A 50,888-nucleotide genomic window follows, 5' to 3' on the forward strand; every position below is an offset into this window, starting at 1 on the left:
ACTTCGCGGGGCAAGCCCGCTCTCACCGGTCCTGGTGGGAGCGGGCTTGCCCCGCGATGAACCTTACCCCTGTGGCCCCTGCAGGCGCGGAGCCCAGTCTTCCACTGCGGCCTGGTCCAGGCGGCGCTCCAGGGTCCGTCGCCAGGACGGCACCAGTGGCAGTTCCAGGCACTGGCGAATGATTTCGTGGTCAATCCGCTTATCGAACAAGACCGACGACAGCCGCGCCACCGACCACTGAGGATGCGGCCGCGCGATCAGCTCGAATGAATCCCCCGCCGCCAGCACACCCTCCTCCAGCACCCGGTAATACCAACCGGTACGCCCGCTCTGCTGCACCCGCAATGACATGTCCTTGACCCCGAAGCGATCATTGAGCTTCCAGCACGGCATGCGCCCCTGAGACACCTCCAGCAACGCCGTCCCCACCCGCACGCGATCACCCAGGCACACCGTCTGCTCGGTCCAGCCATGGGTACTGAGGTTTTCACCGAAGGCGCCAGGCGCTTGCAACAACGCAAGCTCGCCCAACTCCGCCGCCCACAACGCATAGTGCTCACGCGGGTAATGGTGGATGGCCTTGTCCTTGCCACCGTGCACGCGCAGGTCACCCTGTTCGTCACCGGCAAGGCCCAGTTCAGTCACGGCCAACGCGCCGCTGCGCGGTTGCTTGGCGATCGCGCTGGCAGAACCGGGCCGGGTAAAGGGCACGGCCTTGCCGGTCAGGACAGTTTCAAGCTTCATCGGCATTACTCCGTCAGTTCGGCGAGCTGATGCTCGCGGCAGATCAGTTCACGCTCGGCCGCGGCCAGCGGCTCCTGGGTCAATTCGCAGAAGCCGCCAGTAGCGGTCTTGCGGTGAAAACGGCAGGTCTTGCACAGACCGAATCCCGGCACGTTCTCGCTGCGTTGAATGGTGCGCAACAGCTCGCCCAACAGGCGTTCCAGGTCCTGGGCGTCAGCGCCCATGCGCGCGCTGGCGGCCGCGAGAAAATCCGGTGGCATCACTTCAGCGAGCAGTGCCCGGGCAGGTTCGGTCAGGCTCAGGTGCACGCTGCGTTTGTCCGCCACGTCCTGGGTCTTGACGATCAGGCCCTTGGTTTCCAGGGCCTTGAGCGATTGCGAGACGGTGCCCTTGGTAAGGCCCAGGTACTCGGTGACTGCCAACGGCGTATTGGAATAACGGTTGCAACGCGCCAGGTAAAGCAAGGCACTCAGCTGAATCGGCTGCAGATCGGCCAGCAGCGGATGCTGGCGAAACCAGACGCGGGTCAGGCTCGACAACCTTTCCAACAGGTCGAATAGCACGGTGTGTGGCCTCGGTTAATCACGTCGATAGATAGTATCGAATAAAAACTATATTGACAAAGGCCGGGATGAGATTAGGCTATTTGGTATCGATTCGAAACCATAAATCCACAGGAGTCATCCCATGAAACGCACACTGGCCTTCACCTTGAGTTTGCTTGCCACCCAGGTCTGGGCCCATGAAAGCCCGGGCATCAGCAGCGCCAAGGGCAACGCCGAAGCCGCTTTCGACCTGGTCCAGACCCGCGTCTTCAAGCAAGGCGACAACCTGGTGTTCGAACAGTTGGTCGACGGCAAGGCCGGCAGCCGCCTGCCCAGCGCCAAGGGCTCATTTGCCGGCGCTGAGGTCTACAGCTATGTCTGGCCCACCAGCCTGGACAGCAGCAGCGTCGGCTTCGAGGCCAAGGCCGGGATCCTCGCCCTGGCGCTGACTTCGCACCCGGACTTCGATGACACCCCGCAACTCGATGAAAACCACGATGGCAAGACCGACAACGACGGCGGCCTGTGGCACTCCCACTGGGTGGTGTTGAGCAAGGATGCAAGCTGCGGCCCGAGTGGCCTGAAGGTGCGTGACATCCCCGAAGGGGCTAAACCGAAACTGCCAGCCACCTGGCCAGGTGCGCCGATCTACATCGACTCCCCCGGCTATGCCCTGAACGTAGACAAGAACGCCGCGCAGATCAGCGTGCCGCTGGCAGCCGTGGGCTTCCCGCAGAGTTTCAATTACGACGGGGTGACCGCCGCACTGAAGGTCAACGCCGACCTGCACAACCCGCTGCTGTGCGTCAGCAGCGTGTGGGACATCAGCTCCGGTGACCTGTCGTTGCCGGGCACCTGGAAACTCAAACAGGAATAAGCCGCCTACCCCAGGCGAGCCGCCCGACGACAGGGTGCGGCTCGCCTCTGGGCAAAAGCCCGTGGTCATCGCTATGCTGAAGGGCATGAATGCCACCTTGCCCACGCGCTCCCCCTGCCCGCCCGGCGCCTGTGATTGCGGCCGTGAAACGCTGCAGGACATGCGCATCCTGCTGCTGACCCGCCAGGAGGAAAAGCGCTTGATCGAGCGCCTGGAAAACCTGCAGAGCCTGGCAGACCTCGAGCATATGCAGCGCAAGCTCTACGAGAACCTCGGTATCCGCCTGCAGATCAGCCCCAGCGACAACGAAGTGCGGACCATGCGCGGTTTCAACATCCAGATAGCAGAGCTTCCGGGCCTGTGCCGCAAGACCCGGCAGAACATCCCCGCTGCCATCCGCCGGGCGCTGGAACGTCAGCCGGAGATTGCCTACCGTCTGCTCGATGCCCAGGACCTGTTGCGCGATGCTTGATGGGACGACTTACCAGTTGTAAGTCAGATCGGTAGTCAAGGTTCGCCCTTCACCGTAGTAGCAATCCACATCACTGGTGCAGCGGCTGACATACACCTTGTCTTCGAGGTTCTGCAGGTTGACCTGCAACTTGACCCCTTTCAGACGCAGCGGTGACTGCTGGAAGTCATAGGAAAGCATGCCGTCGTACACGGTGTAGGACGGGATGCTGAAGTGATCGTAAGCGAAGTCACTGCCGTCACTGCCACGCACGTAGCGTGCGCCCAGCCCCATGCCCAGGCCGGCCAGCGGGGTGTCACCGGTAAAGTGATAGTCCAGCCATAGCGATGCGGTCATCGGTGGCGTGCCTGAAGGGTGGCGGCCTTCGCGTCCGTCGTTGTCCTTGGTGTACACCACATCGTTACGCGATACCGAAGCGATCATGTCGAGGTTGTCGCTGAGGCTGGCCTTGCCCTCCAGCTCGACACCGCGCGAGCGCAATGCGCCGACCTGAACACTGCGGGTCCAGTCGGTCGGATCAGTGGTCAGGATGTTCTGCTGCTTGATCTCATACACCGACAGCTGGATGAAGCTTTCCTGGCCCGGTGGCTGGTACTTGACCCCGGCTTCGACCTGCTTGCCGGTGGATGGCTCGAACGGCTTGTGATTGATGTCCGCGCCGGTGACCGGCAGGAACGACTCGGTGTAACTCAGGTAGGGCGTGATACCGCTGTCAAAGCTGTAGCCGATCCCGGCGCGGCCGGTGAACTTCTCGTCCTTGAGGGTGGCGAAGTTCTGCGCAATAGGCTCCCGGGTTTCGGTTTCAGCCCAGTCATAACGGCCACCGAGGGTCACGAACCAGTTGTTCCACTTGAGTTGGTCCTGCACATACAGGCCGGTCTGGGTCACGGTGTTGTCCCAGTTGAACGGCTGGCCGAAGTTCAGCGGCTGGCCGTATACCGGCGAATACAGGTCAATGATCGGTGGGTTGCGGTCGTACAGGCCGAGGAACTTGGAGTTGGAGTGGTAGTAGTCGACGCCCACCAGCAGGGTGTGCGCTACATCGAAAGTGTTGAATTTGGCCTGGGCGATGTTATCCACGCCAAACACCTTGTTGCGCTGCGCCCAGTCAACACCGAAGCGGGTCATGTAGCGCTGGTCGTCGACTCCGGTTTGCGGGTTGGTGACGAAGCTGTAACCGTGCAGCGGCGCCCGGAAGCGGTCGTCGACGTAGGCGTAGCGGGTATTTTGTTTGAGGGTCCAGATGTCATTCAGCTCGTGGCTCAGCTCGTAACCGAAGGCATACTGCTCACGGTCGTAGGCGTTGACATCGGGCTCACCGATAAAGCGGCTGCGCTTGATCCGCCCGTTGGGGCTGGCGAATACCGTACCTATTGCGGGCAAGCCCTGGGCCTCAGGGACGCCATTGTCTTTCTGGTAGTGGCCGTAGATCGTCAGGCGCGTCTGCTCGTTAGGCACCCAGGTCATGCTCGGCGCGAGCAAGAAGCGCTGTTGTTCGACGTAATCAATTTCGCCGTTCTTATCCAGGCCGTTGCCGGTCAGGCGGTAAAGGAACTCGCCCTGCTCGTCCATGGGACCGGCGAAATCGAACGCGCCATAGCGACGCTCCTGGCTGCCGCCCCCGAGCACCACTTCGCGCTGCGGGGTACTGGTCGGACGCTTGGAGACCATGTTGATCAACCCGCCCGGCTGGTTTTGACCATAGAGCACCGAGGCCGGTCCTTTCATCACTTCGATGCGTTCGAGCAGATAGGGGTCGATCTGCAGCGCACCGCCGGTGCTGCCGCCACCGTAAGGCAGGTGCAAACCGTCCAGGTACAAAGGCGTCGGGCTGAAGCCACGGGAGGTGGGCTCATCGAAGATCCCGACGCGGTCGGAGAAACCACCGCCGGTGATGCCAGGGGTGTAGCGCAGGGCCTGGGTCACCGTCTGCGAACCCAGGGCCTTGATCTCATCCTGGGTGATGATGTTGATGGTCTGCGGTACTTCCAGCACCGAGGTGTCGGTCTTGGTCGCGGTGCCGGTGCGCTTGGCGACAAAACCCACTACTGGTCCCCAGGCGTCCTCGCTGCCTTGCCCGGTGATCTGCGTAGCCCCCAGCTCCATGGCATCGCCGACCACCGCGGGTACCAGGTTCCAGGTGCCGCCGGCGGTGATGTTCAGGTCAAGACCGCTGCCGCGCAGGGCCTGGATGGCGGCTTGCTCGGGGGTGAACTGACCGCTGACCGCGGCGGCCCGTTTGCCTTGCACCAACGCCGGGCTGACCGACAGCACACGGCCGGACTGGCGAGCGATGCGACTGAGGCTTTCACCCAGATCGCCGGCCGGAATATCGAAAACCTGGGTGGCACTGACGCTGCTGTCGTTCTGCGCCAACGCATACAGCGGCGCACTGCTGCCCAGGGCGATGGCGAGGGCCAGCAAGCTGGGACGGATCATGGAGTCTGGCATTGGCTGTGGGCTCGTTTGCAGTTGTTGTCCATAACGAGGACACGCCAGTGGCCGGATCCCCTCACGGCCTGCTGATTTTTTTCAGATCAGCTCAGATCAATGCGCGTCAGCCAGCCGCCGAAGCTGTCGACGCGGATCGGCAAGGTCTCGCTGAGTGACACCAGGGTGCGGTCGCTGTCATCCAGCGGAAAGCTGCCATACACCCGGATCCGCGCTGCCTGCGGACTGATTCGCAGCAAGCCGGCGCGATACGGGCGCAAGGCATCGATCAGGTCGCCCAAAGGCTCGTCGCGCACATCCACACGGCCATCGGTCCAACTGGCCCGGGTGCGTAACGAAGGCGCCACGGCTATGCTGCGCCGGCCATCGAAAGCAAACGCCTGGCCCTCCTCGACCCGCTGCGGGCTTGCATTGCCGGTAGTGACCAGCACCGCGTGCTGCTGCACCGCCACCAGGCTTTGTTGTGCGTCCTGGCGCACGCTGAATCGCGTGCCCAGGGCCTGCACCTGGCCTTGCTGGGTGGCGACAATGAACGGTCGACCGGTTTCGGCTGCGACATCGACCTGCAACTCCCCGTCGCGCAGCACCAGCACACGCTGGCTGGCAGTGAAACGCAGGTCTACGGCGGTACGGGCGTTCAAGCGCAACCGCGAACCGTCGCTGAGGGTGACGGCACGACGCTCACCGGTACCGGTGTGCAGGTCGGCCAACAGATCGCCCAACGGCGTGCGCCGATGGACCAGGCCAGCACTGCCCAAGCCCAGCAACAGCATTGCCAGACCACCGCCCAGGACCTTGCGCCGCGATGGCGAAGGCTGCGCGCGCAGGCTGCGACTGGCCATTGCCAGCTGCCCTGGATTGCGCTGCTCGGCCTGCTGCAGGTCGGCCAGAGGCCCTTCGAGCAGGGCATTGACCCGTTGCCAAGCCGCCTGATGGCTCGGGCATTGCTGCAGCCAGCGTTCAAAGGCACGCAGCTCCATGCTTTGCGCCGGCACATTTTCAAGTTTGAGCAACCAGCCCACGGCCTCGTGGGTGGCGCGATCGACCGCTGCATTACTCATGCTTCGGTCTCCACACTCAAACAATGCACAAACGCCCGACGCAAATCTCGCTCCACCGTCGCCAGCGACACCCCCAATTGCTCTGCGATCACTGGCTGGCTCAGACCTTCCAGGCGGTGCAGGATAAACGCGTGGCGTGCCCGCTCAGGCAGACCGTCGAGCAAACGGTCGATCTGCGCCAGTGCCTCGCGCACCAGCAGTACATCTTCCGCCGAGGGCATGCAGTACTCGGGCAGTCGGCCCAGCTCTTCCAGGTAGGCCTGTTCCAGCGCGCGACGGCGAAACAGGTTGCTCAGCAAGCGCCGGGCAACCGTGGCAAGGAAGGCACGGGGTTCCTCCAGTGAGGGCAAGGCACTACTGCCCATGGCCCGGACAAAGGTATCCTGAGCCAGGTCGGCGGCATCATGCGGGCAGTTGAGACGGCGATACAGCCAGGCGCGCAACCAGCGATGATGGTCGCTGTACAGATGGGCCACGATTGCCTTGGAGTCGACAGAGCTGGTCACAACAGTTATCACACGCTAATAGTAATTACTCTCATTATCGTGATGGCACCGTGAATATACAATCCCCTCGTAGGAACACATGACTGATGCTTGCCCTATCCCCTCGTGAGGTCTACCAGCAATTGCGCGACGCGGCCCTGGGTATTCGCCCGATCAGTCGCCTGGAATCTGCGCTGCCAGGCAGCCAGGTCCAGGTCGACATCGAAGGCTGGCAACTGGTGCTGGACTTCGAAGGCAAGCGCCTGCACCACTGCGAACACTGCCGGCACCCCGATGGTCGCTACGGCTCGCTGGACACCTGGCAGCGCTACGGCACCGATCCGGTCAGTTTGCTCAGCACCTGGGAAATGGCGCAGATCGAGCGATTACTCGGCCAGTGCTGAGGTTTCAACGTGAATCGCTATTCATCCTTGGATTACTATGGATTCTGAACGCCGGATTCATACAACAAGGATATGTTTATGCAAACCTACACCCTGCGTCCCGCACAACCTGGCGACGGCCAGGCGGTCTTCGATGTCACCCGGCACTCAATCAAGGCGCTAGCCAATGGCCTGTATAGCCCTGAGCAAATCAGCGGCTGGATGGGCGAACGAACATCGGCGTTCTATGAGCGGCTTATTGAGCAAGGGCAAATGGTAGTGGCCCTGCAACAGGACAGGATTGTCGCCTTTGTTGATGCCGAGCCTGGAGAAGTGACACGCCTGTTTTTACTGCGTGAGGTTTCGGGTATCGGACTGGGTGAGCACCTGCTGCAGATCGGCATTGAAAAGGCCCGTGGCCCGGGCATAGACGTGATCAAAGTGGAGTCGACCCTGAATGCGCAAGGGTTCTACCAAAAGCACGGGTTTGTGACGCGCCGACGAGGGGTGTTCAGCCACGGCGTAGGTGGGCAACCCATCGATATCGTTCACATGGAACTGGAGCTGTAGTTCTCATAGTAGGGCAAGCCCTATAACAGCCAGCCGGCAGCGCCGCACCCCGCCACCACCAGCCACGGCGGCAGCTTCCAGACCATCAACGCCAGCAGCGCGACCAAGGCCAATGCGAAGTCCACCGGCCGCACAATAGCGCTGGTCCACACCGGTTGATACAGCGCCGCCAGCAGCAGGCCAACCACCGCAGCATTGATACCCAGCAGCGCCGCCTGCATGCGCAGGTTGCGCCGCAGCTGTTCCCAGAACGGCAGCGCGCCAAAGATCAACAGAAACGACGGCACGAAAATCGCGATCAGGCACAGCACAGCGCCGAGCCAGCCGGATTGCGGCCCCTGCATCGAGGCACCGAGAAACGCTGCAAACGTGAACAACGGGCCCGGTACGGCCTGGGTAGCGCCGTAGCCGGCGAGGAATGTCTCGTTGCTGACCCAGCCGGTGGGCACCACCTCAGCCTGGAGCAACGGCAACATCACATGGCCGCCGCCAAACACCAGCGACCCGGTACGGTAAAAGGCATCGAACATATTCAAGGTCGGGCTGGGCCAGAATTCCGCCAGCAATGGCAGCCCCAGCAGCAGGACAAAAAACAGCGTCAGCCAGAAGACGCCTGCACCATGACTGACGTTGATGGGCAGAAGGTCGTGTGCCTGGGTCGTCACCGGTTTGAACATCAGCAGACCGGCGAAGCCGGCCGCCACAATCACCCCCACCTGCGCCCAGGCCGAGGGCACCAGCAGTACCAGACAAGCCGCAACAGTCATCAGCGCTAGCCGTGGCGCATCCGGACAGAGATTACGCGCCATGCCCCACACCGCCTGGGCGACAATCGCCACTGCCACCACTTTCAGCCCCTGCAGAATACCCGCGGGCATGGCCTCACCGATGCTTGCCAGGCCCAGGGCAAAGAGCATCAGCGCCAACGCCGAAGGCAAGGTAAAGCCGAGCCAGGCCGCCAGCGCGCCACGGTAACCCGCCCGTGACAGCCCCAAGGCGATACCGACCTGACTGCTGGCGGGACCGGGCAAAAACTGACAGAGCGTCACCAGATCGGCATAACTGCGCTCGCTCAACCAACCTCGGCGGCAGACGAATTCGTCACGAAAATAGCCCAGGTGGGCGACGGGGCCGCCGAATGAGGTCAACCCCAGGCGCAGGAAGATGAGAAAAACCTGCCAGGGGCGGTCGTGACTGGGGCGCATGCACTGTTCTTCTGAAAACGGCGGTTTTGAACAATACAGGATAGGCGCCGCGTTTGCGGCCCGCTCCCACAGGCACAACACAATCCCCGAAGCGATCAGAACGTCTTGCTGGCACTGACCACCACGGTAGCCGTGCACAGGTCATCATAGCCATACCAACCGACGCACTCACTTTTCGACAGGTCGGTATCGATATAGCTCAGCCCCCAGGTAACCCCGACAAACTCACGGCTCAGTTTCGCTTCCCACTCGTAGTACGCCTTGCGGTCATCACCACTGGCGGACCAGAACGCCGGATCTTTTACATCATTGCGCCCGGCGCGCAATTCCAGGCCCACTTCCCCCGGCAAGGCAAGGGTGTAGCCGAGGTAGGTATAGAGCGTGTCCTGGTCCTCACCAAACACATTCGGCGTGTCATCGGAGTAATAGGCCGCAAGCTTCACGCCATACACATCCAGGATCGCGTACACCTCACTCAGGTTGAACTGGCCTTCCTTGGGGTAGGCATATTTGATGTAGCCCAGATCGAGGCTGATGGCATCGCTCGCTTGCCAGTACCAGCCCGCATAGTACTCCAGCTCCTGGCGGGTCTTGAAGTCGAAGCCGAAATCGACGTTCGAGGTCCAGGCCCCGAGGTACAGGCCGCTACTGTGGATCAACGTGGTGCCGGCCTGCAGGGCGGGATCTCCGAGGGTCTGCGAGATACCCCGACTGCGGTAATCGCTGGCAACGGTAAGCTCCGTCTCCAGGCTGAAGTCGTCGCTCAGGGTCAGGGCCTGGCTGGTCAGAGGCACCAGCAGCAAGCTGGCGAGCGAAAAAACGGCGCGTGCGTTCATACAAAACCCTTGTTGTTATTGGTGTGCGGGTAGCGTTGTGCAGGCGAAGCCGGGCCCCTCGCAGCGCAAGGAGCCAGGCATCGTCAGGGGGGAGCGGTCAGGACGCCGGAGCGTAGACCTGTTTGCCGGCGAAGAAGGTCTTCAGTACCTGGGTGTCGAACAGTTCATCGTTACTGACCTTGAACACATCACGATCCAGCACGATCAGGTCGGCCTGCTTGCCGGGCGCCAGCGAGCCGATCTGCTGTTCCAGGCGCAGGGTCTTGGCGGCGTTGAGGGTGTAGGCCTGGAACATGACCTCGCGGTCGACGCTTTCCTTGGCGTTGAGCACACCCAGCGGGCCTTTGCGGGTGATGGCCTGGGCAATGGCGTTCCAGGGGTTGGGGCTCGACACCGGCCAGTCACTGGCACCGGCAATCAGCGCACCGGCCTGCTGCAGGGAATGCGCCGGGTACTGGTAGCTGTAGGCCGAAGCACTGATGTAAGGCTTGACCAGCTCCACGGTGTAGTTCTCCCCCGTGGCCCAGAGCAATTGCATTGACGCGATCACCCCCAGTTGCTTGAAGCGTGGAAAGTCCTTGGGGTCGACCAGTTGCAGGTGGCTGATGCTGTGCGCCTTGGGCGTACTGTTGAGCGTGCGTGCGTATTCGACGCCATTGAGCGACTCACGCACCGCGCGGTCGCCGACCGCATGCATGTGCACGATCCAGTCGCGTTGCTCCGCCGCGGCCACCAGCGCCCCGAAGTGCTCGGGCTCGATCAGCAACTGGCCGTCTTTCTGGCTGTTCTTGTAGGGCACCAGCACGGCGGCGGTCTGGCCGGGATATTCGAGCACCCCGTCGACGAAAACCTTGATGCCCGGAAAGCTCAGATTGGGTACGCCTTGGTACTTTTTCATCACCGTGGCCAGTACCTCCAGGTCCGCTGGCCGACTCTTGGGGTTGGCGATCATCAACGCGGCGACATGGGCGTTGAGCTCGCCCTTCTCGGCCAGCGCACGGTACAGCGGCAACACACCATAGCTCTGTGCGGTGGGCTTGAAGTCAAACAGCGAATCGTCGTTGCCGGCGTTGGCGGCAGCGTCCATCCAGGCAGTCACCCCGTACTGGTTGTTGATCCGCACCGCTTCACGGGTGGCCTTGAGCATCATCTCCTCGCTGGCCGCTGGAATCTGGCTGCGTACCTGGTCCCAGCGCGACTCGGAGAAATAGCCGTTAGGGGTGAAGTCGGCGTCGTGACCAACATAGCTGCGGTCTTGCTCTGACATACCCTTGACCAGTGCCGCGTCGATTTTCACTCGTTTTAGCATGGCGTTGTTGGCCCAGCCGGTGTGGCCGTCGATACCATTGAGCACCAATGGCTGGTCGGCCCAACGTCCCTGGTTGAACACCTGGCCCAGCTCGCGGCTTTTCTCCCAGTACGCCGAACTCACCCCGGCGATACTGATGACGTCACCGGCACGCCCGCGGCCGTCCTTGAGCTCGGCAAGTATCCATTGCTCGAGTTGCGCCAGCGGCTTGACCTCATCCTCAAGGTTGGCACCGAGGCTGGCGAAGGCGCCCATGACCGGATGGCTGTGGGTGTCGATCATGCCCGGCATCAGCACCTTGCCGCCGAGGTCGATACGTTGAGTGTGAACATCGGCCAGGGCGTTGATCTGGGCATCGCTACCCACTTGCAGGATCTTGCCGTCCTTGACCGCCACCGCTTGCATCAGCGCCTGGCCGGGCTCGGCGGTGAACACCTTGCCGTTGACCAGCACCAGGTCTGCGGCGGCGATTGCCTGCAGCGAAGAAAAGGCCAGGGTCGCGGCCATCAGCTTGGGTATCAGTCGTTGCATTGGAACGCTCTCTTGTTTTTGTCGGCTCTGCACACACCCTATCGCGCGCGACAAAACAACGGACCTCTGCAAATGAGGAGGGTCAGGCGATTTTTTCTGCAAGCGGTGCTGCAGAGCGCAAGACCGACCCCAGTTCCACCTTGCTCTTGACCCCTAGTTGCGCATAGCAATTGCGCAAGTAGGTGCGCACCGTGGCCGGGCTCAACGACAGGATCCGGGCGATTTCCTTGTAGGAATGGCCGGCGGCAAACAGCATCGCGGCGGTGCGTTCACGGGGCGCTAGCACCACACCCGGGGCAGGCGCTTCAAGTGACAGGATCACATGCTCGGCATTCGGGCTAAGGGTCAGTGCACAGCGCCCCAGGCGCATCACACACGGCACCTGACGCAGCTGCGCGGTGACCTCGGGCGGCAACACCGAGCCGTTCCAGCCCGGGACTTCACGCTGTATCGCCGCGCACAAGCGTGCCCCGATGTACAACAAGCTACCGTCCAGGCGGGCAACGCCGAAATCGCTGGCACCGTTGCCGGTGTCGATGCGAATCATGTCCTGTACCTGAAAGCGCCAGAGTTGCAGCAGGTGTTCGCAGAAGGCGGCAAACAAGCCGTCCTCGCTAGCGTTGAACGCCTCTTCGTCAACGCCCCGGTACAAACAGACAAAGAAATTCAGGCCACTCTCAGGCAGCTCGAAGGTGATATTCATCAGATGGTAGAGGTTGTAACGACGGGCAAAGTCGTTGACCGCCTCGTCGGGGTCGGTGAACTCGCTGTCGCGTATCACCCTGCCCGGCCTGGCCAAGGTATCCAGGGCAAAGCTGTCCAGACCGGCGACATGATGCCATTCGCCGGCAAAGGAGGCAGGAAGATCGATGCGCCCATGCATCCAGCTCTGCAGCGGTGCGCTGGCGGCGTCTGCAGACATCTCCCCCCACCAGGCCGCGGCGAACGGCACCAGTTGGCGAAAGGCCTGCAAGCCGTCGGCGATAAAATGCGAGCCACCCTCCTCACGGGCAAGCCTGGCCAACTGCAGCACACACTGATTGAACGCTTGCAACGTGGTGGGTTGCATCAGAACACCGCCCCCACCGGATAGACAAAGGCATTCACGTCATAGAACGGTGTGCGCTGGTAGAACCACTGCAGCCGCGCACTGGGGCTGGCGGCAAAGGCCTTGTCAGCCTTGAGCTTCTTGTCGAACTCGGCCTTCAGTTCAGGGCTCTCGGCCAGCATCTTGCGCGCCATCGGCTCCATCACGTACTCCTCGGGTTCTTCAGCCACTACCAAAGTCGAGTTGAAGAAGCCCCAGGCCCAGAACGAATCAGGACTTTGCGGATACAACAGGTTCACCGCCAGCACCCCCAGTGGTTGGTCGAGGTCGATCACCACCGAACCTGCCGGGAAGGTCTGCAGCCGTTCGAAAGGTTTGGCCACACCACTGACCGGCAGACGCCCTTCGTAGCCGGGGATCTGGTTGGGTTGCGCACGATCGGGTTCGAAACCGCCCGCCACCTTGACCTCATCCATGCGGTAAAGGGTGACCGCCATCGCCGTGGGCTTGTCCAGGGTGGTCATCTGGATGCCGTGGGCCTTGAGCCGGGCAATGACCTCGCGCCACTGGCCAGGAACCACGTACTGTTGGGGGCGCTTGGTGACCAGATCCGGCTCGGTATTGCCGCTCACCGGCACCGTCAACTGCTTGGGTTTGTTGCTCCAGACGATAGTCTTGGCGCCAGTGATCGGTGACTGTTCGTAGCGATAGTCGCCGACCGTGAATGGCGTGGTCTGGGCTTTGCCTGGTTTCCAGGTGAGGACCACGTCCTGCTGGCTTTCAAGCCGCTCGCGGTCCTGGCGAATCGCCTCCTTGAGCGACACCGATTGCTCGCCAATCACCTCGAACATGCTCTTGAGCATCACATAATTGCCCAGCACCTGAGTCTGGTACGGATGCAAGGCATGCTGTTCGATGAGGATCGAGGGGACGTTGCGAATGTCGCCGTACTGGTTGGAGAACCGCGCGTAATCGGTGCGGTACGGGTAATACCCCTTAGTCGGGTCCTGGTTGTCGTTGAGGCTGATGCACTCGTGGACCAGGTGCCCGTCCGCCTCCAGGGCCTTGTACACCGGTGCACGCATGACGTTATCCATCCACGCACTGCTGGCCGGTGACCAGCCGTTGCCGTTGTGACAGTAGGAACTGTCGTAGGGATACATGGCGCCATCGGTGGAATGGGTGTCGGCAAAGAAGCTCAGGTCGTAGGTGTTGAACACCCAGGCGACGTTGCGAATCTCCGCGCTGTCGAGCTTGGTGAAGTCGCGGTTGAGGTTGTAGTTCAGGCCGTTGACGCGCCAACCGGTTTCTTGCGGGCCGTTCTGGTTGATCCGCCCATAGGCGCTGCGGCGCAAGTCGCCATCGATGTTGACGGTGGGAATGAACAGAATGTTGACCTTCTCCAGCAGGCTCGCCAGCGGTTTGTCACCGGTAGTCATGTCGCGCAGCAGCATGAACATGGCGTCCTTGCCATTGGCCTCACCGGGGTGGATCTCGGCCTCGACAAAGATCGTCGGCTTACCCGACTCGTTGAGCCCGGCGGGCGACTTGTCGACCTCAAGCGAAGCGATGACCATGACCATCGGGTGGCCTTCGGCGCTTTTTTCCGGCAAATCGTGAAGGACGATACTGCCCCCGGCGGCGGCGACCAGCTTGTTCAGGTATGCACGGGTCTGCTCGTAATTGCTGGTCTGGTTGAAGCCGCTGGCCTCAGCTTGAGTGATCAGCGGGTTGTCGGCCTTGGCGACATAACGGGTGCTGGCCAGGGTCTGCTCGAACATCGGCGGCAGGATGCGCTGCTTGGCCGCCTCCGGGTAACCGCTATCATCGATGTAGGACGGCGCGCTGGGCAATGCGGCCAGCGCAGGCAGGCCGGTGCTCAACAGCATGGTGACACAGAGTGGCTGCAAAAGCGGGTGTTTCATGATGATTCCCTATCATGAGTGGCAACCGCCACCTTAAACCACAATCTGGTGCCAGACGAGGGTCTTACAGCGATGCTCAACAATCTGTTCAGCGCCCTTCCCATTGATAAGACACAGGAACACTTCGACGAACTGCTGACGCGTCCGGGCGTGCGTATCGAACGTATTGTCTCCCAGGGCCAGGCCAGCCCGGCGGGCTTCTGGTATGACCAGCCGCAAGGGGAATGGGTGGTGTTATTAAGCGGCTCGGCCGGACTGCGGTTTGAGCATGAAAGCAGTGACCGGGTGCTGCGGCCCGGGGATTTTGTCGAGATCCCGGCCCATTGTCGGCACCGGGTCGAGTGGACCGACAGTGTACTGCTGACCGTATGGCTGGCAGTACATTTCGGTGATAGCTGAATCCGCTCCTACAGGCATCAGTGTTACGACGTTATTTGTGCCCTGCGCCAAGCATCCCACGCTCCACTATGAAATCGATCACCCGCTGCAAGCCCTGCCCGGTCTTGAGGTTGGTAAAGGTCCAGGGCCGCTCGGGGCGCATGCGCTGGGTGTCCTTTTCCATCACTTCAAGCGAGGCACCGACATAAGGCGCCAGGTCAATCTTGTTGATCACCAGAAAATCCGACTTGGTGATTCCCGGTCCGCCTTTGCGCGGGATTTTCTCGCCTTCGGCCACGTCGATCACATAAACCGTCAGATCAGCCAGTTCCGGGCTGAAGGTGGCGCTGAGGTTATCGCCGCCACTCTCGACGAAGATCACTTCCAGATTGCCGAACTTGCGCGCTAGATCCTCCACCGCCGCCAGGTTCATAGAAGCGTCTTCACGAATGGCGGTGTGCGGGCAGCCACCGGTTTCCACACCGACGATGCGCTCCGGGGCCAGCGCCCCCGCTTCGGTGAGGATGCGCTGGTCTTCCTTGGTGTAGATGTCGTTGGTGACCACGGCGATTTCATAGTGATCGCGCATGGCCTTGCACAGGGCTTCAAGCAGCGCGGTCTTGCCGGAGCCGACCGGGCCGCCGACACCGACGCGCAGGGGTTGCTGGTAGCTTTGCATAGGGGTTTCCTCAGGATCGGAACAATCGGGTGTATTGGGTTTCGTGACGAGACGAGGCAATCGCCAGCAGCGGCAAACCACCGCCCAGCTCATCGTCCGGCAGCGTCAAGGCGCGTTCGAGCACCGCGGGCAATGCTTCGCACAGGTCGCGCAGCAGACTCTGGGCCGCCTGTTGGCCAAAGGGCACCAGCTTGACGCCGGCCATCACCGCGCCTTCGAGCCAGGCGTAGCCATGGCCCAGGGCCAGGTCACGCAGCGGGATGTCCCAGTGCGCGCCCAGCCAGGCCATGCCGCCCAGCTGGCTCAAGGCCAGGCTTGGCCGCCACGCGTCGGCCTGGCACATCTGCCAGCCGTCGAGCATCCGCGCCAGGGCCATGCCGCGCTGGCGTTCTTCCAGGCGCAGCTCGGCGGTTTCGCGGTTGGCCAGCAGGAACTGGCTCCAGCGCGTGAACGCTTGGCTATCCTGGTCGCGGCAGGCCTGGTACAGGCGCGCCAACAACGGCCAGTCGAGATAACCGAGGGTGTCTTCGAGTTGCTGAAGTTGCCAGCTGCGAAAGCCTTCGGCACCTTGCACCCAGCCGGCTTCCACCGCCCATTCCAGCCCCTGCGAGTAGGTGAAACCACCCACCGGCAGGCTCGGGCTGGCCAGTTGCAGCAGGCGCAGCAGCTTCAGATCGCTACTCATCAGCCCGCCAGTACCAACGCAGCACCGGCGAGCAAGCCGCCTCCGCAGGCTTTTTGCAGGCCACGGTGGCGGCGCAGCAGGCAGCCAGCGGCAAAGCCCGCCAACAGCAACAGGCCGCTGACCGCAACAAAGCCTGCGCTGAACACCCAGAACGCGCCCGGGCTGGCTTCAACGCCATGGGCCCAGCCATGGAACAGGGCGAACAGCGGCATGGCCAGGGCCAGCATCAGTTGACGAGCGGGCAGCAACAACGCCGCAGCGGCCACCAGCAGTGAACCGATGATCATCGGCTCCATGCCGATCACACCGCCGAACAGATGCCCCAGCAACGCCCCGCCGAACATGGCGCCGAGCGTCAGCAACGGCAGCAGCAAGGTACGTCCGGTCAAGGCCGCGAGTACGCCGGTACCGAGCAGCATCAGCAGATGGTCAAGCCCGGTCAGCGGGTGCAGCAGGCCATCCTGCAACGGGTTGGCATCGTGGCCCGGATGAGCGAAAGCCGGTACGGCAACCAGCAGCAATGCGAGGGCAAGGGTCTTGTTCATGGCTAATGTCCTTATCGATTTCAGTGGTGGGCAACGCGAACAAAGGGATGATCGTTGTGGGCATGGCTGTGCGGCGCACTCTGGTAGGCGCCGGCCTCGGGCTCGAAGGGCGCCTGTTCCTGCGTGACCTGCAAGCCCAGGCCACGGACCATTTCGTCGAGGACATGGTCGTGCTGATAACGCAAAAATCCGGCCTCGATCTGCAACGGCACGTGACGATTGCCCAGGTGATAGCTGGCCCGCGCCAGCAGCAGCGGATCGTCGCAACGCACCGTCGATACCTGCTCGACCGCCGCCAGCACGCGAATGACCTCCACGCCCTGTTCATCAGCCAACAACTCGCCGCCGCGCAGCAACTGCCCGCGCTCAAGCATCAGGCCGGCCTCGCGACCGTCGTCGAGGGTGACCCGTACCCGGCTCTTGATCCGCGTGTCCAGGGTCAGGGTCAGCGTCGCGCTTACCTGCTCGGCTTCACTCAGCCGACGCGTGAGAACAATCATGCTCGCTCCTTCAAAACAGAAAATAACGTTGTGCCATCGGCAGTACCGTGGCCGGCTCACACACCAGCAGTTCACCGTTGGCACGTACCTCGTAGGTCTGGGAATCCACTTCAATCAACGGCAACAGGCCGTTGTGGACCATGTCGCCCTTGCGCACCGTGCGACAGCCATGGGCCACGCCGATCAAGCTGCGCAAGCCCAACTGCTGGTGTACGCCGCGCGCAATGGCGGACTGCGACAGGAAAGTCATGCGCGTGGCATTGCGCGCCGCGCCCAGGGCGCCGAACATCGGCCGGTAGTGCACCGGTTGCGGGGTCGGGATCGAGCCGTTGATATCGCCCATCGGCGCCATGGCAATCATCCCGCCCTTGATCACCAAGGCCGGTTTCACACCGAAAAAGGCCGGCGCCCAGAGCACCAGGTCAGCCAGTTTGCCGGCCTCCACCGAGCCCACTTCATGGGCGATGCCATGGGTCAGCGCGGGATTGATGGTGTACTTGGCGATGTAGCGCTTGACCCGGAAGTTGTCGCTGTAGCTGCTGTCCGGGGCCAGCGGCCCGCGCCGGCGCTTCATCTGGTCGGCGACCTGCCAGGTGCGCAGCACCACCTCGCCGACGCGGCCCATGGCCTGGGAGTCGGACGAGGTCATCGAGAACGCGCCGAGGTCATGCAGGATGTCTTCGGCGGCAATGGTTTCACGGCGGATGCGCGATTCGGCGAAGGCCACGTCCTCGGCGATGCTCGGGTCCAGGTGATGGCAGACCATGAGCATGTCCAGGTGCTCATCCACGGTGTTGATGGTGTAAGGCAAGGTCGGGTTGGTCGACGACGGCAGCACATTGGCAAAAGCCGCCGCGCGGATGATGTCCGGCGCGTGGCCACCGCCCGCCCCTTCGGTGTGGAAGGTGTGGATGGTGCGGTCACCGATAGCCGCCAGGGTGTCCTCGACACAGCCGGACTCGTTGAGGGTGTCGGTGTGAATGGCCACCTGCACATCCAGCTCGTCGGCTACCGTCAGGCAGCAGTCAATCGCCGCCGGCGTCGAGCCCCAATCCTCATGCAGTTTCAAGCCCACGGCACCAGCGTGGATCTGCTCGCGAAGGGCTTCAGGCTGTGAGGCGTTGCCCTTGCCCAGCAAGCCGATGTTGATCGGCAGCTCATCAGCCGCCTGGAGCATGCGCGCCAGGTACCAGGGCCCGGAGGTGCAGGTTGTGGCGTTGGTGCCGGTGGCCGGCCCGGTGCCGCCGCCGATAAAGGTGGTGACGCCCGAGGTCAGCGCCTCTTCAACCTGCTGCGGGCAGATGAAGTGGATGTGCGAGTCGATGCCACCAGCGGTGACAATCTTGCCTTCGGCGGCGATGACTTCGGTGCCCGCACCGATCGGCAAGGTCACACCGGGCTGCACATCCGGGTTGCCGGCCTTGCCAACGCCAACGATGCGCCCGCTCTTGATGCCGATATCAGCCTTGACGATGCCCCAATGGTCAATGATCAGGGCATTGGTCAGCACCAGGTCCATGGCCTCGGCGGCGAGCATCTGGCCCTGGCCCATGCCGTCGCGGATCACCTTGCCGCCGCCGAACTTGACCTCTTCGCCGTAGATCGTGAAGTCTTTCTCAACCTCGACCCACAGTTCGGTATCGGCCAGGCGCACGCGATCACCGACGGTGGGGCCGAACATGTCGGCGTAGGCCCGACGGGAAATCCGGCTCATCCGCGCGCCTCCAACCTGCCCATCACCCGCCCTTGAAAACCGTAGACCTCGCGCCTGCCGGCATACGGCACCAAGGTCACCGTGCGCGCCTGCCCCGGCTCGAAACGCACGGCGGTGCCAGCGGCGATGTCCAGGCGAAAGCCACGGGTGGCTTCACGTTCGAACACCAGGGCGTTGTTGACCTCGTAAAAGTGATAATGCGAACCGACCTGCACGGGCCGGTCGCCATGGTTGGCCACGGTGACCGCAAGACGCGCGCAGCCGACATTGAGTTCGATGTCGCCCTCGGCGACCTGTACTTCTCCGGGAATCATCCTGTGCTCCTAGACAATCGGGTCATGTACGGTCACCAGTTTGGTGCCGTCGGGGAACGTCGCTTCCACCTGTACATCGGTGATCATTTCACTCACGCCCTCCATCACCTGCTCACGGTTGAGCACGTCACGCCCCAGGTTCATCAACTCGGCGACGGTGCGACCGTCACGCGCGCCTTCCATCACCGTGGCGCTGATCAAGGCCACGGCTTCCGGGTAGTTGAGCTTCAGGCCACGGGCCAGGCGGCGCTCGGCCAGCAGCGCAGCAGTGAACAGCAGCAGTTTGTCTTTCTCTCGCGGGGTCAGCTCCATGGCGTTCTCTCAAGTGGCCCAGATACGCGGCGGGCATGGCGCCAGACCGACTACGGCCGGTCGCAGGGCATGCCATAGCCGTTGCAGGGTGAGTTGCAGGCGTTGGTTGTCGTGATCCAGCAGGCGCACCAGCAAAAGCTGGCCAAGCAAGGTCGCTGCGGCAGGTACGCTCAAGTCTCCAATCAGGCTGCGGGTCTGCTCAAGCAGTGCTTCGTCAGCCGGATAGGCGCAAAAGGTGGCCTGCAAGGGGTAGCCGCCGAGCTTCTGCAGTTGGCCGCCTTCGATGCGCAGGCGTTCATGCAGACCGGGATCGTCAGGCACATCGATTTGCAGACGACTGTCCAGCGCACCATGGCTGAACGTCTCGTGCATGACCGGACGGCCCAGGCACAGGGTTTCCCAGGCCAGCAGGCGCGCACCCGGCGCCAGGCTGAAGCGGTTTTGCAGGCGCACACGGGCACCGGGGAAACAGATGCTGCCCTGGGGCAGCCACTCCAGCACGCTGTCAGGCGCGAGGTGAAAGTGCTGGGTGAGGGTCGAGGTGTCGCCGGCACTGCGATAGAACTTGGTGGCGCCGGGCATGGTCAGCAGTGCATGACTGCCCGCCTCCAGGTGCACGTCGAGCACCAATTTGTCGCCACCCACCACTCCACCGGGCGGGTGCAGCACATAAACGTGGCACGGCGCCCCTTCCGGGTAGAACGGCCGCTGCACCAAAAGAGGACCAAAATGCCGCCGCGCACCAATACAGGTCTTCGCCCCACGGCGGACAAAGCGCAGCATCAACTCGGCACTCCAGCCGGTAGCACGGGCAGCGAGGTCGAGTGGTTGGGCAAGCGTCATGCATCTGATCCCTGTAAATACGGAGTCCGACTCGCCTGATCGATTGGTCTTACGCAAGCCGTCGAAACAACGACTAGACGGTTTGACCAATCGATCAGCAATCGATACAGGGGTCAAAGCACATAGCGGGCCAGAATGGCTGAACCTACATGGCTTGCGGCATCTCACCCCGCGCCAGGCGAGCGTTGATGTCATCGATCACCGCCGGCAGCTCGGCAATGGTGTCGATCAGATAATGCGGCCGCGAGCCTTCGAACATCCGCCCGATACGCGCGCGCTCTGCGCCCAGCGTCTCCAGCGGCAGCGCCTTGTAGTCGGCGTAGGTCAGGCCCAGGGCATTACCCGAGCAGGTCAGCGCCACGGTCCACATGCCTGCCCGGCGACCTTCGAGAATGCCCGGCCAGGTGTCGTCCACCTTCACGCAGGCCGCCACGTCGTCGATACCCAGGGCAATGACGTTGGCCAGGGCTTGCGCCGGCCACGGACGGCCATTGGGCGTTTCATCGGTGGCCACCACATGGTCGGCGACATAGCCGTTGCGCGCCGCCAGCTCGACCACTTTGTCCATCACCACTTTCGGATAGCCCGAGCACGAGCCGATCTTCAGGCCCTGCTCGCGCAACTGGGCAATGGCCTGCAACGCGCCGGGGATCAACGCCGAGTGCTCGGCGATTTTCTCGATCTGCAGCGGCATGAAGCGGTTGTAGATAGCCGTAACGTCCTCATCGCTCGGTGCGCGGCCAAAGTGTTGCCGATAACGCTCGGCGATCTGCGGCAGGTCGCACAGGGTACGGATATGGTCCCACTTGCCCATGCCCATCGGGCCACGCGCTTCCTCCAGGGACACGGCGACACCGAACTCGGCAAAGGCCTCGACAAAGATCTGCGTCGGCGCGAACGAACCGAAGTCGACGACGGTACCGGCCCAGTCCAGAACCACGGCTTGCAGGCGTTCAGGGGTTTGATAGTGCATGGTGTTTCTCCAGTTTCGGGATGAGTGAGCCCGCGCCTTGGGTCCAAGGCGTTGGCGGGTAATACACAAGGGGCTGGCGAATCAGCTGTCGGGCGGCGCGCAGCTGTCGAACAGTTCGGCCAGGATCGGCCGGTTGCGGCGTATCGCCAGGCAACACAGGTAGTAGCTGATGTGGAACGGCTGCTCGATAAACGACACCGCCTTGGTGCCGGGGCGATCGACATACTCCACGGCGGCGACAAAGCCGATGCCAATGCCCTGCACCACCGCGTGAACAATCGCCTCGCGACTGTTCAGCTGCATGGCACAGTCCAGACTCACGCCGTAGCGCTGACAGCCCTCTTCCACCAACTGCCGGGTCCGCGAAGCCTTCTCTCGCAGCACCAGGCGCTGGCCGCTGATCTCCTGCACACTGACCTGGTCCTGCCGGGCCCAGGGATGGTCATCGCGAACCACCGCAAGAATCGGCACGGTGCGATACAGGTGAGTGCTCAAGCGCTGGTCAAACGCCGACAACGCCAGGATCGCCACGTCGATATCAAAGCTGTAGAGGCGCTCCAGGGTTTCCGCTTCAGTGGTGAACGAGGTTTCCAGGTCGATGTCCGGATACTGCTGCATCAGGCTGTAGGTCAGGCTCATGGCAATCGGCGGCGATACCGCGCCGATGCGCAGCATACCCTGCTTGCGCTGGCTGAAGCGCTGCAGCAACTGCACCGCTTCATCCTCCTGGCCAAACACCCCCTGGGTGATTTCGTAGAGCTTGTGCCCCGCCGCGCTCAATTCGATGTAGCGGCCACGGCGGTGGAACAGCTCGACGGAGAACTTCTTTTCCAGGGTACTGACCTGCTCGCTGACAGTGGGCTGGCCGACGCTCAGGTACTCGGCCGCCAGGGTAAAGCTGCCGGTTTTGGCCACTGCGTGGAACGAGCGCAACCATTTGTGGTACTGGTACATGAGCGATTCCGGGTCCTTGAGTTCGGGTGTCAGCGCCGCACGAACAGCGCAACGAAAGCACTGCACAGGCAGCTGACCGTGACGACGATAAAGATCAGCGAAGTATTGCCCGTGGTGTCGAGCATGCGGCCAATCAAGGGCTCCGCCAAGCCGGCAAACAGGTACGACGAGAAGTTCATCACGCCGGTGGCCGTACCGGCACGCTTGGCACCGACCAGGTCCGGACACAGCGCCCAGAAGCTCGACGCCGGGCCGTAGACGAAGAAGCCGCAGAGAAACAGAGCGACCAGCCCCACCGTGCTATGTGCGGGCAGGCTCCACATCCACAGGCTGGTCAGGGCGCCGAGGAACATGTAGAGCATGATCGCCAGGTAGCGTTTGGAGCCAAACAGTTTATCTGACACCCAGCCGTTGCTCAGGGCACCGACCGCCATGCCCACCGGCAAGGCCACGGTAATCCACTTGGGATCGATGAAGCTCTGCCCGGACTTCCAGTCGGCGCCGAGAAAGTGCACCGGCACCCAGACAATCAAGCCGTAGCGCGCAGCGTTCTGAAAGCCCAGCGACACCGCCGCGATCAACAAGCGCACGTTCTTGAGCACGGCCTTGTAGCGCTGGGCCGAAGTTTCTTCGTCTGCGTGGCTGACTTCATGGCCCTTGTCTTCAGCGTTGGCCACACCAGTATCGTCGAGTGCCTTGAAGCCCATGTCCTGCGGCCGTTCACGCGCCACCAGGTAAAAGGTGATGCCGCCGGCCAGCATCAACAGCACCGGCAGACGGAAGATCCAGCGCCACTCCAGGTGCAGCACCTCCAGCACTACCACCGAGGTCACATACGACAGCACCGAAGCGCAGCCGGCGGCGAACACATAAAAACCATAGACCCGGCCGCGTTCGCCGGCGCTCCACCAGTTCGACAGCAAACGACTGCCAGGCGCCCAGCCCAAGGCCTGGAAGTAACCGTTGACGCCCCAGGGCAGGATCAGGCTGACAAAGCCGCCGGCAAAACTGGTCACCCAGTTCGCCGCGCACGACAGCACCGCGCCCAGGCTCATGATCTTGCGGCCACCGAACTTGTCCGCCAGATTGCCGTTGATGGCCTGGCCAATGGCGTAGGCCCAGAGCATGGCGGTGGAGGCCCAGCCGAGGGTTTCCTTGCTCAGGCCGAACTCGGCCTGGATGCCCGGAATGGCAAACCCGAAGGTTTGCCTGCCGGTGTAGAAAAACAGGTAGCAGAACATCGCCGCCAGCAACATGCGCCATTGCGCGGTACGAAACGGTGACGCAGGCACAGCCAGACCGGACAGACTTTCGGCACGATTCATGATGTTTTCCTTTCTTGTACGCTAGCGCAAGCCATCGGCTCGCGATACGGCACTCTTGGTTGGTGCAACAGGAAACAGCCGCGAACTTCAGGCGGCGTGGGCGCCGATGAAGTTCTTGCCGCGGGCGCCTTGCAAGGCGTAGGCAATCATGGCCTGGGCCTCCTCTGCGGCGACGCCATAGTCAGCGAACTCGGTCTTGACCCCGAGGCTGTGAAGGAAGTCACGCAGGCGCGCGCTCGCCCCCTCAAGGTCAGTACCGAAGATCCGCTGCAAGGTGCGGTCGCGACCGGCATCGCGGCCCCAGGCCAGGCCCAGCACCAACGGCAGGGAGAAGGAACAGGCAATGCCGTGAGGCAGGCCATGACGCAAGGTCATTTCATAGGAGATGGAGTGAGCCAGTGCGGTCTTGGTGTTGGAGAACGCCATGCCGGCCTTCAACGCAGCCAACGCCATGCGCCCACGCAATTCGCGGTTGCCCAGGTCGTGTTGCAGCCTGGGCAGGCAATCGAGGATCTCCTCGATGGCGGATACCGCGAAGGTGTCGGAGAGTGGATTGGCGTTGACGTTCCAGATCGCCTCAAGGGCATGGGACAACGCATCAAGGCCGGTGGAAACTGTCACCCCGGCGGGTACCGTGAGCATCAGTTCGGGATCGACGATCGCCGCTTTCGGCCAGGTGCAGTCCAGGTGCAGCGAGTACTTCTTCTGGGCCGCGCTGTCCCAGATCGTCGCCCAGGGTGTCACTTCACTGCCGGTACCGGCAGTGGTCGGCGCCGCGATCAATGCCTTGCAGCGTGCCGGGGTAAAGGGTTGGCCGAGCGCCAACAGCTGCAACAGCTCATCGAACTGACCCGACTCGGTGCCGACAATCAGGGCCTTGGCGGTGTCGATGGCGCTGCCGCCGCCCAGGGCGATAACCGTCTGGCAATCGCCGGCCTCGGCCCAGAAACGTTCGTAGGTCCCGCGCAAGTGCGCCACGTCCGGGTTGGGCTGGACATCCTCGATCACATGGCACAGACGCTCACCGAGCAGCGCCTGAACCTGATCGATCAAGCCCAGGCCGCGGGCCTCGGGAAACGTCACCAGGGCGACGCGCTGACCTTCGGTGAGGGAGCTGAGGCGGCTGAGGCTGCCACTGCCGAAGCAAGTGGCCACCGGGTTATGGAAGTAGGCAGGCATGGCGGTTCCCTTTGTTGTTGTTTTGCTTGGGGACATACTCATGGCCACTACAGGATTGCTCAAATCGATTGATTCAAGGCTTGCATTGGCTGAACCGATAACACAACGCAGCTCAACAGCGGGGGAAACCCTTGGCACGGCGCAAGACTCCTGGGCAAATCGCAGGCGAAGCCGGGCCCTGTCGTGCCCTGGCTCGCCAGACGTGTGGATGGAAAAGAAGGGGTGGACGCTCGCCTCAGTGGCGGCTGGCGCCCTGGATACGACGGCGCAGCCGGCTGGAAACCAGATCGGCAGCTACCACCATCAGAGTGATGACGATGATGCAGGTCGCGGTTTCCGGGTACTTGAACAGCTTCAAGCTGCTGACCAGTTCAAAACCCAGGCCCCCTGCCCCGACCATGCCCAGCACCGTCGCCGAACGCAGGTTGACCTCGAAGCGGTACAGCACCACGGCAATCCAGGCGGTGATCACCTGCGGTATCACCCCAAAGGCAATCACCTGCAGCGGCCGTGCGCCGGTGGCCTGCAAGGCTTCGATCGGCCCCTGATCGATCTCCTCGATACTGTCGGCAAAGAACTTGCCGAGCATGCCTACACCATGCAACGCCAGGGCCAGCACCCCGGGGAATGGCCCCAGGCCTACCGCCGAGACGAACACCAGGGCGAGGATCAGTTCGTTGATGCTGCGGATGACGTTCAGCACCTGCCGGGTACCGGCATACACCCAGCGGTTGCCCTGCAGGTTGCGCGCGGCGAGAAACGCCAGCGGGATGGCAAAGACAATCCCCAGCAGCGTACCCCACAGGGCGATCTGCAAGGTCTCGACCGCGGGCTGCCACAGCCTCGGCAAAATACTCAGGTCTGGTGGCATCGAGCGAGCGAGAAAGTCGCCAATCTGCGGCAAGCCGTTACTCAACTCACCCCAGCTCAGTTGCGTACCTTCGGCGCTCCAGTGCAGCACTGCCACCGCCAGCAGCACCCAGGCGCCCGTGGCGATCCAGCCGCGCGTGGTGTCGGGCGTGTTGACCAACCACTGGTAATTCGTCGACAGATTGCTCATCAGACCAGCCCTCCTTCGACCTGCAGAGACGACAAGGCAAGCGCCACATGACTGCCCTCGTGCTGGCGTTCGGCCTGCGGGTAAATACGCTGCAGACTGGCTTCGTCCAGCGCTTCGCACTGGCTGTCGAACACCAGGCGACCATGGGCCAGACCGACAATGCGGTCACCGAATTCACGCGCAAGATCCACCTGATGCAGGTTGCACACCACGGTGATGCCCAGTTCACGGGTGGCATCACGCAGGTACTGCATCACCCGCCGGGCCGTCTTCGGATCAAGGCTGGCCACCGGTTCATCGGCAAGGATCACCTTGGGCCGCTGGGCCAGGGCGCGGGCGATGCCGACCCGTTGCATCTGCCCACCCGACAAGGCATCGGTGCGTGCCGCGGCCTTGTGCTGCAGGTCGACCTGCTCCAGGCAGTGCATTGCCAGGGCGACGTCGCTGCGGCTGAACAGTTGCAGCAGCGAAGCCAGGGTCGACACTGAGCCAAGACGCCCTGTCAGCACGTTCTTGAGCACCGACAGGCGTGGCACCACGTTATGGTGCTGGAAGATCATCGCCACTTGGCGGCGCAATTCCCGCTGTTGCTGGCTGCCCATGGCATCGATGCCGGCCAGCTGCAGCTCACCGCTGTCGGCCTGGACCAGGCGATTCATGCAACGCAGCAAGGTGGATTTACCCGCCCCGGACTGGCCCAGCACCACGACAAATTCGCCGGCACCGATGTCCAGGTCGATGCCCTTGAGCACCGGGTTGTCGGCGTAGTCCTTGACCAGCCTGCGCACGCGGATCATTTCATGCTCCGCAAATCGAGATCGAGCACCTTGGCGGTTTCGCGCACCACGTCATAGGCGGCGTCGGTGGTCGGCTGAAAGCCATTGAGTTGCCCCTGGTCACCCCAGGGCACGTCCTTGATGTTGGCCATCGCCGCGGCAAGCTTTTGCTTGAGCGCCGGGTCCAGGTCCTGGCGCCAGACCATCGGCGACTCGGGGATATCGCTCGACGACCAGACAATCTGCAAATCGTCAGCTTTGACATGCCCCTGCGCCACCGCAGAGGTGTAGATGCGGTCTGCCACGGCCGCGGCATCGACCTTGCGGTTGGCCACGGCGAGGATGCTGGCGTCGTGGGAGCCGGAGAAAATCACCCGGGAGAACAACGTATCAGGGCTGAAGCCCGCTGCTTCCAGACCGGCCTTGGGGAACAGGTGGCCGGAGGCCGAGCTGGGGTCGACAAAGGCAAAGGTGCGGCCTTTGAGGTCACTCAGTTGGGTGATGCCGCTGTCCTTGCGCGCCAGGATCTGGCTGCGGTAAGCGCTCTTGCCGGCTTTGCGGGTCACTGCCACGGCGAAGGCATCGACCCCGGCCACCTGATGCGCCAGCACATAGGAAAACGGCCCCAGGTACGCCACGTCGAGCTTGCCGGCGCGCAGCGCTTCAATCACGCCGTTGTAGTCGGTGGCCACGAAGGGTTTGACCGGCATGCCGAGTTGGCGCTCAAGATCCGCCAGCACCTGCTTGCTGCTTTCGATCATGGCCTGGGAGTCTTCGGAAGGAATCAGGCCGATGCTCAACGACGATTGCGCTGACACCTGGGTGCAGGCCAGCAAGGGCAACAGGCCAAAACCGGTCAAACGAAGCAGTTTGGCAAACGGGTTCATGGAGGACGTCCTGCGGGTGTTGTTAAGGTCGCTCCACACTAGGGCTGTCACGTGACAGTCACAGCTTCAAATCACTATGCGTTTTCCCGCAAAACCATTGATGGAAGCTATGGATGTCCACCACCAAGTTGCGCACCTTCCTCGCCGTCGCCCGCCAGGGCAGTTTCAGTGCCGGCGCCCGAGCCCTGGGCCTGAGCCAGCCGACCGTAACCACGCAGATCCAGGCGCTGGAGCGTGACTACAACGTCGAGCTGTTTCATCGCCGCGGGCGGCGCATCGAGCTGACCGTGGTTGGCCGCCAATTGCTGCCGATTGCCCAGCAACTGGGCATGCTCGAACTCGAAGCGTTCAACCTGCTGCGCGATTCCGGCAAGCTCAATCGCGGCCAGTTGAAGATCGGTGCGGTGGGCCCCTTCCATGTCATCGAAATGGTCGATGCCTATCGCCACCAGTACCCGCAGATCGACCTGTCGATCAAGGTCGGCAACTCGGCCACGGTGCTGGCAGAGCTGGAAAATTACGTGACCGATGTCGGCGTGCTCGCCGGCCTGCATGACGACCCGGCCTTTAGCGCGCAGCTGTACGCACGCCATCCGGTGGTGCTGTTCGCCAACATCGGGCATCCCCTGGCGCGCTTCGATGAAATCCCGCTGCAGGCCCTGCAAGGGCAGCCTCTGTTGCACCGCGAAAGCGGTTCGACCACCCGCCTGGCCCTGGAAAAAGCCCTGACTGCGCACGAGGTAACGCCGCGGGTCGTCATGGAGATCGGCAGCCGCGAGGCCCTGCGTGAAGCGGTGATTCGCGGCATCGGGGTCGGCGCGGTGTCGGAGGCGGAGTTCATCGCCGATTCGCGGATCAAGGCGATCCGCTTGTGCGGTGATCCGGTGTATACCGAAACCTATCTGTATTGCCTGGCCGAGCGGCGTAACAGTCAGGTCATTTCTTCGTTTCTCACGCTGGTGACCGAGGGGCGGGACTGCGCCTGATAGCGCTGCGCTCCGGGTCCCTTCGCTCCGGTGCCCTCCACTCAGCCTCCTGAAGTCGCAAAGTTACGGGCGGCGCCTGTGCTGACGCATCTTCGAAATCAGCGGCAGAGCCAGGCTGATGCCATCGCGGGGCAAGCCCCCTCCCACCGGCTTAGCTGGTCTCCCGGTGGGAGCGGGCTTGCCCCGCGATATCGACCTGCCAGTTGACCTGCCAGTTACATCGCATCGCGGGAAAATCCCACTTCAACGTGTTGATCTTGATCTTCATCCACGCCAGTTCAGGCGCCGCGAACTGCGACTTCAGGAGGCTGAGTGAAGGTGCCGCCGTAAGGGCGGAAGGGGCCGGCAGCGGCGCCACAGCAAATGGATAAGCTCACAGCCGTAATCCAATCCAATCCAGGCCCAAGGTCATAGTCCCCTGAATTCCGTAAAGAACCATTTATTACTGCACCCCATGCAGCACTTAAGTGCTTTTCCAGGTAATTGTTGATCCATGAATCAGTAAATATCCTCGCAGCACCTACAACTGATCCGAGGAATTGAAATGGTCATGCACGTACGCCTTGAACACACCGGCACTACGCAGGTACTGCAACTGCACAGCGCTCAGGTACAAGCCCCTGGCCCCGGCGAGGTCTGGCTGGAACAAGCCGCCATCGGCGTCAACCCGCTGGACGTCAACCAGCGCAAGGGCGATGTACCAGTTGCCTTGCCTTCGGGCCTGGGCCTGGAGGGTGCAGGAACGGTGATGGCGGTCGGCGCGGGCGTGACCAACGTACAAGTCGGTGACCGCGTGGGCTATGCCACCGGCCCTCTGGGCGCCTACGCCAGCGCCCGCCTGTTTCCCGCCGAACGCCTGGTGAAACTGCCTGACAAGGTCTCGTTCGAGGACGCTGCCGCCGTGCTGTTCAAAGGCATTACCGCCCAGTACCTGCTCAAGAGCACCTATCCGGTCGGCCCTGGCAGCCGGGTGCTGATCTACGGCGCAGCGGGTGCGCTCGGCCAGTTGATGGTGCCTTGGGCCAAGCACCTGGGTGCATTCGTGATCGGGGTGGTTTCAAAGTCGCAAAGCGTGGCCAGGGCCAAAGCCGCAGGCTGTGACGAGGTGCTGGTGTTCGACGCCGAAACACTGGCTGCCCAGGTGCTGGACCTTACCCAGGGGCACAAGGTCGACGTGATCTACGATTCGGTCGGGCGCGTGTCGTTGCAAGCCTCGCTCGACAGCCTGCGGCCGCGGGGCTTGCTGGTGTCGTATGGCATGACCTCAGGCGCACCGGAGCCGCTGGCCATGAGCACCCTCAATGCCAAGGGCTCGCTGTTTGTCACCCGCCCTTCGCTGGCCGCCCACACCGCCACCACGCAGGAGTACCAGCAACGTGCGCAGGACGTGCTGGCAGCGGTGACGGCAGGTATCATCCAGCCGCGGATCTGGCAACGCTATGCCCTGGCCGATGTGGCCAAAGCCCACGACGACTTGCAGCAAGGGCGTTCGCAAGGCGCGATTGTCCTCACCCCCTGACCAACCTTTGCGAGGCGCAGCACCGACATGGACCCGTTCGACAGTCGCCAGGCCGATGAGCTGGCCACCCTCCTGGCGCTCTTCGCCCATGGTTCTTTTGCTGCAGCTGGCCGCCAGTTGCAACGCCACCCTTCGGTGCTGTCCAAACGCCTCGGTGCCATGGAGCAACGTCTGGGCATCCGTCTGGTCGAACGCACTACCCGGCAGTTGCGCTTTACCGATGAAGGCCTGCGTCTGGTGGAGCGCTTGCAACATGCCGCCAGCCTGATCAGCGACGCCGAACGTGAGGCGGCCCAGGGCGCTATTGAGGTCCGCGGCCGCTTGCGCCTGGCGTTGCCTTCTTCGATGGGCAGGCTCTGGCTCAGCCCGATGCTGGCCGAGTTTGCCCTGGCTTTCCCTCAGGTAACCATCGAGACCGAGTATTCGGAGCGGTTTGTCGACCTGATTGCGGAAGGCTTCGATGCGGCTATCCGCATTGGCGAGTTGAGCGACAGCCGTCTGGTGGCGCGCAAGCTGTGCGACCACCAGCGCATTATCTGTGCTGCGCCCGCCTACCTTGAACGCCACGGGCAGCCGCAGTCACCCGCCGAACTGGGCGCGCACAATTGCCTGGGGTTTACCGGGTTGCGTTCCTATCCGCAGTGGCAGTTGTATCGCGAGGGTGAGCTACAAGCGGTGAAGGTGCAGGGCTCGATGCAGAGCAACGATAACGAAGCATTGCTTGGCGTCGCGCGCTCGGGCGTGGGCATCATCGCCGGGGGCGACTGGATGATGAAGAAGGATCTGGATTGCGGCGCCCTGATCAGGGTGTTGCCGGAGTGGCAACTGGACAGGGATGCGGGTGTATACCTGGTGCGTCCTGGCGCACGCTTCAATACCGCGGCGACTACGACGTTCAAGCAGTGGATCGAGCGGCAGTTCGCCAATGGCGCGCCCTGGCGCTGAAATGAATCGCGGGGGACACCCCACCCCCCCCCTGGGAGGGAAGGCCCCCCCACACAAAAAGCCCTCGCCGCCAAAATAAATCGCGGGGCAAGCCCGCTCCCACCGGTGGGAGCGGGCTTGCCCCGCGATGAAACGCCTTAGTAGTAGGCGTTCTCTTTCTGACTGTGGTCAGTTACATCACGCACGCCCTTGAGCTCGGGAATACGTTCGAGCAAGGTCCGCTCGATGCCTTCCTTCAAGGTCACGTCAGCCTGGCCGCAGCCCTGGCAACCGCCGCCGAACTGCAGCACGGCAATACCGTCTTCAACCACTTCGATCAGGCTGACCTGACCACCGTGGCTGGCCAGCCCCGGGTTGATCTCGGTTTGCAGGTAGTAGTTGATGCGCTCGTTGACCGGGCTGTCTTCGTTGACCATCGGCACCTTGGCGTTCGGTGCTTTGATGGTCAGCTGGCCACCCATGCGGTCGGTGGCGTAGTCGACTACCGCATCTTCGAGAAACGGCACGCTGACCGCGTCAAGGTAAGCGGTAAAGCTGGCCAGACCCACAGCAGTGTCTTCCGGCTTTTCTTCGCCCGGCTTGCAGTAGGCAATGCAAGTTTCGGCGTAAGTGGTGCCTGGCTGGGTGATAAAAATGCGAATGCCAATACCCGGGGTGTTCTGCTTGGACAGCAGATCGGCCAGGTAATCGTGCGCGGCGTCGGTAATAGTTATGGCGCTCATGGAAGTTCCTCACAGACTTGTCGGCAGTTTACGCCAACCTGGCCGCCGAACAAAGTCCTAGTAATTCTGTCGGGAAAGTGTCACAGCCAACGGCGGCGCCACAGCGGGCGCGAACCAGTCGCTCAAACGCTGGTAAAGGCGTTTTTCCAGCAGCCAGTAACTCACCCACGACAGTGCCGCAATCAACGGCACGCACAGGGCGAACACGGCATACGGGTTGAGGTCCAGACGCTGGCTGGCAAACCAGCCGGCGTACAGCACCAGCACATGCACCAGGTACACCGAGTAGGAGCAATCGCCTAATGCCTTGAGCACGCGGTTGTCTTTGAAATAAGGCTCCAGCGCCACGCAGGCCAGCACGATCAAGGCACTCGGCAAGCCCCAGTGCAGCAAGCGCCGTGACGCATCCAGGTAATGAATCGCCACCCCCGCCACCATCAGGATTGCCAGTGGCAACCACAGCCCCTGAGCAATCCAGCCGCGGCGATAGAGCACGCCGATGCCGATCCCCAGCAGGAACTCATAGACGATGTTGTTGCGGTAGAAGTGGTTGAGCAGGCCGACGCGTGTCAGGACTTCACTGACTAGCAAAAGCGCGGCCGCCACCAACAGCAGGCGATGCTGCTGGCGGACCAGGAACACCAGGGAAAACAGCAGATAGAAGAACATCTCGTAGTTCAGGGTCCAGCCGACATTCAAGGTCGGGTACTGGCCGTAGCCCCCGGGGTTTTCCGCCGGGATGAACAACAACGACAGGACGAAATGCTCAAGATCGATGGCCTGATGCGGCATCCACTGGCGTGCAGTCAGCAACAGCAGTCCCATCAACGCCGTGTAGAACCAGTAGGCCGGCACGATACGCAGCGCCCGGTTAAGCAGGAAACGCCTGGGCTGCATAGCCTTGTCACGGGTCGAGAGGTAGATCACCAGGCCGCTGATGACGAAGAACACATCGACCCCGACGGCCCCGCGGTCGACCAGGAACTGGCCGACAGGGCCGCTGGCATGAAAGTCGAAAAAGATCTGCATGAAGTGATGACAGACCACCACCCAGGCGGCAAGCGCCCGTAAAGCCTGAAGCGAAAACAACATCCGGATACCTGCGCGTGAATCCTGCTCAAGCCCAGGCGAGAACCTGGGCGGCGTCAGAGCTCGGACCGCAGATTGCCGGGAAAGGTCAGATGACCTTCCCGGCGGTCATGCCTAGAGGTTTTCGTAGCGGTTCATGTCGAGCACGCCGGCTTCCACCGCATCGGTTTCCTTGATGTAGCTGTTCAGGTCGTGGAAGTACTGCCAGAACTGCGGATGGCTGCGACGCACGCCCCAACGCATGACCACACGCTCGAACCTGGCGGTGTCGTCGCGGGCCGCTTCCAGATCCTCGACAAACTCCGGCACATCGGCGACCGGGACATTGAACATGAAGTTCGGGTAGCTGCTGAGCACCCCGGGGACCAGGGTCAGGGTGTCCAGACCCGGCTGGTAGCGATAGGCCTCGCCGAGCATGAACGCCACGTTGCTGTGCGCACGGTTGCGCAGCAGACTGTAGACCTGACGCTGGCCGCCCTGCCCTTCGATACGCAGCATGGTCGCCTCGGGCAACTGGCCGATAACCTTCAACCCGGCTGCCGGACGCGACACCAGGCGGCTCAGGGTCTGCTCGACGTCGCGGAACTCCTCGTTCATTTGCGGCCGCGAGCAATAGGCGCCCAGGCAACGGTTGATCGGATCGGGCGCGGCATTGAGGCTACCGGTGCGCTCGATCAACTTGAGGCCGAAATCGCGCTTGGGATCAAGCACATCGAGCTTGAGCGCACTCGGGGTGTCGGTGTCGATCTCCTCGTAGTCCATCCACATCTTCACCTTGCCACTGTTCTGGTACCAGTCGCTGAGGATCGCACCGCGGGAATCGGCTGGCATCAGGCGCAGGAAGTTGACCTCCGCGCCGTTACGGATCAGGTCGAAATACAGACGTGTCTGCGCCTGGTGCGAGACGTTGCCGTAGACATCGAAGTTGACCGCCAGCTGGTAGTAGGTGCGCTCGAACAACGGGTAGTCGAACAGCCACAGGGTTTTCGGCACGTCGCCAATCAGGCCTTTGGTCACCGAGGCGCTGTCGAAGTGGCGGAAAATCGTCAACAGCGCGTTGTCGTTCCCGGCCCACAGGGTCGACCAGCTCGGGGCCGGCATGTCGGCGTAGGCATCGCGGCGCAGCTTCTCGTATTCGTTGCGCTTGTCGCGGTAGGCATGCCACAGGCTGAGAATGCTGCCCACATCGTCGATCTGCCCAGGCATGGCCAGCAGCGGCGTGGCCTGGCCGCGGTACTCGGCATCGGTCAGGTAGCGGTCGTGGGCCGGTTCCTGGAACAGTGCCCAGAAGTTGTCGCGGATCACGTCGGTGGCGATCTGCCCACGGCACACCGGGCCACGGATGAAAGTGCGGACAAAGTACTCGGCGTTGTCCAGCATGAACTGGTAGCGGGCCACGGCCGGAATCGCTTCGAAGGTTTCGAAGGGATTGGCGCGGTGACGCGGGCCATAGCCAGGCAGCGCATTGGCGTGCCAGTCGCCGCTGTAGAACAGCTGCTTGACGCGCTTGAGCTTGTGCGGGCCCATCGGGTAGGTGATGTGGGTTTTATGCACGATCACGCCCTGTACCGGCATCAAGCGGTAATAGAAGTCGGTGCCCGGCGGGTCGTTGGGGCGGCGTGTTGCGATCAGATCGATCGGCTGGCCACTGGGTGTGCGCGAACGCACCCACTGGAAGAAGTGGCCCTGCTCGCCGCCGACAAAATGAATGTGGGCCAGGAACAGGTGCTCATACAGCCAGCGCCCGACCAACGCCTCGGTCGAGCCGGGACGGTTGAGCAGCGCTTCCCAGTCGGCAATCTGTGCAGCCTCGGTAGCGCTTGGCTGGATCGGGTTGTGCTCCACTGGCGCACCTGCGGCGAGCCAGCGTTGCAGGGTCTGGTACTCGGCATCGGTGAGGCCGGTGACCGCCAGCGGCATGCCCTCCTTGGGGTGGGCGCCGGCATAGGCGTCAAACTCGCCAGGTAGCGGGCACATGTTGCTGCGGTTCAGGCCCAGAACGATCTCTTCAGGCAACTTGGCATTCGGCGTCAACGGGGTCTTGTGGCCCAGTTCGAGCATCCGCGCCATCAGCGCCGCCTGGCTGCCCTGGTTGTCGAGCACCGAATAGAAGCCCTTGCGTTGCCAGGCCTCGGTGCTGTTGGCGTCGTAGAACAGCCGGGTCGGGGCCACCGCAGTGCTGCGATCGCCCTGGTACACCGGCACTTTCGAGGCGCCCCGCGAAGCGCCCTCGGCACTGCCCAGGTTCAGCTGGCAGGCCGCGTCGTTGCAGGCGTGGCAGGCCACGCATTTCTCGGTGAAGATCGGTTGGATATCCCGGGTATAAGAAATAGCCGAGCTCGATTGAGGGGCTTGCCCCAACGCTGCGCTGCTGATGAGCAGAGCGAAAGCGCCGGCAAGTAAGCGATGCACCATGTGCCAAATGTCCTGGGTATTAATAGCTTCACGATTCTACCGGTGCTGGCGGCATGTCAACATGAATGAAATTCATGTAAATCTTCAACACGTCTAAAAACCGCGCAGCTTTGTTATTATTCCGCAACTTTTGTTTTCGCCCGACCAGGTAGTCCTATGTCTGACCGCAGCGCTCGTTTCCAAGCACTTCAGCAAGCACTCAAAGAGCGCATCCTGATTCTCGATGGCGGCATGGGTACTATGATCCAAAGCTACCGCCTCGAGGAACACGACTATCGTGGCACGCGCTTCGCCGATTGGCCAAGCGATGTCAAAGGCAACAACGACCTGCTGCTGCTCTCGCGCCCGGATGTCATAGCGGCCATCGAGAAAGCGTATCTGGACGCTGGTGCCGATATTCTTGAAACCAACACCTTCAACGCCACGCAGATTTCCCAGGCCGATTACGGCATGGAATCGCTGGCCTACGAGCTGAACCTTGAAGGCGCCCGCATCGCCCGCCAGGTGGCCGATGCGAAAACCCTGGAAACCCCGGACAAGCCGCGCTTCGTTGCCGGCGTGCTCGGCCCGACCAGCCGCACCTGCTCGATTTCCCCGGACGTCAACGACCCCGGCTACCGCAACGTCACCTTCGATTTGCTGGTAGAAAACTACATCGAGGCCACCCGCGGCCTGATCGCCGGCGGTGCCGACCTGATCCTGATCGAGACCATCTTCGACACCCTCAACGCCAAGGCCGCGATCTTCGCCGTGCAACAGGTGTTCGACGAAGACGGCCTGGAATTGCCGATCATGATTTCCGGGACCATCACCGACGCCTCTGGCCGCACCCTGTCCGGCCAGACCACCGAAGCGTTCTGGAACTCGGTGCGCCACGCCAACCCGATCTCGGTGGGTCTGAACTGCGCACTCGGTGCCAAAGACCTGCGCCCGTACCTGGAAGAACTGTCGACCAAGGCTGGCACCCACGTTTCCGCGCACCCTAACGCCGGCCTGCCGAACGCCTTCGGTGAATACGACGAAACCCCGGCGGAAATGGCCGAAGTGGTCGAAGAGTTCGCCGCCAGCGGTTTTCTCAACATCATCGGCGGTTGCTGCGGCACCACCCCGGGGCATATCCAGGCCATCGCCGAAGCGGTCGCCAAGTACTCGCCACGGGTCATTCCGGAGATTCCCAAGGCCTGTCGCCTGTCGGGCCTGGAACCGTTCACCATCGATCGCAACTCGCTGTTCGTCAACGTCGGCGAGCGCACCAACATCACCGGTTCCGCCAAGTTCGCCCGGCTGATTCGCGAAGAGAACTACACCGAAGCCCTGGAAGTGGCCCTGCAGCAGGTCGAGGCCGGCGCCCAGGTGATCGACATCAACATGGACGAAGGGATGCTCGATTCCCAGGCGGCCATGGTCAAGTTCCTCAACCTGATCGCCGGTGAGCCGGACATCTCCCGCGTACCGATCATGATCGACTCCTCCAAGTGGGAGGTGATCGAAGCGGGCCTCAAGTGCATCCAGGGCAAGGGCATCGTCAACTCGATTTCGATGAAAGAAGGCGTCGAAGCCTTCAAGCATCACGCCAAACTGTGCAAACGCTATGGTGCCGCCGTGGTGGTGATGGCCTTCGACGAAGTCGGCCAGGCCGATACCGCCGCGCGCAAGCGTGAGATTTGCAAGCGCAGCTACGACATCCTGGTCAATGAAGTCGGCTTCCCGCCGGAAGACATCATCTTCGACCCGAACATCTTCGCCATCGCCACCGGCATCGAAGAGCACAACAACTACGCCGTCGACTTCATCGAAGCCTGCGCCTACATTCGCGATCACCTGCCCTATGCGCTGAGTTCGGGCGGGGTGTCCAACGTGTCGTTCTCGTTCCGCGGCAACAACCCGGTGCGCGAGGCGATCCACTCGGTGTTCCTCTACCACGCGATCCAGAATGGCCTGACCATGGGTATCGTCAACGCCGGCCAGCTGGAGATCTACGACGAGATCCCGCCGGCCCTGCGCGAACGGGTCGAGGACGTGGTGCTCAACCGCACCCCGGAAGGCACCGACGCCCTGCTGGCGATTGCCGACGACTACAAGGGCGGCGGTGCGGTCAAGGAAGTCGAAAACGAAGAGTGGCGCTCGCTGCCGGTCGGCAAGCGTCTGGAACACGCCCTGGTCAAAGGCATCACCGCCTTTATCGTCGAAGACACCGAGGAATGCCGCCAACAATGCGCGCGCCCGATCGAAGTCATCGAAGGCCCGCTGATGAGCGGCATGAACGTGGTCGGTGACCTGTTCGGCGCCGGCAAGATGTTCCTGCCGCAGGTGGTCAAGTCCGCACGGGTGATGAAGCAGGCGGTGGCCCACCTGATTCCGTTCATCGAGCTGGAAAAAGGCGACAAGCCCGAAGCCAAGGGCAAGATCCTCATGGCCACGGTCAAAGGCGACGTGCACGACATCGGCAAAAACATTGTCGGCGTGGTGCTCGGTTGCAACGGCTACGACATCGTCGACCTGGGCGTAATGGTCCCGGCCGAGAAGATCCTGCAGACCGCCCGCGAGCAGAAGTGCGACATCATTGGCCTGTCCGGCCTGATCACCCCGTCCCTGGACGAGATGGTCCACGTAGCCCGCGAGATGCAGCGCCAGGATTTCCACCTGCCGCTGATGATCGGTGGTGCGACCACCTCCAAGGCGCACACGGCGGTGAAGATCGAGCCCAAGTACAGCAACGACGCCGTGGTCTACGTCACCGACGCCTCGCGCGCCGTGGGTGTTGCCACGCAGTTGCTGTCCAAGGAACTCAAGCCGGGGTTTGTCGAGAAGACCCGCCTGGATTACATCGAAGTACGCGAGCGCACCGCCAACCGCAGCGCGCGCACCGAACGCCTGAGCTACGAGCAGTCGATTGCGGCCAAGCCGAAATATGACTGGGCCGGTTATCAGCCAGCAGTGCCGTCCTTTACCGGGGTCAAGGTGCTGGAGAATATCGACCTCAAGGTGCTGGCCGAGTACATCGACTGGACGCCGTTCTTCATCTCCTGGGACCTGGCCGGCAAGTACCCGCGCATCCTCACCGACGAAGTGGTCGGCGAAGCGGCCACTGCGCTGTTCAAGGATGCCCAGGAAATGCTCGCCAAACTGATCGACGAGAAACTGATCAGCGCCCGTGCGGTGTTCGGCTTCTGGCCGGCCAACCAGGTCAACCATGACGACATCGAAGTCTATGGCGCCGACGGCCAGCCACTGGCCCAGCTCCACCACCTGCGCCAGCAGACCATCAAGCCGGACAACAAGCCGAACTTCTCCCTGGCCGACTTCGTCGCGCCCAAGGAAACCGGTATCACCGACTATGTGGGCGGCTTCATCACCACCGCCGGCATTGGCGCCGAGGAAGTGGCCAAGGCCTATCAGGACAAGGGTGACGACTACAACTCGATCATGGTCAAGGCCCTGGCCGACCGTCTGGCCGAAGCCTGCGCCGAGTGGCTGCACGAACAGGTACGTAAAGACTACTGGGGTTACGCCAAGGACGAGCACCTGGACAACGAGGCGCTGATCAAGGAGCAGTACTCGGGTATCCGCCCTGCCCCGGGCTACCCGGCCTGCCCGGACCACACTGAGAAGGAAACCCTGTTCCGCCTGCTCGATGGCACCGCCATTGGCGAAACCGGTCCCAGCGGCGTGTTCCTCACCGAGCACTTCGCCATGTTCCCGGCGGCAGCGGTCAGCGGCTGGTACTTCGCCCATCCGCAGGCGCAGTACTTTGCCGTGGGCAAGGTCGACAAGGATCAGGTGCAGAGCTACACCGCGCGTAAAGGCCAGGACCTGAGTGTGAGCGAGCGCTGGTTGGCGCCTAACCTTGGGTATGACAACTAAAGCTGCAAGCTGCAAGCTGCAAGCTGCAAGCTGCAAGCTGCAAGATGGTGCAAGGCCTTCTTGTAGCTTGAAGCTTATAGCTTGCAGCTACCGTCTACACTAGGGGGGATGCCCTATACTCAGGAGCCCCTCATGGACGACCCAGCCCAAGGCAAACCGCCAACCTTCTTGCAGATGCTGCAAAGCATTCTCGCGGCCGCGTTCGGTGTACAAAGCGGCAAGAATCGCGCCCGCGATTTCACCTACGGCAAGGCCAGCCATTTCATTGCGCTGGGCACCGTCTTTACCTTGATCTTCATTCTGGTACTGGTCGGGCTGGTGCAACTGGCCATGCACCTTACCGCCCGCTGAAAAGCAATCCGCCCGCAGATGTCCATTCTGCGGGCGGTACATGGTTACCCATCGCGTGATATCACTGGTGGCTGACCCAATACACGGCGGTCACAACAACCAGGACGATCAGACAGAGTATCGCCCAGGCATCGACACTGCTGTCAGGCTTACCCGCTTTGGTCGAGTTTCCCATTGCATTGCCTCTTATTGGTGGTTATGGGAATGCATGTCACCCGTAGCAGTTAAGTCGAGCAATGCCCTTTGCTCAAGCAGGGGCTTTTTAATATTTGACTGGCGCACTCAGGAATGGATAGCGGTATTCGCGCGGACGACCCTGGGCACTGAAGCGGTTGAAATCCAGGCCATAGTCCGCCTGCCCCTGCGCATTCAGCCAGCGCCGGGCGCGCAGCGGATCAATCAACTGCAGCACCGGCACCTGATGATCGCGCAACCCGTCACGGTCGATTGGCAGATTCAGCGCATCATCGTGCAACATCACCATCGCCCAGCCCCCCAGCGAGAAGTGCCCGCCCATCAATACGCTGAGGCGTCCGTCGATTCGCGCCTGTAGCGCTTGCGCCGAACTGTTGACGGCGCTGAACAGGACATCCTGGCCTGGCGTGCGGCCGGCTTCGAGAAACGCCTGCATGGCACCAAAGGCCATCTCGTCGTTGGCCGACCAGACCAGTTCGATCTTCGGGTAGCGCTTCAACAGTTGCTGCGCCTGCTCATAAGCACGCTGCTGCCCCCAACCGCCATACACCACCTGGCGCAAGCGCACCTGTGGGTGTTCGGCCAGGGCCCGGCGCATGCCCTGCTCGCGCAATTGCGCGGCAGGCGTGGTCTTCAGGCCGGAAAACGCCAGCAGCTCGATCGGCCGCTGCGAATTCTGCGGCACGCGCAGGGCAATCAGCTCCTTGAGCATCTGGTAACCGGCCTGTTCGTCATTCCCCACCAAGGTACCCAGCAGTGGCGGGTACTTGTCCGGGTGATCGTCAATCAGCGCCGCCTGGTCACGGGTCAGACCGTTGTTGACCAGGAACAGCTTGACCCCGCTGCCGCGCGACAGGCGAATGATTTCCGGCGCTACGTACTGCTCGTTGACCAGCACCAGGTAGTCGGGCCGCTGCTTGCCTTCGAGCACTTGCCGCGCCTGGAGCAACGCCAGCTCCGGCTGACGCTCGCTGTATTCGATGCGCAACTGCATGCCCAGGTCCTCGGCGGCAGCCTGCATGAAGTTCGAGTAGCTGACCCAGAAGGTTTCGTTGGAATAGCCCGGATTGAGAAAAACCACCGACGCAGCCTGTGCATTGAGCGCCAGCGGCAGACTCAGGCAAAGGCTTTGGCACAAGGCCTTGAGCATGCGGATCCTCTCCTGCTATTCAAACCGTTGATTATAAACACCGCGAGGGTCCAACCGGGCAAATGCCATTCAGTCTCACTTAGTCCAAATGGTTCTTTTCATATGCAAAAACATCACTTTTGCGCATAAACACAAACTGCTATCTTTCTTCCGCTCCGCTTTGGGAGTGCGCGGCCGTGCGCGCGATTAGCTGCAAGCAGCTTGAGAACAGGACCCCTATGTACGTATATGACGAATACGATCAGCGGATCATCGAGGACCGCGTCAAGCAGTTCCGTGATCAGACCCGCCGTTACCTGGCCGGTGAGCTGAGCGAAGAAGAGTTCCGCCCCCTGCGCCTCCAAAATGGCCTCTACATTCAACGTTTTGCCCCGATGTTGCGGGTCGCCGTGCCCTATGGCCAGCTGACCTCGCGGCAGACGCGGATGCTGGCGAAGATCGCGCGCGACTACGACAAGGGCTATGCCCACATCAGCACCCGGCAGAACGTGCAATACAACTGGCCTGCCCTGGAAGACATCCCGGAGATCCTGGCCGAACTGGCCACCGTGCAGATGCACGCGATCCAGACCAGCGGCAACTGCCTGCGCAACGTCACCACCGACCAGTTCGCCGGTGTCGCTGCCGATGAAGTGATCGACCCGCGCCCATGGTGCGAGATCGTACGCCAGTGGACCACCTTCCACCCCGAGTTTGCTTACCTGCCGCGCAAGTTCAAAATTGCCATCAACGGCTCGAGCAGCGACCGTGCGGCCATCGAAGTACACGATATCGGCCTGGAGCCGGTGTACAACGCTGCCGGCGAGCTGGGCTTCCGCGTGCTGGTCGGTGGCGGCCTGGGCCGTACCCCGGTGGTCGGCGCCTTCATCAATGAGTTCCTGCCGTGGCAGGACCTGCTCAGCTACCTCGACGCGATCCTGCGGGTGTACAACCGCTATGGCCGTCGCGACAACAAGTACAAGGCGCGGATCAAGATTCTGGTCAAAGCGCTGACGCCTGAAGTCTTTGCCGAGAAGGTCGAGGCCGAAATGGTCCACCTGCGCGGCGGCAGCAGCACCCTGACCGACGCCGAAGTGCACCGCGTAGCCAAGCACTTCGTCGATCCGGACTACAAGGCGCTGGATAACCTCGACTTCAGCGAACTCGAGCAACAGCACCCAGGCTTCGCCCGCTGGCGCACGCGCAACGTCCTGGCGCACAAAAAGCCCGGCTACGTTGCCGTGACCTTGTCGCTCAAGCCTACCGGCGTTGCCCCTGGCGACCTGACCGACAAACAGCTCGATGCCGTCGCCGACCTCGCCGAGCGTTACAGCTTCGGTCAGCTGCGTACCTCGCACGAGCAGAACATCATCCTCGCCGATGTCGAGCAGAGCCAACTGCACGCGCTGTGGCTGGAACTGCGTGAAAACGGTTTCGCCACACCGAACATCGGCCTGCTGACCGACATCATCTGCTGCCCTGGCGGTGATTTCTGCTCCCTGGCCAACGCCAAGTCGATCCCGATTGCCGAGTCCATCCAGCGCCGTTTCGACGACCTGGACTACCTGTTCGACATCGGTGAACTGGACCTGAACATCTCCGGCTGCATGAACGCCTGTGGTCACCACCACGTCGGCCACATCGGCATTCTCGGGGTGGACAAGAAAGGCGAAGAGTTCTATCAGGTCTCCCTCGGTGGCAGCGCCAGCCGCGACGCCAGCCTGGGCAAGATCCTCGGCCCTTCGTTCGCCCAGGACGCCATGCCGGATGTCATCTCGAAGCTGATTGACGTCTACGTTGAAAAACGTACCGAAGACGAGCGCTTCATCGACACCTACCAGCGTATTGGCATCGACCCTTTCAAGGAACGCGTCTATGCAGCGAATCATTAAGAACCACGAGATCGTCGACGAAACCTGGCACCTGCTGCCCAAGGACTTCAACATCGACGAAGTGACCAACTGCGACGACTACATCGTGCCGCTGCAGTTGTGGCGTGAACACGGGCATATGCTCAAGGCCCGCGACGGCGGTCTGGGCGTATGGCTGGATGCCGACGAAGAAGCCGAAGAGATCGGCCACATCGCCAACGAGTTCCAGGTCATCGCCCTGAACTTCCCGGCCTTCACCGACGGGCGCAACTACTCCAATGCGCGCCTGCTGCGTGATCGCTACAAGTTCACCGGCGAGCTGCGCGCCATTGGTGACGTGCTGCGCGACCAGCTGTTCTATATGAAGCGCTGCGGCTTCGACGCCTTCGCCCTGCGGGCCGACAAGGACCCGGTCGAAGCGCTGGAAAGCCTCAAGGACTTCTCGGTGACCTACCAGGCTGCAACCGACGAACCGCAACCGTTGTTCCGTCGCCGCTGAACAAGAAAGGCCCCGCATGCGGGGCCTTTCTGTTTAAGACACTTCGAAACTACAGCTCTTGAGCCTGCGTCAAGCTTGCCAGCAGGGCTGTCTCGGCGCGGTCGCGAGCACCGGCCAGGGCGTTGGCCGCGGCCAGGTACCTTTGACTGTCCATCTCAAGCCTGCGTAACGCCCCGTCTGCGCCCCGCGGGTCTTCCTCCAGCGCTATGCGCAAAGCCTTCAGCACCTCGTCATCTAGCGTGGCAGGTAATTCTTCGGATGCACCATTGCAGTAGTCCAGGTATTCAAGACCTTCAGCCCAGGTTGTCGAGAGATCATCGAATTGCGCGGCATAGCGCTGTTTCAGGTAACGCTGCCAACTGTTTTCAGTGAGCATCCAGGCCTGTCGATTGACGACCGTATCATGCATTCTGACTGCAGCGGCAACCCGTTCCACCGTCAGCGGCGTCAGATTGGCCGTGGCCCGAAACAGCATGCCGGTGGAAAGCTCTGGATAGTCCAGCACGCCCGCCAGCTCCTGACGCAAGGCCAGACGGATCTCGATGTCATCGACACTTTCACTACCCAGTGTGGCGTCGCTGATGTCATCCAGCGGATCCAGCGGGGTCAACACATCGCCTGCCAGCAAGGCTTCACGCCGCCGCGTGCGAGCCAATGACAGTGCATCGGCCATGCGCTGGACTTCATGGCGGCGGAACAGCTGCTTGTACAACACCAACAATTCAGTACTGCGCTCAGCACTGGTGGCCTCCAGACTCCGCTGAAACACCAGTACCGCAGTTTCCAGGGCACTGAAGGCATCGGTGCCGGCATCGCCACAGGTAACCGGATAATCAGCGGCAATCTCGAGCAGTTCCACTCTAAGCTGCGTGTGCTCTGAGGCCAGCTGGAGCATGGACCAGACCCGCTTGCGCACATCAACCGGGTGGGCCCGGAACTCACTGGACATGGCCAACCGGCCGAGCACGTCACGTAGCGCGGCATGTCTGCGGTTATGGAACAGCTCGCGCTGGGCCTGGCTTGCACCCTGCAGCCAGGCAAAGTCAGGACGTACCTGGGCTGCAACTTCAGGTTCGAACTCAGAACCTACCTCACCCAGACGGGCAATGCTCCGAGCTTCCAGTGGGTTGTAGTACAGGTTCAGTCTGTGCTCGCCATCAGCATTGCTACGTAGGCCGGCGCCGAAGCGAGTGGCGGCCAGCTCTGGTAGCTGTGTAATCTGATTACGGCTCAAATCGACGATCCGCAACTGATAGGGGTCCAGATTCATCAATGCCGTCAGCCCGGCAGGCCACTCGGCTAATCGGCAACTATCCAGCGTCAGATGTCGCAGCTGCAGCAGATTCTCAAGCGCGGGAACCTGTCCCAAGGGGTTGCTGCTCAACTGCAGACGCTGCAAGTGGACAAATTGTGAAAAGACCTGGGCACCCGCTTCATCCAGCACCAGCTCTGTGCTGCTCAAATCCAGTTCTTGTAGCGGCAAACGGGCCAGGATCGCCAGGCCATCGCTGCGCAGCCCCACCCGGTTGTAACGCAGGTTCAAGCGGGTCAATGCAGGCAATCTGGCGAGCGTCTCCAGCGCTGTGTTGGGGATGTCATGCATTCGGTTGCTTTGCAGCTCCAGCGACCGCAGGCTTACCAGCAGCCTTAACGGCTCGAACATTGTTTCGCTGCTGCCCAGTTGTGCCTCTCTCAAATTCAAATGCTGCAAACTCGCCAATGATGCAATTTCACTCGGGATAACGTCCAACAGATTGGCTTCCAATGACAGGCTTTGCAGCCTGGGAAAGCAGCGCAGAAATCCACCAGACACTTGCAACAGCCCCATTCGTTCCATGTTCAGGCTGCGAATATGCTCGAATCGCGCGGTCAGTTGCGGTAACGACTCGACTAGCAGCCCATCCAGCTGCAACTCCCACCTTTGCCGGCCACCTATTCGACGCCAGGCGTTTAGCAGTCGCTGCCTGACTATTACGCGGCTATGGCGCTCGAACATGTCACTGCCATTCGCTTCCCACTGCTCAAGGGTTTGCTGGAGCATCTTGTATTCGGCCTCCAGTTTGAAAACGGCGTCGCCCAAGGTCTGATTCTCCAGCAACAAACGCTCCTTCATTGCCGCAAGCCCTCTAGACCCCAACTCCGGATACAGTGCATTGAGCCTGCCATCGACTGCCAGCCCTCCCACCACTCCACCCAAGGGATACCCCATACGACCATCGGCCAAACGCAAGGGTGAACGAAACCACGGCCTTATGGGCTGCTGACCGAGCTGGATCGCCGCCAAGGCGCGGTCCTCCACAGCAAGCGAATACAACGCCATGCGCAACGACTGGGCGGCATGGATCTCGATATCCAGGGCCTGTCGCTCACTATCGGGAAGGGCCTTGAGCAAAGAGACGACAATCTCCTGGTCCTTGCTCAACTCAAGCCCTTGGGCGTCGTATGCGCTATAAAGATCTCCACGGCGCACCAAGGTCTTGAGCTCGCCTTCAGGCATGCCGACGCTGGCCAGCATGCGACCGGACAATGTGTCTTCACGCATTTCCACACGCACGCTGTCGGTCCAGCCGGGCAACCGGGCCAACAGCCCCAGGGCCAGACGATCGCTGTCCAGGCTAGCCAGGCTGGGTTGATACAAGCCCTGCATGGCCCGGTTGAGGACAATCTGGCGCTGATAAACGCGCGCCTCTTCAGCCAGGCGCATCGGCACACGCCCATCACTGGCTTGCAGCTGCGTCCGTTCAGCGGAGTCAGCGGCAGCAATAATCTCCAGCGCAGCCGCATCGCTCAGCAGCGGAAAATCGCGATGCAGTCGCTGTTGCTCAACGGAAGGCAGTGCACGCCCGTGCTCATACATACTCTTGAATATGTAAGCACGGTGCTTTTGGGCACGCTCGGCAATTAGCAAACGCAGAACCTCCAGACGCTTGTCAGGCTCGACACTGGAACCAAACAGGTCGAGGGCTTCGCTCTCGGTCAGGTCCGCCAGCACCTTGTCAGCTAGCTGATTGGCGTACAGCTCCCTCAGCGATATGGGAATAACCCGCCCGCTCGGCCAGCGGTCTGCGCCATAGCGAACCAGCACCCTGTTCTGGTTGGCCTGGTCATAGACCTCGATTACCCGCTGCGGCCACCGTGGCAAATCCAGGCTCAGGCCTGGCCCCAGATCCAGGCCATCGACATCCGCTGAACCGTCCCTCAAGCTGTCGATCAAGCGGCTTACCCGACGGTCCACCTGAAAGCGCTGCAAGGTGTCCCTGAGCGGCGGCGGCACCGGCAGATGGTCCAGGTGCACACGTCGCAGTACATCATCGTCGATGCCACTGATCCGGGCGGCCTGCTCGAGCACCTCATCTGACAAGCCATGTGTGGCAGCACCGATGCGTCTGAGCAGCTTTTCACGTGGCCATTGCAAAGGTTGCTCACCGACGAGCTGCCAGGTGCCCTGGTTGTTGTGTCCAAGGGCCGGCTGATAGGCATGGGCATCGTCCGGGTGGCGGATCGACCAGACGCCGTCAGCCCCCTCGGACACTTCACAGGCCAAGCCGTCGACATGGATGTAAGTTTTACCCTCAAGGTAATAGAGCCCCTTGTCATCAGGGACGCTGTTGCTCAGCTCGACATCACGTGCATAGGGCAGCAGGTCAGGCTTCCACAGGCGCTGCTCGCCGCCAGGCAGTGTGACCCGCAGCAAACCATCCACGCGTTCGCTGGTCTGCAACGGTGTCGCAACATGGCCCGCTGTGCCCAGGCCAACCGCCAGAACCACATTCAGCGCAACTGACTCGAAATGCGCCAGCGCCTCATCAAGCTCGCCTGCCTCCCAGGCATGCGCACCATCAACTATCTCTTTGACCAGTTGTCCCGCGGCCACCACCGCCATCACCTCGCCCAGCCCGGGCAGAAAAAAGGCAGCGGCATTGAGCGCATTGAAGCCAATGCTTTCCCAGTAAGCCAGGCGTTGTTTCTTCGCCGTTTCGTCTACATCTGCACTAGGTACTGCAAGGTCGCGGGCATTGGCCTTGATGCGTTGCAGTTGCCGGTCTTGCATGAAACCAAACAACTCACTTTCGATGGTCACATCACGCAAGTGCAGATTGGCAGCGTGGTTGAGCTGACCGTTCTCGTACAGATTTTCATCCAACAGTTTGAAGAAGTGAGCCTGCTCATGCTTGGGCACAAACCCACGAAACAGCTCTCGGTAACCTGGCAACAGCAGATTGATCCGCAGGTCCAATTTGAACGCTGCCACCGAGGCGAACTCTTTGAGTGGATATAGCGGTGCACCGGGTAAATAGACAATGATCGGCTCCACCTCGTCGCTGGTTAGCCGATTGGCGCTGAACACCAAGACGCCGTCGAGGGGCGAGCCAAACATGCTGAGCGTCTGGCAGATGACAGGTTTGTCATGCAGAAGCGGAGCCGACTGGCCTGCGAGCAAGTCGTTGAACATCAGCTGGGCCGAAGCAGAGATTTCGCCTTTCATCAGCGCCGTTTGCGCAACGAGGCGCATGTTGTCCTTGTAGGCGTTGATCGACAACGTGCGTATGGCATCGCTAGAGGCGGGATTCTCGAACACCTCGCGCAGGTGCGCCTGGTATTTGCCACCCAGGTCCAGCTCATGACACAAGGTGGCAAAACGCGTGGGATCGATATCCAGCTTGCTGGTGTAACGATACTGAAAGCGTGGATAAGCACCTTCCAGTCCTGGTATCAACTCCATTACGAAAGCACCCTTGGCAGCCAAAGCGCTACCCGCCAGAAACTCGGCTCCGGCGGCAAAGTTCTGCATCGCGGCCTGCAACAGCCTTTGCCGGCGCGGAATAGTCCGGAGCATGCTCCCAAGCAGAATCGACTCTTGATTAATTTCCACCAGCTCGGCGGTGTTGACGTCAAGCTCGACACCCAGGTCGGCTTTCAGCCTCGCCTTGAGCAAAGGCTCGGCAAAGGCGCCCAGGCCCTGGAAATCTTTCAATGCCGTGGCCAAGGCGCGCGCCGAGTTGCGGCTGCTTTGCTGAGCGTCGAGCAGCGTCTGACGGGCTGTCTGGCTGGCATTCAGGAACCAGGCGGTTGATCCAGAAGGACGCAGCTGGGCTGGGCGCTGAATTTCGCGCCAACGCTTGAGGTCGGCAACGTTGGCGTGCTTGAGCCAATCTGGAAGGCGATCGACAAGGAAACGGCCATGCAGGCCGGGGACCGAAATCGTTTGAGAGGTTTGCATAGGAGGTTTCCTGTAGGTCAGTTGGCCGTACAGGAAACTCGCGTTGCCCCTATGCAGTGGCGTTACATATTGCTCAGCGCCATTGGCCGAGCTTGCTCCAGAGCCCGAGCAGAGTGTTCTCGATCGAACCACTGGCCGCCAGCCCTACCCGCTCCTGCAAGCTTTTGCGCTCGGCGTAGTGCAGGTGGTACAGATTCGACTCACGCGCGCGGTCGCCCAGGTATTCGTCGCTGGTCTTGAGTTCGTCGACCAGTTGCTTGTTCAGCGCGGCAACGCCCAGCCACACCTCACCGGTGGCGACATCGTCGATGTGCAACTGCGGGCGGTAACGCGAGACGAAGTCCTTGAACAACTGGTGGGTGACGTCGAGGTCTTCCTGGAACTTCTCCCGGCCCTTCTCGGTGTTTTCACCGAATACGGTCACGGTGCGTTTGTACTCACCTGCGGTGAACACTTCGAAATCGACATCATGTTTTTTCAGCAGGCGGTTGACGTTCGGCAGCTGCGCCACCACGCCAATCGAGCCGAGAATGGCAAAGGGTGCGCTGACGATCTTGTCGCCAATACAGGCCATCATGTAGCCGCCGCTGGCTGCGACCTTGTCGATGCAAATGGTCAGTGGAATACCCGCCTGGCGGATACGCGCCAGTTGCGAAGAGGCCAAACCGTAGCTGTGGACCATGCCACCGCCGCTCTCCAGGCGCAGCACCACTTCATCGCGCGGCGTGGCAAGGCTCAGCACCGCAGTGATCTCGTGGCGCAGGCTCTCGGTGGCTGACGCTTTGATGTCGCCATCAAAATCAAGCACGAACACCCGCGGCTTGTCGTCGGGGGTTTTCTTCTGCTGCTTTTGCGCCTTGGCCTGCTGCTTGCGCAGGGCCTTGAGCTGGGCTTTGTCCAGCAGGCTGCTTTCCAGACGCTCGCGCAAGTCCTTGTAGAACTCATTGAGCTTGTTGACCTGCAACTGCCCGCCGGCCTTACGCCGACCTTTGCCACGCAACCCGGCGATCGCCGAGAGGACGATCAGGATCGCGATGACCAGGGTAGCGGTCTTGGCGAGAAAGCTTGCGTACTCTGCAAGAAACTCCACAGTAACTCCTTAACATGCCGGCGCCCGAACGGCGCGAACCGATAGTCAAGCATACCGAGCCGGCCTTGCCCCTGCCAGCGTAGGAAATGTCCAGCAATGCAGTTCAAACGCTCTTTTCAAACGCTTGTATGTTTTTTCGTTGACAGCCTGCCGGAGGCATCCTAACCTCGGCCTCATTCTTACCGCAGGCGCACGACGTGGGCAGCATCTACCTGATTCGACATGGCCAGGCCTCATTTGGTGCAGACGACTACGACGTCCTCTCGCCCGTGGGCATGCGCCAGAGCGAAGCACTCGGCGAACACCTGGCCCAGTTGGGCGTACGCTTTGATCGTTGCCTGGCCGGCGACTTGCGCCGCCAGCAAGATACCGCGCGCCTGGCCCTGGCGGCCATGCATAACGCCGGTTGCGCGGTGCCTGAACTGGACACCGATAGCGCCTTCAACGAATTCGATGCCGATGCCGTAATCCGCGATCTGCTGCCCGGCCTGCTGCCACAAGAGCCCGAAGCCCTGCATATCCTGCGCAACGGTGCGCAGAACCGCAGGGAGTTCCAGCGCCTGTTCGCCCTGCTCATTCAGCGCTGGCACGGCGGCGAACACCCAAGCGACTGCCAGGAATCCTGGCAAGGCTTTGTCGACCGCGTGAACACGGGCCTGCAGCGCGTACTGCAGCAGGCCGACAACGGCGACAATATTGCGATTTTCACCTCAGGTGGCACCATCACCGCCCTGCTCCACCTGGTTACCCGTATCACTGCCAGCCAGGCTTTCGAGCTGAACTGGCAGATCATCAACACCTCGCTCAGCCAACTGAAGTTTCGTGGCCGCGAGGTGACCCTGGCTTCCTTCAACAGCCAAGCCCATGTGCAGCTGCTGAAGGTGCCGGAGCTCATCACCTATCGTTGAGTCCCGGCCCGTGGCGGCCTTCACCGGTCGCCGTAATCACTTAATAAGGAACACACCATGAGCGAAGTAGCAAAAGCCGTCGAAGCGATGAAAGCCAAGTTCAACCCTGCCGCTGCTGCCGGTCTGGACCTGGTCTTCGGTTTCAACATCACTGACGAAGACAAGCACTACGCCCTGATCGTCAAGGATGGCACCTGTGAAATTCAGGAAGGCGAAAACGCCGACGCCAACTGCACCCTGGTGCTGGACAGCGAAACCCTCAAGGGTATCGTCAGCGGCGAAACCGACGGCATGCAGGCCTTCATGGGCGGCAAGCTGCGCGTTGAAGGCGACATGATGCTGTCGATGAAGCTGAGCGAGCTGTTCCCGGCCTGAGCCCTGCGCTGATGCCAGACAAAACCGAAGCCTTTAACGGCTTCGGTTTTTTTTCGCCTGCTGTCTCCCCCTGGTGGGGGGGGGGGGGGGGGGGGGGGGGGGGGGGGGGGGGGGGGGGGGAGAGAGGGGGGGGGGGGGGGGGG

At 61.8% G+C, this 50,888-nt stretch carries 45 protein-coding genes; 14 read left to right on the plus strand and 31 right to left on the minus strand.

Annotated elements, in window-relative coordinates; translation table 11 throughout:
• Positions 1-63 precede the first annotated feature (63 nt).
• Both ACO6VD_RS12110 and ACO6VD_RS12115 read right to left on the minus strand, forming a co-directional pair.
• Positions 64-744 (minus strand): MOSC domain-containing protein, encoded by a 681-nt coding sequence (locus ACO6VD_RS12110; RefSeq protein ID WP_422419307.1) that lies wholly within the window; start codon positions 742-744, stop codon positions 64-66.
• A 5-nt stretch (positions 745-749) separates the two neighbouring features.
• Positions 750-1,307, minus strand: coding sequence for a MarR family winged helix-turn-helix transcriptional regulator (locus ACO6VD_RS12115; protein WP_422419309.1), 558 nt, complete (start codon positions 1,305-1,307; stop codon positions 750-752).
• Positions 1,308-1,431: 124 nt separating this feature from the next.
• Here ACO6VD_RS12115 and ACO6VD_RS12120 point away from each other — a divergent pair, with 124 nt between their 5' ends.
• Positions 1,432-2,166, plus strand: a complete 735-nt coding sequence (locus ACO6VD_RS12120) for a hypothetical protein (protein WP_422419311.1) — start codon at positions 1,432-1,434, stop codon at positions 2,164-2,166.
• Positions 2,167-2,251: 85 nt separating this feature from the next.
• On the plus strand, positions 2,252-2,638 hold the full coding sequence (locus tag ACO6VD_RS12125) for a hypothetical protein (RefSeq protein ID WP_422419378.1): 387 nt from the start codon (positions 2,252-2,254) through the stop codon (positions 2,636-2,638).
• Between the two features lie 9 nt (positions 2,639-2,647).
• Here ACO6VD_RS12125 and ACO6VD_RS12130 read toward each other — a convergent pair whose 3' ends face one another.
• From ACO6VD_RS12130 to ACO6VD_RS12140, 3 genes are all read right to left on the minus strand, one after another.
• Positions 2,648-5,089 (minus strand): TonB-dependent siderophore receptor, encoded by a 2,442-nt coding sequence (locus tag ACO6VD_RS12130; RefSeq protein ID WP_422419313.1) that lies wholly within the window; start codon positions 5,087-5,089, stop codon positions 2,648-2,650.
• Positions 5,090-5,175: 86 nt separating this feature from the next.
• On the minus strand, positions 5,176-6,150 hold the full coding sequence (locus ACO6VD_RS12135) for a FecR domain-containing protein (RefSeq protein WP_422419315.1): 975 nt from the start codon (positions 6,148-6,150) through the stop codon (positions 5,176-5,178).
• Positions 6,147-6,656 carry a sigma-70 family RNA polymerase sigma factor gene (locus tag ACO6VD_RS12140; RefSeq protein ID WP_422419317.1) on the minus strand — a complete coding sequence of 170 codons (510 nt, stop codon included), beginning with the start codon at positions 6,654-6,656 and terminating at the stop codon, positions 6,147-6,149. The genes ACO6VD_RS12135 and ACO6VD_RS12140 overlap by 4 nt, the downstream gene beginning before the upstream one ends.
• Positions 6,657-6,742: 86 nt before the next feature.
• Between ACO6VD_RS12140 and ACO6VD_RS12145 the strand changes: the two genes are divergently transcribed.
• Positions 6,743-7,039: a DUF7693 family protein gene (locus tag ACO6VD_RS12145; protein WP_422419318.1), complete on the plus strand. Its 297-nt coding sequence runs from the start codon at positions 6,743-6,745 to the stop codon at positions 7,037-7,039.
• A gap of 78 nt (positions 7,040-7,117) precedes the next feature.
• On the plus strand, positions 7,118-7,588 hold the full coding sequence (locus tag ACO6VD_RS12150) for a GNAT family N-acetyltransferase (RefSeq protein ID WP_422419320.1): 471 nt from the start codon (positions 7,118-7,120) through the stop codon (positions 7,586-7,588).
• Between the two features lie 20 nt (positions 7,589-7,608).
• Here the strand turns inward: ACO6VD_RS12150 and chrA are convergent, their stop codons facing one another.
• The 5 genes from chrA to ACO6VD_RS12175 all read right to left on the minus strand — a co-directional run bounded on the left by chrA (position 7,609) and on the right by ACO6VD_RS12175 (position 14,442).
• On the minus strand, positions 7,609-8,793 hold the full coding sequence (gene chrA / locus ACO6VD_RS12155) for a chromate efflux transporter (protein ID WP_422419322.1): 1,185 nt from the start codon (positions 8,791-8,793) through the stop codon (positions 7,609-7,611).
• 95 nt (positions 8,794-8,888) lie between these two features.
• The gene (locus ACO6VD_RS12160) at positions 8,889-9,629 is read right to left on the minus strand and encodes a TorF family putative porin (protein WP_422419324.1); all 741 of its coding nucleotides are present in this window, start codon (positions 9,627-9,629) and stop codon (positions 8,889-8,891) included.
• A gap of 97 nt (positions 9,630-9,726) precedes the next feature.
• Positions 9,727-11,469 carry an amidohydrolase gene (locus ACO6VD_RS12165; protein ID WP_422419326.1) on the minus strand — a complete coding sequence of 581 codons (1,743 nt, stop codon included), beginning with the start codon at positions 11,467-11,469 and terminating at the stop codon, positions 9,727-9,729.
• A gap of 82 nt (positions 11,470-11,551) precedes the next feature.
• Positions 11,552-12,538, minus strand: a complete 987-nt coding sequence (locus ACO6VD_RS12170) for a response regulator transcription factor (protein WP_422419327.1) — start codon at positions 12,536-12,538, stop codon at positions 11,552-11,554.
• On the minus strand, positions 12,538-14,442 hold the full coding sequence (locus ACO6VD_RS12175) for a M14 family metallopeptidase (protein ID WP_422419329.1): 1,905 nt from the start codon (positions 14,440-14,442) through the stop codon (positions 12,538-12,540). Before ACO6VD_RS12175 ends, ACO6VD_RS12170 begins: the two co-directional genes overlap by 1 nt.
• Before the next feature lie 72 nt (positions 14,443-14,514).
• Here ACO6VD_RS12175 and ACO6VD_RS12180 point away from each other — a divergent pair, with 72 nt between their 5' ends.
• Positions 14,515-14,841 carry a cupin domain-containing protein gene (locus ACO6VD_RS12180; RefSeq protein ID WP_422419331.1) on the plus strand — a complete coding sequence of 109 codons (327 nt, stop codon included), beginning with the start codon at positions 14,515-14,517 and terminating at the stop codon, positions 14,839-14,841.
• A 31-nt stretch (positions 14,842-14,872) separates the two neighbouring features.
• Here ACO6VD_RS12180 and ureG read toward each other — a convergent pair whose 3' ends face one another.
• The 15 genes from ureG to phnD form a co-directional block, all read right to left on the minus strand.
• Positions 14,873-15,499 (minus strand): urease accessory protein UreG, encoded by a 627-nt coding sequence (gene ureG, locus ACO6VD_RS12185; protein ID WP_422419333.1) that lies wholly within the window; start codon positions 15,497-15,499, stop codon positions 14,873-14,875.
• 10 nt (positions 15,500-15,509) lie between these two features.
• On the minus strand, positions 15,510-16,184 hold the full coding sequence (locus tag ACO6VD_RS12190) for an urease accessory protein UreF (RefSeq protein ID WP_422419334.1): 675 nt from the start codon (positions 16,182-16,184) through the stop codon (positions 15,510-15,512).
• Complete coding sequence (locus ACO6VD_RS12195) at positions 16,184-16,729, minus strand: HupE/UreJ family protein (RefSeq protein WP_422419336.1); 546 nt, start codon at positions 16,727-16,729, stop codon at positions 16,184-16,186. The genes ACO6VD_RS12190 and ACO6VD_RS12195 overlap by 1 nt, the downstream gene beginning before the upstream one ends.
• A gap of 20 nt (positions 16,730-16,749) precedes the next feature.
• Positions 16,750-17,229 (minus strand): urease accessory protein UreE, encoded by a 480-nt coding sequence (gene ureE / locus ACO6VD_RS12200; RefSeq protein WP_422419338.1) that lies wholly within the window; start codon positions 17,227-17,229, stop codon positions 16,750-16,752.
• Positions 17,230-17,239: 10 nt separating this feature from the next.
• Positions 17,240-18,943: an urease subunit alpha gene (gene ureC / locus ACO6VD_RS12205; protein WP_422419340.1), complete on the minus strand. Its 1,704-nt coding sequence runs from the start codon at positions 18,941-18,943 to the stop codon at positions 17,240-17,242.
• Positions 18,940-19,257: an urease subunit beta gene (locus tag ACO6VD_RS12210; RefSeq protein WP_422419342.1), complete on the minus strand. Its 318-nt coding sequence runs from the start codon at positions 19,255-19,257 to the stop codon at positions 18,940-18,942. Before ACO6VD_RS12210 ends, ureC begins: the two co-directional genes overlap by 4 nt.
• Before the next feature lie 9 nt (positions 19,258-19,266).
• Complete coding sequence (locus ACO6VD_RS12215; protein ID WP_330079045.1) at positions 19,267-19,569, minus strand: urease subunit gamma; 303 nt, start codon at positions 19,567-19,569, stop codon at positions 19,267-19,269.
• A gap of 9 nt (positions 19,570-19,578) precedes the next feature.
• Positions 19,579-20,412 (minus strand): urease accessory protein UreD, encoded by an 834-nt coding sequence (locus ACO6VD_RS12220; protein WP_422419344.1) that lies wholly within the window; start codon positions 20,410-20,412, stop codon positions 19,579-19,581.
• A gap of 145 nt (positions 20,413-20,557) precedes the next feature.
• Entirely contained in the window at positions 20,558-21,385 is an 828-nt protein-coding gene (gene phnX, locus ACO6VD_RS12225; RefSeq protein ID WP_422419346.1) for a phosphonoacetaldehyde hydrolase, read from the minus strand.
• 81 nt (positions 21,386-21,466) lie between these two features.
• Positions 21,467-22,339 carry a LysR substrate-binding domain-containing protein gene (locus tag ACO6VD_RS12230; protein WP_422419348.1) on the minus strand — a complete coding sequence of 291 codons (873 nt, stop codon included), beginning with the start codon at positions 22,337-22,339 and terminating at the stop codon, positions 21,467-21,469.
• Positions 22,340-22,368: 29 nt separating this feature from the next.
• Entirely contained in the window at positions 22,369-23,664 is a 1,296-nt protein-coding gene (locus ACO6VD_RS12235) for an MFS transporter (protein ID WP_422419350.1), read from the minus strand.
• An 87-nt stretch (positions 23,665-23,751) separates the two neighbouring features.
• Positions 23,752-24,843 (minus strand): iron-containing alcohol dehydrogenase PsrA, encoded by a 1,092-nt coding sequence (psrA, locus tag ACO6VD_RS12240; protein ID WP_422419352.1) that lies wholly within the window; start codon positions 24,841-24,843, stop codon positions 23,752-23,754.
• Positions 24,844-25,078: 235 nt separating this feature from the next.
• The gene (phnE, locus tag ACO6VD_RS12245) at positions 25,079-25,903 is read right to left on the minus strand and encodes a phosphonate ABC transporter, permease protein PhnE (RefSeq protein ID WP_422419354.1); all 825 of its coding nucleotides are present in this window, start codon (positions 25,901-25,903) and stop codon (positions 25,079-25,081) included.
• Complete coding sequence (gene phnC, locus ACO6VD_RS12250; protein WP_422419355.1) at positions 25,903-26,700, minus strand: phosphonate ABC transporter ATP-binding protein; 798 nt, start codon at positions 26,698-26,700, stop codon at positions 25,903-25,905. The genes phnE and phnC overlap by 1 nt, the downstream gene beginning before the upstream one ends.
• Positions 26,697-27,566, minus strand: coding sequence for a phosphonate ABC transporter substrate-binding protein (phnD, locus tag ACO6VD_RS12255; RefSeq protein WP_422419357.1), 870 nt, complete (start codon positions 27,564-27,566; stop codon positions 26,697-26,699). Before phnD ends, phnC begins: the two co-directional genes overlap by 4 nt.
• A 113-nt stretch (positions 27,567-27,679) precedes the next feature.
• On the opposite strand from phnD, the gene ACO6VD_RS12260 reads away from it, so the two are divergent.
• The 3 genes from ACO6VD_RS12260 (at position 27,680) to ACO6VD_RS12270 (ending at position 31,016) form a co-directional block, all read left to right on the plus strand.
• Positions 27,680-28,552 carry a LysR substrate-binding domain-containing protein gene (locus ACO6VD_RS12260; protein WP_422419358.1) on the plus strand — a complete coding sequence of 291 codons (873 nt, stop codon included), beginning with the start codon at positions 27,680-27,682 and terminating at the stop codon, positions 28,550-28,552.
• Between the two features lie 544 nt (positions 28,553-29,096).
• Complete coding sequence (locus ACO6VD_RS12265; protein WP_422419360.1) at positions 29,097-30,071, plus strand: quinone oxidoreductase family protein; 975 nt, start codon at positions 29,097-29,099, stop codon at positions 30,069-30,071.
• A gap of 27 nt (positions 30,072-30,098) precedes the next feature.
• A complete protein-coding gene (locus tag ACO6VD_RS12270) occupies positions 30,099-31,016 on the plus strand; it encodes a LysR family transcriptional regulator (RefSeq protein WP_422419362.1) in 918 nt (305 codons plus the stop codon).
• A 137-nt stretch (positions 31,017-31,153) separates the two neighbouring features.
• Here ACO6VD_RS12270 and nfuA read toward each other — a convergent pair whose 3' ends face one another.
• From nfuA to ACO6VD_RS12285, 3 genes are all read right to left on the minus strand, one after another.
• On the minus strand, positions 31,154-31,738 hold the full coding sequence (nfuA, locus tag ACO6VD_RS12275) for a Fe-S biogenesis protein NfuA (RefSeq protein WP_045179985.1): 585 nt from the start codon (positions 31,736-31,738) through the stop codon (positions 31,154-31,156).
• Positions 31,739-31,795: 57 nt separating this feature from the next.
• Positions 31,796-32,830, minus strand: coding sequence for an acyltransferase family protein (locus ACO6VD_RS12280; protein ID WP_422419363.1), 1,035 nt, complete (start codon positions 32,828-32,830; stop codon positions 31,796-31,798).
• Between the two features lie 111 nt (positions 32,831-32,941).
• Positions 32,942-35,242: a fatty acid cis/trans isomerase gene (locus ACO6VD_RS12285; RefSeq protein WP_422419364.1), complete on the minus strand. Its 2,301-nt coding sequence runs from the start codon at positions 35,240-35,242 to the stop codon at positions 32,942-32,944.
• A 156-nt stretch (positions 35,243-35,398) separates the two neighbouring features.
• Between ACO6VD_RS12285 and metH the strand changes: the two genes are divergently transcribed.
• Both metH and ACO6VD_RS12295 read left to right on the plus strand, forming a co-directional pair.
• Positions 35,399-39,106: a methionine synthase gene (metH, locus tag ACO6VD_RS12290; RefSeq protein WP_422419366.1), complete on the plus strand. Its 3,708-nt coding sequence runs from the start codon at positions 35,399-35,401 to the stop codon at positions 39,104-39,106.
• Between the two features lie 132 nt (positions 39,107-39,238).
• The gene (locus ACO6VD_RS12295) at positions 39,239-39,457 is read left to right on the plus strand and encodes a DUF2970 domain-containing protein (protein ID WP_422419367.1); all 219 of its coding nucleotides are present in this window, start codon (positions 39,239-39,241) and stop codon (positions 39,455-39,457) included.
• A gap of 262 nt (positions 39,458-39,719) precedes the next feature.
• On the opposite strand, the gene ACO6VD_RS12300 is transcribed toward ACO6VD_RS12295, so the two are convergent.
• Positions 39,720-40,802, minus strand: coding sequence for an ABC transporter substrate-binding protein (locus ACO6VD_RS12300; RefSeq protein WP_422419368.1), 1,083 nt, complete (start codon positions 40,800-40,802; stop codon positions 39,720-39,722).
• Positions 40,803-41,020: 218 nt separating this feature from the next.
• On the opposite strand from ACO6VD_RS12300, the gene ACO6VD_RS12305 reads away from it, so the two are divergent.
• Together ACO6VD_RS12305 and ACO6VD_RS12310 are read left to right on the plus strand one after the other, a co-directional pair.
• Positions 41,021-42,673, plus strand: coding sequence for a nitrite/sulfite reductase (locus ACO6VD_RS12305; RefSeq protein WP_422419370.1), 1,653 nt, complete (start codon positions 41,021-41,023; stop codon positions 42,671-42,673).
• Positions 42,657-43,151, plus strand: a complete 495-nt coding sequence (locus tag ACO6VD_RS12310) for a DUF934 domain-containing protein (RefSeq protein ID WP_422419372.1) — start codon at positions 42,657-42,659, stop codon at positions 43,149-43,151. The genes ACO6VD_RS12305 and ACO6VD_RS12310 overlap by 17 nt, the downstream gene beginning before the upstream one ends.
• Positions 43,152-43,200: 49 nt before the next feature.
• On the opposite strand, the gene ACO6VD_RS12315 is transcribed toward ACO6VD_RS12310, so the two are convergent.
• Both ACO6VD_RS12315 and sohB read right to left on the minus strand, forming a co-directional pair.
• Positions 43,201-48,372 (minus strand): dermonecrotic toxin domain-containing protein, encoded by a 5,172-nt coding sequence (locus ACO6VD_RS12315; RefSeq protein WP_422419374.1) that lies wholly within the window; start codon positions 48,370-48,372, stop codon positions 43,201-43,203.
• A 73-nt stretch (positions 48,373-48,445) separates the two neighbouring features.
• Positions 48,446-49,462 carry a protease SohB gene (gene sohB / locus ACO6VD_RS12320; protein WP_400172986.1) on the minus strand — a complete coding sequence of 339 codons (1,017 nt, stop codon included), beginning with the start codon at positions 49,460-49,462 and terminating at the stop codon, positions 48,446-48,448.
• Positions 49,463-49,659: 197 nt separating this feature from the next.
• On the opposite strand from sohB, the gene ACO6VD_RS12325 reads away from it, so the two are divergent.
• Both ACO6VD_RS12325 and ACO6VD_RS12330 read left to right on the plus strand, forming a co-directional pair.
• Positions 49,660-50,370, plus strand: a complete 711-nt coding sequence (locus ACO6VD_RS12325; protein WP_422419376.1) for a histidine phosphatase family protein — start codon at positions 49,660-49,662, stop codon at positions 50,368-50,370.
• 57 nt (positions 50,371-50,427) lie between these two features.
• Positions 50,428-50,745: an SCP2 sterol-binding domain-containing protein gene (locus ACO6VD_RS12330; RefSeq protein WP_400172988.1), complete on the plus strand. Its 318-nt coding sequence runs from the start codon at positions 50,428-50,430 to the stop codon at positions 50,743-50,745.
• The last annotated feature ends 143 nt before the right edge of the window (positions 50,746-50,888 follow it).

Source organism: Pseudomonas sp. GZD-222 (assembly GCF_049310525.1).
Classification (GTDB): Bacteria; Pseudomonadota; Gammaproteobacteria; order Pseudomonadales; family Pseudomonadaceae; genus Aquipseudomonas.

Excerpts from the sequence above, each read along its gene's own strand:
- ACO6VD_RS12110 (WP_422419307.1), bottom strand. The coding sequence starts at position 744 with ATGAAGCTTGAAACTGTCCTGACCGGCAAGGCCGTGCCCTTTACCCGG.
- ACO6VD_RS12120 (WP_422419311.1), top strand. The coding sequence starts at position 1,432 with ATGAAACGCACACTGGCCTTCACCTTGAGTTTGCTTGCCACCCAGGTC.
- ACO6VD_RS12125 (WP_422419378.1), top strand. The coding sequence starts at position 2,252 with ATGAATGCCACCTTGCCCACGCGCTCCCCCTGCCCGCCCGGCGCCTGT.
- ACO6VD_RS12130 (WP_422419313.1), bottom strand. The coding sequence starts at position 5,089 with ATGCCAGACTCCATGATCCGTCCCAGCTTGCTGGCCCTCGCCATCGCC.
- ACO6VD_RS12135 (WP_422419315.1), bottom strand. The coding sequence starts at position 6,150 with ATGAGTAATGCAGCGGTCGATCGCGCCACCCACGAGGCCGTGGGCTGG.
- ACO6VD_RS12145 (WP_422419318.1), top strand. The coding sequence starts at position 6,743 with ATGCTTGCCCTATCCCCTCGTGAGGTCTACCAGCAATTGCGCGACGCG.
- ACO6VD_RS12150 (WP_422419320.1), top strand. The coding sequence starts at position 7,118 with ATGCAAACCTACACCCTGCGTCCCGCACAACCTGGCGACGGCCAGGCG.
- chrA (WP_422419322.1), bottom strand. The coding sequence starts at position 8,793 with ATGCGCCCCAGTCACGACCGCCCCTGGCAGGTTTTTCTCATCTTCCTG.
- ACO6VD_RS12160 (WP_422419324.1), bottom strand. The coding sequence starts at position 9,629 with ATGAACGCACGCGCCGTTTTTTCGCTCGCCAGCTTGCTGCTGGTGCCT.
- ACO6VD_RS12165 (WP_422419326.1), bottom strand. The coding sequence starts at position 11,469 with ATGCAACGACTGATACCCAAGCTGATGGCCGCGACCCTGGCCTTTTCT.
- ACO6VD_RS12170 (WP_422419327.1), bottom strand. The coding sequence starts at position 12,538 with ATGCAACCCACCACGTTGCAAGCGTTCAATCAGTGTGTGCTGCAGTTG.
- ACO6VD_RS12175 (WP_422419329.1), bottom strand. The coding sequence starts at position 14,442 with ATGAAACACCCGCTTTTGCAGCCACTCTGTGTCACCATGCTGTTGAGC.
- ACO6VD_RS12180 (WP_422419331.1), top strand. The coding sequence starts at position 14,515 with ATGCTCAACAATCTGTTCAGCGCCCTTCCCATTGATAAGACACAGGAA.
- ureG (WP_422419333.1), bottom strand. The coding sequence starts at position 15,499 with ATGCAAAGCTACCAGCAACCCCTGCGCGTCGGTGTCGGCGGCCCGGTC.
- ACO6VD_RS12190 (WP_422419334.1), bottom strand. The coding sequence starts at position 16,184 with ATGAGTAGCGATCTGAAGCTGCTGCGCCTGCTGCAACTGGCCAGCCCG.
- ACO6VD_RS12195 (WP_422419336.1), bottom strand. The coding sequence starts at position 16,729 with ATGAACAAGACCCTTGCCCTCGCATTGCTGCTGGTTGCCGTACCGGCT.
- ureE (WP_422419338.1), bottom strand. The coding sequence starts at position 17,229 with ATGATTGTTCTCACGCGTCGGCTGAGTGAAGCCGAGCAGGTAAGCGCG.
- ureC (WP_422419340.1), bottom strand. The coding sequence starts at position 18,943 with ATGAGCCGGATTTCCCGTCGGGCCTACGCCGACATGTTCGGCCCCACC.
- ACO6VD_RS12210 (WP_422419342.1), bottom strand. The coding sequence starts at position 19,257 with ATGATTCCCGGAGAAGTACAGGTCGCCGAGGGCGACATCGAACTCAAT.
- ACO6VD_RS12215 (WP_330079045.1), bottom strand. The coding sequence starts at position 19,569 with ATGGAGCTGACCCCGCGAGAGAAAGACAAACTGCTGCTGTTCACTGCT.
- ACO6VD_RS12220 (WP_422419344.1), bottom strand. The coding sequence starts at position 20,412 with ATGACGCTTGCCCAACCACTCGACCTCGCTGCCCGTGCTACCGGCTGG.
- phnX (WP_422419346.1), bottom strand. The coding sequence starts at position 21,385 with ATGCACTATCAAACCCCTGAACGCCTGCAAGCCGTGGTTCTGGACTGG.
- ACO6VD_RS12230 (WP_422419348.1), bottom strand. The coding sequence starts at position 22,339 with ATGTACCAGTACCACAAATGGTTGCGCTCGTTCCACGCAGTGGCCAAA.
- ACO6VD_RS12235 (WP_422419350.1), bottom strand. The coding sequence starts at position 23,664 with ATGAATCGTGCCGAAAGTCTGTCCGGTCTGGCTGTGCCTGCGTCACCG.
- psrA (WP_422419352.1), bottom strand. The coding sequence starts at position 24,843 with ATGCCTGCCTACTTCCATAACCCGGTGGCCACTTGCTTCGGCAGTGGC.
- phnE (WP_422419354.1), bottom strand. The coding sequence starts at position 25,903 with ATGAGCAATCTGTCGACGAATTACCAGTGGTTGGTCAACACGCCCGAC.
- phnC (WP_422419355.1), bottom strand. The coding sequence starts at position 26,700 with ATGATCCGCGTGCGCAGGCTGGTCAAGGACTACGCCGACAACCCGGTG.
- phnD (WP_422419357.1), bottom strand. The coding sequence starts at position 27,566 with ATGAACCCGTTTGCCAAACTGCTTCGTTTGACCGGTTTTGGCCTGTTG.
- ACO6VD_RS12260 (WP_422419358.1), top strand. The coding sequence starts at position 27,680 with ATGTCCACCACCAAGTTGCGCACCTTCCTCGCCGTCGCCCGCCAGGGC.
- ACO6VD_RS12265 (WP_422419360.1), top strand. The coding sequence starts at position 29,097 with ATGGTCATGCACGTACGCCTTGAACACACCGGCACTACGCAGGTACTG.
- ACO6VD_RS12270 (WP_422419362.1), top strand. The coding sequence starts at position 30,099 with ATGGACCCGTTCGACAGTCGCCAGGCCGATGAGCTGGCCACCCTCCTG.
- nfuA (WP_045179985.1), bottom strand. The coding sequence starts at position 31,738 with ATGAGCGCCATAACTATTACCGACGCCGCGCACGATTACCTGGCCGAT.
- ACO6VD_RS12280 (WP_422419363.1), bottom strand. The coding sequence starts at position 32,830 with ATGTTGTTTTCGCTTCAGGCTTTACGGGCGCTTGCCGCCTGGGTGGTG.
- ACO6VD_RS12285 (WP_422419364.1), bottom strand. The coding sequence starts at position 35,242 with ATGGTGCATCGCTTACTTGCCGGCGCTTTCGCTCTGCTCATCAGCAGC.
- metH (WP_422419366.1), top strand. The coding sequence starts at position 35,399 with ATGTCTGACCGCAGCGCTCGTTTCCAAGCACTTCAGCAAGCACTCAAA.
- ACO6VD_RS12295 (WP_422419367.1), top strand. The coding sequence starts at position 39,239 with ATGGACGACCCAGCCCAAGGCAAACCGCCAACCTTCTTGCAGATGCTG.
- ACO6VD_RS12300 (WP_422419368.1), bottom strand. The coding sequence starts at position 40,802 with ATGCTCAAGGCCTTGTGCCAAAGCCTTTGCCTGAGTCTGCCGCTGGCG.
- ACO6VD_RS12305 (WP_422419370.1), top strand. The coding sequence starts at position 41,021 with ATGTACGTATATGACGAATACGATCAGCGGATCATCGAGGACCGCGTC.
- ACO6VD_RS12310 (WP_422419372.1), top strand. The coding sequence starts at position 42,657 with ATGCAGCGAATCATTAAGAACCACGAGATCGTCGACGAAACCTGGCAC.
- ACO6VD_RS12315 (WP_422419374.1), bottom strand. The coding sequence starts at position 48,372 with ATGCAAACCTCTCAAACGATTTCGGTCCCCGGCCTGCATGGCCGTTTC.
- ACO6VD_RS12330 (WP_400172988.1), top strand. The coding sequence starts at position 50,428 with ATGAGCGAAGTAGCAAAAGCCGTCGAAGCGATGAAAGCCAAGTTCAAC.